Source organism: Paractinoplanes ferrugineus, from assembly GCF_016862195.1.
GTDB classification, from domain to species: Bacteria; Actinomycetota; Actinomycetes; order Mycobacteriales; family Micromonosporaceae; genus Actinoplanes; species Actinoplanes ferrugineus.
Map to the genome: position 1 here is coordinate 335,511 of NZ_BOMM01000016.1, position 56,451 is coordinate 391,961.

Sequence of the window (56,451 nt, forward strand, 5' to 3'; positions counted from 1 at the left end):
ATCACCGCGGTCCTGCGCGGCGGCCGGCCCGGCCCGGTGGTGCTGCTGCGCGCCGACATGGACGCGCTGGGCATGGCCGAACAGACCGGGCTGCCCTACGCCGCGGCCGGCGACGTGATGCACGCCTGCGGCCATGACCTGCACATGGCCGGGCTGGTCGGGGCGGCCCGGCTGCTCGCCGCCCGGCGCGACGAGCTGCCGGGCCGGGTGCTGTTCATGTTCCAGCCGGGTGAGGAGGGCTTCGGCGGGGCGCGGGTCATGCTCGCCGAGGGGCTGCTCGACGCGGCGGGCGAGCGGCCGGTGGCGGCGTACGCGATCCACGTCGACGCCGGGCTCGCCGCGGGCGTCCGGGCCACCCGGCCCGGGCCGATGATGGCCGGCACCAGCACCCTCGAGCTGACCGTGCACGGCACCGGCGGGCACGCGGCGCTGCCCCACCACGGGATCGACCCGGTGCCGGTGGCGGCCGAGATCGTCCTGGCGATCCAGTCGTTCATGAGCCGCCGGGTGCCGGCCACCGACCCGGCCGTGGTGTCGGTGACCGGCCTGCACACCAACTCACCGGCCGGCAACGTGCTGCCCACGGCGGTGCGGATCAGCGCCAACGTGCGCACCTACACGCCCGGGAACCGGACGCTGATCCGCGACGGCCTCACCGCGATGGCGACGGCGCTGGGCGCGGCGCACGGCTGCCCGGTCGACGCCCGGTTCACCGAGAGCTATCCGCCGACCGTCAACGACCTCGCCGAGACCGAGGCGGTGCTCGAGCTGCTGGGGGCGCAGCGGCTCGACGCGCCCGGCATGGCGTCCGAGGATTTCTCGTACGTCCTCGACGAGGTGCCCGGCACGCTGCTGTTCGTCGGCGCCCAGGCGGTGGCCGAGCCCGCCCCGATGCACTCACCGCGGGTGGTCTTCGACGACGGCGTGCTCGATCTGATCGCGCGGACCTTCGTCGATCTCACCGTCCACCGGCTCGACCGGGGCACCGCGCACTGACCCCGCCCCGATCCTGGACCACGCGGTGGCCGGCTGCTAACGTCCAGACCGGCGTGGCCCACGCCCAACCTCCTGTGACCGTCCCCGGCGCACGGTCCTCGGCGGAGGCAAAGGGATTCTTCATCTCGGGTCGCTGTCCTGGTCCGGTTCGTCTCGGACGTCTCGATCGCGCGGGGGGATCGGCGTGCGGGACAGCGGAGGGCCCGATGACAGCGAACAGGAATCTCAAGCGCCGGGTGCGTGCCCGCGCGGCCCGCACCGGTGAGTCCTACACCGCTGCGCTGCGGCACTTCCGCACGACTCCGCGAGGAGATCCGATGCCAGCGACCACGACCATGCGACTGTCCGTCGCGCAGCTCACCGTCCGGCCCGACCCGGGCGACACCGCGGCCCTGCGCGCCGGCGGCGCCGAGATCCGCCGCCTCATGCGGGCCGCCCACGCCGCCGGGGCCCGGCTGCTGCACCTCCCCGAAGGGGCGCTCACCTGCCCCGACAAACGCATCATGTCGGCCACCGGGCCCGCCGACATCGGCCCCGCCGACTGGGGCCGGGCCGACTGGGCGACCCTCGCCGCCGAGCTGCGGGAGATCGCCGCCCTCGCCGGCGAACTCCGGTTGTGGTCCGTGCTCGGCTCGGTCCACCCGCTGACCCCGCCCCGCCGGCCGCACCTCAGCCTCTACGTCATCTCCGACAACGGTGCGATCGTCACCCGCTACGACGAGCGGATGCTGTCGAACACCAAGGTCAGCCACCTGTACACGCCGGGTTCGGCCCCGGTCACCTTCATCGTCGACGGCGTACGGTTCGGCTGCGCGCTCGGCATGGAGGCGACGTTCCCCGAGGTGTTCGCCGAGTACGAGCGCCTCGACGTCGACTGCGTGCTGTTCTCCACCCACGGCCCCGGCGGGCCGGTCAACAACGGCCCGTTCGCCCTGCAGGCACAGGGCCTGGCCGCCGCGAACAGTTACTGGGTCAGTTACGCCGGCACCGCCCAGGACGCGCCGAACGCCCCGTCCGGCATCGTCTCCCCCGACGGTGACTGGCTCACCCGCTGCCCGGCCGAGGCGGTCGCCGCCCTGGCCACCGCCGATCTCGACCTGACCACGGAGAACCTCGCCCGCCCGTGGCGCCGTCTCGCCCGCGGCGGCCTCTACGCCGAGCACCAGGCCACCGACGACCCCCGGAGCCTGGACCGGGCCGGGCACTGACCGCGCGTCGCCGGCCGGCCGGGTGGCCGGCCGGCGACTTGCGCCGAACTTTCGCGAACCGGCGCAGGGCTGCTGACCGGCGGTCGCGAAAGGCGGCAACCGGCGGAAAGATCCTGCCCGCCGCCGGACATGACCGAGGGTGGACCCTGTGAACTCCGACGATCGCCGGGCGCGGTTCGAGGCCCTCGCGCCGGCCGTGCTCGACGCGGTGCGCCGTTACCTGGTGCGGCGCACCGATGCGGCGACGGCCGACGACGTACTCTCCGAAACGCTCCTGATCCTCTGGCGGCGCTTCGACGAGGTGCCGGCCGAGCACCTGCCCTGGGCGTACGGCGTGGCCCGCAACTGTCTCGCCAACGCCGAACGGGCCCGTCGCCGCCAGGCGCGCCTCGCCGCGCGGATCGCCTTCCTGCGGCCCGCGCCACCGCCGCCCGCCGACGACCGGCTCGGCATCGCGATGGCCGGGCTGCGCGGGGAGGACGCCGAGATCCTGCGCCTGTGGGCGTGGGAGGACCTGGCGCCGGGCGGGATCGCGGCCGTCCTCGGGGTCAGCGTGAACGCCGCGAGCATCCGGCTGCACCGGGCCAAACAGCGACTCCGTGCCGAGTTGCGAAAGAACGGCGCGGGCGCCGGACATGCGGAGTCGACCGAAGGGAGACGGCCGTGACCGACGACGACCTGCGCGACCGGATGCGCCGCGCCGATCCGGCGGCCGCACTGGCGCCGTTACCTCCCGACCGGGTCGCCCGACTCCTGGAGGAAACCGTGTCCGTCACCGCCCCACCGACCCGCCGCCGGGTGCTGCTGCCGGTGCTCGCCGCCGCCGCCGTGCTGCTTCTCGCCGGCGCCGGCTGGCTGATCCTGCGCCCGTCCCCGACGGCGACGAACCTGATGATCGCGTACCCGTCGGCCTCGGCGGCGGCGCCGCCCCGGCACCTCACCGCCCCCGCCGAGCAGCGCTCCGCCAAGTGCCGGCCCCCGGAGGCGAGCCGGCTCACCACGACCGCCGACTTCGCCTTCGCCGGCACCGTGACCGGCATCGACGCCCGGCACGTCGTCACCCTGAGCGTGACCAAGGTCTACCGAGGTGACCCGGCGAGCCAGGTGCTGGTGGACCAGACGGGCGACAGCTCGGAGACGATGATGGGCAGCGGCCGGTTCGAGATCGGCAAGAGCTATCTGATCGCCTCGGCCGCGGGCACCGTGCTGATCTGCGGCTACAGCGGCGAGGCGGGCACCCCCGGCCTGCTCGACCTGTACGAGGAGGCCTTCTAGGCTCGCTCGATGAGATTCGTGCTGGCCGGCTTCGGCTTCCGCGCGGCGGCGATCCACCGGGTCGCCCGCACCCTGCCCGGACTGGAATGCGTGGGTGCGGTCGTGCGGACGCCGCGCCCCCTTCCCGTCCCCGTCCTCGGCGACCTGCGCGAGGGCCGGCCCGACTTCGTGGTCAGCGCCGTCGCCGCGGCCGCCGCCCCCGGGGTCATCGCCGCGGCGGTCGAGCTCGGGCTGCCGGTGCTGGCCGAGACACCGCCCGCGGCCGACCGGGCCGGCCTGCGCGAACTGTGGTCGGTGGCGGGGCCGTCCGGGCTGGTGCAGGTGGCGGAGCAATATCCGCTGATGCCGTCGCACGCGGCCCGGCTCGCCGCGGTGCGGACCGGCGTCCTCGGCACCCCGACCCAGGTGCACGTCTCCTCGACCCAGCAGTACCACGCGGTCGCGCTGATCCGCGCCTACCTCGACGCCGGCCACGCCCCGGCCACCGTCCGCGCGGTGCGCACCGTGGCGCCGCTGCTGCACCCGCTCGACCGCGCCGGATGGACCGACGACACCACGGTGCGACCGGCCACCACCACGATCGCCACCCTCGACTTCGGAGCGGGCCGTTCCGGCGTCTACGACTTCACCGACGGCCAGACCCGCAACCTGCTGCGCTTCCGCCGCCTGCTGGTCCGGGGCACGCACGGCGAGCTGCACGACGACGAGATCGTCCACATGCCGGCGCCGCGGACGATCACCCGCACCCCGCTGGTCCGCCGGCAGAGCGGCCACGACCTGGACCTGAGCGGCTACGACACGGAGACCATCACGCTCGGCGACCGGGTGCTGCACCGCAACGCGTACGCCGGGAGCCGCCTCAACGACGACGAGCTCGCCGTCGCCGCCATGCTGGACGCGATGGCGGCGTGGGTGCGCGGCGCCGGCCCACCGCCCTATCCGCTGGCCGAGGGCCTGCAGGACCAGTCGCTGGCGCTGGCCGTCGAGGAGGCCGCCGACAGCGGCCGCGAGATCACCACGACGACGGAGCCGTGGTCGGCCGGCGACTCGCGGGCCGAGCACCGCCGGGCCGTTCGGCGGCGCATTCAGCCGGGCGACGACCGCTGATCGTCCGGGTGGGTGATCGTGGTGGTGCACGGGACGGGATTCAATGACGGTCCGTGCCACCAGCAGAACGGAAAACGATGATTCGCAAGAGTGTTCCCGTCGTGGTCGCCGCGCTCACCGCCGTCGGCCTGTTCGGCCTGTCGGCGCCGGCCCAGGCCCTGCCCAAGGCGGTCAAGTACAAGAACTGCACCGCCCTCAACAAGGTCTACAAGCACGGCGTCGCCAAGAAGGGCGGCAAGGACAAGGTGAAGGGCGCCACCAAGCCGGTCAAGAACTTCACCGTCTACACCGCCGCGTACAACAAGAACCCGACGCTGGACCGCGACAAGGACGGCGTCGCCTGCGAGAAGAAGTGACCCACCGGCGCACCCGCGGCTAGACGCGGCGGTATTCGACCTCGGGCCGGCCGGGGCCGCCGTAGCGGGGGGTGCGCACCACCCGGCCGGCATCGGCCAGGTGCTCCAGGTAGCGGCGGGCGGTCACCCGGGAGGCGCCCATCCGCGCGCCCACCTCGGCGGCGGACAGGCCGGCGGGGGACGCGCGCAGGGCGCCGAGCACCAGGTCGAGGGTGCTCTGGTCGAGGCCCTTGGGCAGCCGGTCCGGTGTGGAGCCGCGCAGGGCGGCGAAGGCGCGGTCGATCTCGTGCTGGGCGGCGGCCGGTTCGGTGCTGAGGGTGGCGCTGCGGTAGCGGGCGTACCCGAGCAGCTTCTCCCGGAACGTCGCGAACGCGAACGGTTTCAGCAGGTAGTGCGTCACGCCGAGGGAGACCGCGGAGCGCACCACCGCGAGGTCCCGCGCCGACGTCACCACGAGCACGTCGGTGGCTGTGCCGGCGGCCCGCAACGAGCGGCACAGGTCCAGGCCGAACATGTCGGGCAGGTTCAGGTCGAGCAGCACCAGGTCGGCGGGCGTGGTCCGCAGCGACGCGAGGGCCTGCTGCGCGGTGTGGGCCACCCCGATCACCCGAAAACCTTCGACCCTTGCCGTGTACGCGGCGTGGGCGTCGGCGATCAACGGTTCGTCCTCGACCACGAGAACCCGGATGTCCGTCATGCCGGCACCGGTAGCCGTACCTCGACGACCGTTCCCCCACCCGGGGCCGCCGACACCGCATGGCTACCGGCGTACCGCTCGATCACCTGCCGGACCAGCGACAAGCCGACGCCTCGCCCCCGCTCCTTGGTCGTCCAGCCGCGCCGGAAGGCGGCGGCCGCGTCGGCGATGCCCGGCCCGGTGTCGCCCACCCGCACCAGCACCTCGCCGCCGGTCCCGACGATCAGCACCGTGACCTGGCGGGGCAGGGGCGTGCCGGCCACCGCCTCGAGCGCGTTGTCGACGAGGTTGCCGACGACGGTGAGCAGGTCGCGGCCGGCCAGCCCGGACTCGCCGAGGCGGGAGGCCTCGTCGACGACGAGCTGCACGCCCCGCTCGGCCGCCTGGGCCGACTTGCCGAGCAGCAGCGCGGCCAGGGCCGGTTCGCTGACCGCACCCATCACCCGGTCGGTGAGCTGCTGCGCGACCGCCAGCTCGGCGGTGGCCAGCCGCACCGCCTCGTCGCCGCGGCCCAGCTCGACCAGGGTGAGCACGGTGTGCAGCCGGTTGGCGGCCTCGTGCGCCTGGGCCCGCAACGCCTCGGTGAGGCCGCGCACCGAGTCGAGCTCGCCGGTCAGCTCGCGCAGCTCGGTGTGGTCGCGCAGGGTCAGCACGGCTCCGACGGTGTGGCCCTCGGAGCGGATCACCCGCTGGTTGGCGACCAGCACCCGATCCCCCACCAGCACCGGCGCGTCGGCGACCACGTCGCGGGTGGCGAGCAGCTCGCCGATCTCCCCCGGCAGAGCCGGGATCCGCGGCTCGGCGGGCGGCGGCTCGGCGGCCCGCAGATCGGCGGCGTCCCGCGGCTCGGCGGGGTTCAGCAGGCGGCGGGCCTCGTCGTTGACCAGGGTCACGCGGCCGGTGCGGTCGGCGACGATCAGGCCCTCGCGCACCGAGTGCAGGACGGCGTCGTGGTATTCGTACATCCTGGTCATCTCGGCCGGGCCGAGGCCGTGGGTCTGCCGGCGCAGCCGCCGGCTCAGCAGCCCCGAACCGGCGGCGGCCAGCAGCAGCGCCAGGGCGGTCGGCACCAGGACCGCGGGGGCGCGCTCCAGCAGGCGCTCGTTGATCGCCTCGGTGGTGATGCCGACCGACACGAGCGCGATCACCCGGCCGCTCGCCGAGCGGACCGGCACCACGGTGCGGACCGATTCGCCGAGCGTGCCGGCGTGCGTCTCGACCACGCGGCCGCCGTTCAGGGCATCCGCGACGGTGCCGATGAACGGCTGCCCGATCAGGGTGGTGGTCGGATGCGTCCAGCGGGTGCGGTCGGTGGCCATCACCACGACGAAGTCGGTCCGGGTGGCCCGGCGCACGCTCTCGGCGTACGGCTGCAGGGCCGGGGTGGGGTTCGGGGTCCGCACCGCCTCGATCACCGCCGGGGACCGCGCCACCGTCTCGGCGATCCCGGTGACCTGGTCGATCGCGGCCCGGGTGGCGTCGTCGCGGGCGAGCAGCACCGCGCCGCCCGTGCCGATCGCCACCAGCGACGTCACGACCAGCACCTGCCAGCCGAAGAGTTGCCGGGCGATGCTGCTGTCGTGTGACCAGAATGAACGCAATGGTGCTCCCGCGGTGAGACCTGGGCCACATTCTGCGGTATGGAGCCCACATCCCCACCGGTCCGGCGGGACCGAACTCATTTCCTCTACCTCGCGGTGATCGTCGCGGTGGCCGCCGGCATCGCTGTCGGCCTGCTGTTTCCCGAGGTCGGCAAGGAGCTGAAGCCGCTCGGCACCGGCTTCGTCAACCTGATCAAGATGATGATCGCCCCGGTCATCTTCTGCACGATCGTGCTGGGCATCGGCTCGATCCGGCAGGCCGCGAAGGTCGGCCGGGTCGGCGGGCTCGCCCTCGGCTACTTCCTGATCATGTCCACCGTGGCCCTGGCCATCGGACTCGTGGTCGGCAACCTCATCCACCCCGGCTCCGGGCTGCACCTGAACGAGGCGGCCGCCGCGGCCGGGCAGAAACAGGCGAGCGGGGCCGCCCACGAGGGGGTCTCCGACTTCATCCTCGGGGTCATCCCGCGGACGCTGTTCTCCTCGCTCACCGAGGGCGACGTGCTGCCCGCCCTGCTGGTGGCGCTGCTCGTCGGCTTCGCGGTGCAGGCGCTCGGCCGGTCCGGGGAGCCGGTGCTGCGGGCCATCGGGCTCACCCAGAAGGTGGTCTTCAAGATCCTCGCGATGATCATGTGGCTGGCCCCGATCGGCGCGTTCGGCGCGATGGCCGCCGTGGTCGGCGAGACCGGCGTGGACGCGCTGAAGAGCCTCGCCCAGATCATGCTCGGCTTCTACCTCACCTGCGCGATCTTCGTGTTCGTCGTGCTGGCCGTCATCCTGTGGGCGTTCGCCCGGATGAACATCCTGCTGCTGCTGCGCTACCTGGCCCGCGAGTTCCTGCTGATCCTGTCGACCTCGTCGTCGGAGTCGGCGTTCCCCCGGCTCATCGCCAAGATGGAACACCTCGGCGTGAGCAAGCCGGTCGTCGGCATCACGGTGCCGGTCGGCTACTCGTTCAACCTCGACGGCACCGCCATCTACCTGACCATGGCGTCGCTGTTCATCGCCGAGGCGATGGGCGACCCGCTGTCCGTCGGCGAGCAGATCTCCCTGCTCGTCTTCATGATCATCGCCTCCAAGGGGGCCGCCGGCATCACCGGTGCCGGCCTCGCCACCCTGGCCGGCGGCCTGCAAAGCCACCGGCCCGACCTGGTCGACGGCGTCGGCCTGATCGTCGGCATCGACCGGTTCATGTCCGAGGCGCGGGCCCTGACCAACTTCGCCGGCAACGCGGTCGCCACCGTGCTCGTCGGCACCTGGACCGGCGAGATCGACCGCGAGAAGGCGAACCTGGTGCTGGCCGGCGAACTGCCGTTCGACGAGACCACCATGCTGGACGCCGACACCGACGACGCCCCACCACCCCCGCCGCGGGAGAAGCCGGAGTCCGCGACCGCCACGCGCGACTCCTGACCCGTTGCCCGGCTCTTCCTGCCCCCAGCGGGAGGAGCCGGGCCGCTCGCCCCTACAGTCCGACCTTCTTGACGCCGTAGGTGGCCTGCGAGGTGGTGAATCCTTCGTACCTGAGCTGTTTGATCAGCCCGGACCGGGAGAACGAGCTGTAGTCCAGGTAATCGGCCGCCTTCTTCGCGGCCTGCTCGTTCCAGTCGGCCTTCTGCGCGTCCACGCCGAAGGTGGCGTCCTTGGTGGAGAAGCCTTCGAACTTGAGCTGCTTGATCAGCCCCGGCCGGGAGAAGGCGGTGTAGTCCAGGTAGTCGGCGGCCTTCCGGACGGCGTTCTCCTGGGCGACGGTCAGCTTCTTGGCGGCCGGGGCAGCCGGGGTGGCCGGGGCGGCCTCGGTGGTCGGCTCCGCAGCGGCCTCGGTGGTCGCTTTCGCAACGGCCTTGGGGGTCGCCTCGGCAACGGCTTCGGTGGCGACGGCGGCCGTGGGCCCGGCGCTCGCCGGCGGTGTGGCCGCGGTCGTCGGCACCGCATCCGTCGCCGACGTCGCGGCGGCCTTGTCCGTCCTGCCGTCGCCGGAGCCCACAGCGACCACCGCACCGACGCAACAGAGCCCGACCAGCCCGCCCACCACCGCGAGCATGATCTTCGCGGTGTTCTTCTTCGGCGGCGCGACCGGCGGCGGGAACCCCGGGTATCCGGGCGGAAGCGGCCGGCCGGGAACCAGGGGAGGCGGCGGGACGGGACGGTGGGGGTCGAACGGATGCTCGTTCGCGGGCGGACCGGGGTAAGCCATCATCATCCTTCCCGACGGAAATACGACTCGCGTGATGCCGGACATCGTCCACAGTCATCACCGCCCCAGGATTCAAGCGAATCAACCGTTCCGTACGGCTGGGTCATTCAGCCACTTCCGCGCTCCCACCGGTCAGGCCGGGCCGAGCATCGGCCACCGTCCACAGTCGATCGTCGACCGTGCCCGGCCGTCCACCCGGTGCCCTCGTTCCCCTGATGACGGCGGGTGCCGGCCGTCGGAGCCTCGGGTGGCCGGCCGCCGAACATCATCGCGCCTGATCAGCGACGCCGGAAAGACGGTCGCTGAGGCCTCTTCTCAGGGAGGAAGGGGCCGCACGGCCGAAGATCCGCGCGGTGGATGGGTCTGCGGGCGATCGTGTCACTAGGGAGAACCCTGGAAACCAGGGGCGGATAGCTGACTGATCTTGCGCGCCGACACTCGTATGGTCCCCGGCATGCCCGAAGAGAACCCCGTCTCCCCGATCCTCGGCGGCGACTCCTGCACCGCGAAGCTGCCCACCTGGGGGGTGACGCGCGAGTTCCGGTTCGGCCAGTTCATCCGCCTCTACAACGAGACCCGCACTCCCGACGGCCGGGTCGTCTCCGTGCCGATCGTGCTCAACACCGGGGGCGACATCGTCGAGACCCCGGCCCAGGTCAGCGCGCGCTCGCTGCGCAAAGGCGCGGCGGTGGCGAACGGGCCCGCGCCGATGTCCACCGCCGGGGCCGGGGCGGCGCCGGCGGTCGGCCTGAACGTGATCGCCGCGGGTGTCGACCCGGCCCGGGCGATCCACGGCGACGCCGACGTGACAGTGACCGTGACGGACGTGAACGCCGTGATCGGCGCCGGCACCATCGACGTCGACAACACCAGGTTCGCGGTCGAGCTGGGCGCCGAGTCGGCGGCCCGGCTGCGGCAGGGCCAGCACGTGCTCACCGTGGCCACCAACGGCGAGAAGAGTGCCCTGGTGCGACTCGCCCCGGCGGTCACCGGCATTCAGGTGGAGGCCGGCTCGATCTATCAGGCCCTCGCCGACCGGCGGATCAGCACCGAGATCGGCACCGTCGACCTGGACGAGAACGCCATCCGCGACCTGCTCGCCACCGGGACGCTCACCGCGCCCGCGACCCGCGACGGCAAGGCGACCGGTCTGGCCCGGATCAGCACGGTCGGCGCCCGCGACTCCCGGCCGGTCTCGACCGCGTTCGCCGTCGCCGACCTGGCCGAGTTCCTCACCTACCCGATCATCCCGAGCAGCGGCGGCGGCAGCCTGGTGCTGCAGCTGGGCGCGGACGAGATCCGGGCGCTGGGCCGCGGCGAGCAGATCACCACGCGGGCCGGCGACGACGAGATCCGGCTGGTGGTGCCGCGCGAGGGCGACATCCTCGCCGACGATTTCCTGGCTCTCGGCCGGGCCCGCAAGATCAACGAACTCGAGATCACGTACGACCTGGGCCGGATGTTCCGGGAGACGGCGCGGTATCCGTTCTCGAAGACCGGCATCAAGGTCGGCGGGTACCGGACTCCGCCGATCAAGCCGACCTCGTCGACCGGCAACGGCCTGGTCGACCTGTCCACCGTCGGGCTGCCGGTGGCGGTGCTGCTGCCGTGGAAGCAGACCTGGACGCTGACGGGCTTCAGCCGCGGCAACCTCATCTCCAGCCTGGCCATGGCGCCCGGCGAGGAGACCACGATCACCGTCTCCAGCTGGGAGCGCCGGTCCAAGTCGCTGGCGCAGAGCGCCGAGACCGACCTCGAGCAGTCCTTCGACTACAGCTCCACGACCCGCGACACCGAGGACGTGATGCGCGAGGTCACCAGCACCAACGAGTTCGACGCGCAGGCCTACGGGTCGCTCGACGCGTCCTACTCCCCCGGTGTCGCCTCGATCCGGGTGCAGGCGGGCGGCCAGGTCGCCAACGCGCAGAGTCTCGCCAACGCCACCAAATCCTCGACCCAGCACGTACGCGAATCGACGAGTCACGCCGCCACCCGGGTGCGGTCCCGCCGGATCACCACGATCACCGAGAGCATCGAGACCGAGCAGCGGACGAGCGTGGTGCGGACCATCCGCAACCCCAACCAGGGGCACACCCTGACGATGAACTTCCACGAGGTGCTCGCCCACTACGACATCGACCTGGTCTTCAACAAGCCCGGCGTGCGGATCGTGGTGCTGGTGCCCAACCCGGTGTCGGCCCAGGACTTCACCGAGCTGACCGTACGGGTCAACGAGGCCACCTTGCGCACCGGCCTGCTGGACTCCGCCCTGGTCGACGGGTTCGAGGCGGGCCGGACGCTCGAGGCGTACAAGCAGGCCGCCCTGGAACTGGAGAACCTGGCCCGGGCCGGGAAGCACGAGAAGGAGCTGGACCGGCAGCGGGAGACCCCGGCCGCGAACCAGCCCGCCAAGCCCGCCAACCCGTACACGTCGACGGTCACCAACATCCTCACCGACCTCAAGCGCCGGGCCCAGGAGTTCCTGAACGTCGACGTGGGCGGCGCGCTCACCGCGATCGCCGCGCACCGGTCGCCGACGCCGGCCGAGCTGGCCGCGGCGCAGCGCTGGCTGTGGCGGCGGCTGGTCGGGGCGAAGTTCGGCACCGGGCTCACCACCGAGCTCGACCGGCTCGCCACCGCCACGATCAACCCGGAGGCGGCCCGGTCGCTGCTGTCCGCGGTCCCGCCGGCCGGTTCCGCGCCCGCCCTCGACGGGCTCGGCGGCCTCGGTGACAAGGACAAGGAGGACGCGGGCCTGGTCCAGCGGATCATCGCGATGCCCGGCTACGTGTTCTGGGACTACGGCACGTTCTGGTATCCGAACGGCAAGAAGGAGGGCATCTTCGACGTCGAGGACGGCGGCGTCCCGGGCGCGCTCAACCAGTTGCGGACCGCCTTCCAGAACTGGGAGGCGAAGGAGGCGGAGGGTACGGGTCAGCAGGCCGCCGCCGCGGTCGTGGCGGCCGCGAGCGAGGAGCAGACCACCACCACGATCGCCGACAAGCTGGAGATGAAGTTCGGGGCCGAGGTGATCGGCTCGGCCCGGGAGCGCAGCCAGACCCTGCTCACCCACCTCAACCAGCACCGCGACTACTACCGGTACGTGCTGTTCCAGGCCCTCCCGCCGAGCGAGCAGCTGCAGCGCCTGATGGAGGCCGCCCCGCAGCTGCGGATCGGCATGTTCGAACCGCACGTGGTCGCCTCCGACGGCCCCAACCTGGCCATCCCGCTGTCCCCGCTGGCCGAGACCACCCTCATGAAGGTCGTCGACAGCCTGGCCACCGAGATGGAGAACGCGACGAAGGAGGCCGGGGCGGCCGGCGACCGGATCGCCACCGACTCGGTCATCCTGCCCACCCCGGGCGTCTCGGTGGAGTCGTGGCGCGGCGACTGCGACGCCCTCGAGGACCACCTGACCTCGCTGCGGGCGGCCGAGCTGCGGCGGGCCGTCGCCGAGGCCCGGGTGGCCGAGCTGGAGGCCGACCGGCGGGCCGCGCGGATCGACGCCGACCAGCTGGCGGACCCGCTGACGCCGCCGAACGCGTTCGCGGTCAAGCTCGAGAACGCCGGCCAGTAGTGCCCGCACGCATCACGATGCCGGACGGGAGCACCACGATGGTGCTCCCGCTCGGCGACGAGCGGGCGATCGACCAGATCGTCCGGGCCGGCTACCTGCTGGGCGGCTGGACCTGGGTGGAGCGCACCCGCGCGCTCCTGACCGCCCGGCTGCGGGTCGCCCGCGGTGCCGTCGCCGCGTCGGCGCGGCTCGGCAACACACCCGCGCCGGTGCGGGCCGGGGCAGCCGGGCAGGCGGTCGCCGACGAGACCGAGCCGGCCCTGGTCGCGTGGCGCGCCGCCAGGCAGCGGCTCGCCCGCCGGGTCGCCGCCGATCTGGCCCGGGTCGAGGCGGTCGGGCGGGCCGTCGCGCTGCGCCGGCTCGACGAGTCGGAGCGGCAGGTCCGGGCGGCCGCCGACCGCTACCTGACCGGCGACTTCACGACCCGGGGGAACGCGCGACTGAAGCCCGGCGTACCGGTCGAATCCTTGCGCTCCGCCGTCACCCAGCTCGCCACCGCCGAGGCGAAAGCGGCCATGGCGAACGTCGAGGAAGGCGCGTACGCCGCCCTCGCCTCGACCGTGGCCGGTCTCCTGGCCGGCGCCACCGGTCTGCTCGCCGTGAACGTCCTGAAGGTGGCCCCGGCTGTCCAGCGGGCGGTGGCCCGCGGGGTCGAACTGGCCGCGCTGCGCGCCGAGCTGGGCGCCGGCCACCCCGTCCTGTACCGCATCGACCTGGTTCCCTTCATGGCCCCCGCGCACGGCCTCGGCACGAAGCCACCCACCGACGGCGAGCTGCTGGCGGCGATCACGGCGGCCCTCACGTCGACGTGGAAGGCCGCCCGGGCCGTACGCAAATCGGTGGAATCCCCGGTGTGGAACGACCGCCTCACCGACCACGTCGCCGGACCCGCCGCGGGCCTGGCCGCGGAACTCCGCGACCGGGGCATGCGCGGCAACCTGCCCAGCCTGCTCGACCCGGCGTTCGGCCCGTGGGCGTTCCAGCAGATCCTCGCCGACGCGGTCGGCGACCTGTGCGGCCCCGGCCCCAGCTCGGCCGGGCAGGCGGTGCACGACGTCTACCGCACGATCGACCCGGAGCTGGCCGACGAGTTCGGCTCGGCGCTGGGCCTGATGGGCGGCATGCTCACCCTGCACCTGGTGGCACCGCCGCTGGCGATCGTCGCCGACGTGGTGCTGGCCGCGAAGGGCATCCTCGAGGCGTGGGCGGCCTACCTGCGCGACGCCGACGCGTACCGCTGCGCCCTCGATCCGGCCGAATCCCTCGGCGTGGAACCGTCCACTCTCAAGCTCGCCCTGCAGTGCGTCGGCGAGGTCGCCGGCGCCCTGCCCGCCGGCAAGCTCGCCGGCTCGGTGACCGTCCTCGCCCCGCTAGCCGCCGGACTGGTGAAATGAAGACCAGCGCCCTCCGCCGCGCCCTCACTCTGCTGGCCGGCAGCGTCCGCCGCGGTGCCGTCCAGCTCGGCGCCGACCCGCTGCACGCGCTGTGCCGCAGTTATCCGGAGTTCCAGGCCGCCTTCCTCGACCTGGACCTGAAGGTGCGCATCGCCCGCGCGCTGCCGGCCGCCGACCCCGGCCAGGAGGCGGCGAAGGCGGCCCGCCGCGACGTCGAGGAGATCCTCGGCGCGCTCTCCGACGAACAGTCCGACGCCGCCCGCGCCTGGCTGCGCCAGACGGTCGGCAACACGCCGGCGGCGAAGGATCGCGACGGCCTGCTGCGGGCGATCCGGCGGCGGCTTGAGGTGGAGTACGCGTTGAGCGCCGTCCCCACCCGCAGGACCGGCTTCCCGGCCGCGGTCGTGCGGGTCGCCCGGGCCGCCGCGGCGGTCCCGAGAACGGCCTTCGACCAGCTGGCCGAGCTGGCCGCCGAGAACTCCGAGGTCACCCGGGCGGTGCAGGCGTTCGAGCGGTCCTGCCTGCTGGAGAGCCCCGACCGGGTGCGCCGGGCGACGGTGGACCTGCAGAACGCGGTCCGCTCCGCCGAGTTGCCGGCGAAGGAGCGGACCCGCATCGTGCGGGCCGTCGAGACGGTCGCCAAGGGTTTCGAGCGAACCGTCACCACCGCCGACGGCCTGACCGTGGTCGAGGACTTCTTCCGCCGCTTCAACCGCCTCAGCCCGACCCACCCGATGGTCGACGTCTACGAGCGTCTGCAGTCCTGGCTGTCCACCGAGGACCTGGAGATCCTCGGCACGGCCCTGGCCCGCTGCAGTCCCGTACCGAAGATCGGTGTCTCCGCGGAACGCATGGCCGAGCAGATCGCCGGGCGGGTGAACGTCTACGTCGGCCTGCTCGGCCAGCTGATCGGCCAGAAGGGCGCCTACCGGCGCCTGTTCGAGGAGCAACTGCGCCGGGCGGCGGCCTACGCGGAGAGTTCGGTCTATCGGGTACGCGTGGGGCGCACCCCGGTCCGGGGCCTGAACAAGAACGGCAAGTCGTTCGCCCAGTTCTACGACGACACGATCCTGCTGGTCGACGAGGCCGGGCAGAAGGTGGCGATCGTCTTCACCGCCCAGTTCAAGGCCGGCGACGCGGGCTCGCTGGACGTCCTGGAGCAACTGGCGTCGGACGACGCCCGCAAGGCTCTGGGGAAGCTGCTGCTGGACGGCAAGCAGTACGACATCGTGGACGGCCTGCTGCCGGAGAAGAGCGCCATCGTGACGACGATGCTGGGCGTGGCCGAGGAACAGACGTGGAAGAACGGCAAACGGGTGGTGACCCGCACCGCCACCGACCCCGCCGCCGTGGCCACCGACCTGGCCGACCGCGAGGTCCGGTTCCTGCCGATGCCGGTCGATCCGGCCGACCTGCGCGCCCTGATCGGTTTCCTGCTGGCGGCCGCCGAGAAGATCCCCGCCGGCGGGTAGCGGCCCCGGGAAAAGCGGACGAGAAACGTCGGACCCCCGTGGGAGCATGACGAACGTGGATGCACGGGGACCGGTTCGTTTTCTGTGGTGGCTGGCGCGAACGCACCAGGGGCGCGTCGGGCTGGGCGCGATGTTCGGCTCGTTGTGGTACCTCAGCTTGGTGATCACGCCGTGGCTGCTCGCCCGGGCCATCGACCGCGGCCTGCACGGGCGCAGCACCACGGCCCTGCTCGAGTGGGCCGCCCTGGTGCTGGTCGTCGGGGTGGCCAGCGCCGGGCTGAGCATCATGCGCCACCGCAGCATGACCAAGCTGCGCCTGGCCGTCGCGCTCAAGACGGCCGACCTGGTGATGACGCACGCGACCCGGCTCGGCTCGGCGCTCCCCCGCCGGGTCACCGCCGGCGAGGTCGTCACGATCGGCATCTCCGACGTGTGGACCATCGGCCGCGCCATGAACGTCGGCGGGGTCGGGGTGGCGTCCGTCCTGGCCATCGTCGTGACGTCGCTGCTGCTCTTCAGCACCTCGCACATGCTCGCGGTGGTCGTGCTGATCGGGGTGCCGCTGCTCGCGGTCGCGGTCGGCCCGCTGCTCGGGCGCACCCAGCGGGCCGGCCGGCAGTACCGGGAGAAACAGGGCGAGCTCAACGCCCGGCTCGTCGACGTGCTCGGCGGCCTGAAGATCCTCAACGGCCTCGGCGGCAAGGACACCCACCGGCGCCGGTACGACCTCGAGTCGTCCCGCCTGCGCGAGCAGGGTTACCGGGTGGGCGGGCCGTCCAGCTGGATCGGCGCGCTCGGCGAGGGCCTGCCCGTCGTGTTCATCGGCGTGGTCATCTGGCTGGCGGCCCGGCTCGCCGCCGACGGCGGGATCACCGTGGGGCAGCTGGTCGCGGTGTACGGCTACACGGCGGTGCTGGCGATCCCGGTGAACGTGCTGATCTTCTGCGGCTTCGACGTCACCCACGGAGTGGTCGCCGCCCGTCGGGTGACCGAGTTCCTGCGCATCCCGCTCGACGACCCGGCCGGCCGGCCCGCCCCCACCGGGCCGGCCGTCCTGCACGATCCCGAGTCGGGCGTGGTCGTGGAGCCGGGCCGGCTGACCGCGCTCGTCGGTGCGAGCGCCGCCGTCATCGACCGGCTCGGCCGGTACGGCCCGACCACCGCCACCTGGGGCGGCATACCGCTGGCGGAGATCGCCCAGCCCGAGATCAGGTCCCGCATCCTGGTCGCCCAGGCCGATGCCGACCTGTTCGCCGGGCCGCTGCGGGCGGTCGTCGCCGGCCCGGCCGAGCCGGACGATCAGGCGGTCGAGGCGGCCATCGCGACGTCGGCCGCCGCCGACGTCGCGACCTCGCCCGACCGGCCGGTCGACTGGGGCGGCCGCAACCTGTCCGGCGGCCAGCGGCAGCGGCTCCGGCTGGCCCGCGCCGTCTACGCCGACCCGGAGCTGCTGCTCGCGGTCGAGCCGACGTCAGCTGTCGACGCCCACACCGAGGCGGCCATCGCGGAACGGCTCGCCCACGCCCGGGCCGGCCGCGGCACGGTCGTGACGACCACGTCGCCGGTGCTGCTCGACCGGGCCGACACGGTGCACTACCTGGTCGACGGCCGGGTCGCCGCGACCGGCACGCACCGGTCGCTGCTCGCCGCCGAGCCGGGTTACCGCGCCCTGGTCGACCGCGCGTTCGGGGAGGACGAATGACCAGCCTGCCGATCGCGGGCCAGCGCACCGTCGGCCGCGCGGCGCTGCGTCTCGTCGGCGCCGACCGCCGGTCGGTCACCAAGCTGCTCGTGCTCAACGCGCTCGCCTCGCTGGCCGCTCTCGGCGGGCCGTGGCTGCTCGGGCGGATCATCGACGAGGTCACCGCCGGGCACGGCGCCGGGGCCGTCGACCGGCTCGCGATCGCCGTTCTGGCCTGCGCCGTCGCCCAGACCGTGCTGTCGCGCCACGCGCTGGCCATCGCCTACCGGTTCGGCGAGCGCACCGCCGCCCGCATCCGCGAGGGTTACCTCCGGCGGGCACTCAGTCTGCCGGCCGCCGTGATCGAGCGGGTGCCCGCCGGTGACCTCACGGCACGCGGCACCACCGACATCGACGCGGTCGCCGCCACCCTGCGCGACGTGCTGCCGACCATTTTCATCGGGATCATCCAGATCCTCTTCATCGTCGCCGCGATCCTGCTGCTCGACCCGCTGCTCGGGCTCGTCGGCCTGGTCGGGCTGACCGGCATCTGGTTCGTGACCAGGTGGTACCTGCGGGTCGCCAGGGACGCCTATCTGGCCGAGGGCGCCGCCAACTCGCGGCTCGCCGAGGAGTTGGCCGCGACCACCGCGGGCGCCCGCACCGTCGAGGCGTTCGGGCTGGCCGAGCGGCGCCTCGACGCCGGCCACGAGGCCATCGGCGAGACCCGCCGCACCCGGTTGGCCACCCTGGCGCTGCGGTCGGTGTTCTTCCCGCTCGTCGACGCGTCGTACTCGGTGCCGACGGTGTCGGTGCTCGTCGTCGGCGGCATGCTCTACATCCACGGCCACGTCACCCTCGGCACCGTCAGCGCCGCCGTGCTCTACCTCCGGCAGCTCATCGGGCCGCTCGACGCGCTGATGATCTGGATCGAGAACCTGCAGAGCAGCAGCGCGTCCTTCGCCCGGGTCGAGGGCATCGCCGAGATCCCGGCACCGCCGCCCGCCACCACGGCCACCCCCGCCGACGACCAGATCGAGGTGCGTGACGTCCGGTATGCGTACGCCGAGGGCCGTGACGTCCTGCACGACGTGAGTCTGACCGTTCGTCCCGGGCAGCGGCTGGCGATCGTCGGACTGTCCGGGGCCGGCAAGTCCACCCTGGGCCGGTTGATCGCGGGCGTCGACCGGCCGTCGGCCGGCTCGGTGACGGTGGGCGGCGTCCCGATCGCCGACCTGCCGCCCGACGAGCTCCGCCGCCAGGTCGTCCTGGTCACCCAGGAGCACCACGTGTTCCGGGAGACGCTGCGCGACAACCTGATGGTGCCGGCGCCGGACGACGTGCTGCGGTCGGCCCTCGCCACCGTCGGCGCCGACTGGGCCGGCGACCTCGACCGTGACCTCGGCGAGCATCCGCTCGACGGCGCCCAGGCACAGCAGCTCGCCCTGGCCCGGGTGGTGCTGGCCGACCCGCACACGGTGATCCTCGACGAGGCGACCGCGCTGCTCGACCCGACCGCCGCGCGCACCGCCGAGCGGGCCCTCGCGGCGGTGCTGCACGAACGCACCGTGCTCGCGATCGCCCACCGGCTGCAGACCGCACACGACGCCGACGCGGTCGCCGTCATGGACGACGGCCGCATCATCGAGCTCGGCACCCACGACGAGCTGGTCGCGGCGGGCGGACCGTACGCCGCTCTGTGGAACTCCTGGCACGGCGGCTCGGCGCTCGACGATCACCGCGGCCGGACCAGCCCCAGGTCGTAGGCGACGATGGTGGCCTGCACCCGGCTGGCGACGCCCAGTTTCGACAGCACCGCGTAGACGTGCGCCTTGACCGTGCCGACCCCGATGCCGAGCTCGGTGCCGATCTCCGCGTTGGACAGCCCGCGGGCCACCCCCAGCAGCACCTCCCGCTCCCGCGGCGTCAGCGCGGCGAGCCGGTTGCCGGCCTGCGGGGCCGCCGTGACCGCACCCGCCGCGAACGCGTCGATCAGCCCCCTGGTCACCACCGGACTGAGCATCGCCTCGCCGGCCGCCACGACCCGGATGGCGGCCACCAGCTCCGCCGGCTCGGCATCCTTGAGCAGGAACCCCGACGCCCCCGCCTGGAGCGCCCGGAACACGTAGGCGTCCTGATGGAACGTGGTCAGCACCAGCACCTTCGGCGGCTCGGCCCCGGCCGCGATCCGCTCGGTCGCGGCCAGCCCGTCCATCCCCGGCATCCGGACGTCCATCAGCACCACGTCCGGCCGCACCTGCGCCGCCAGCCCCACCGCGACCGCCCCGTCCCCGGCCTCCCCCACCACCTCGAAGTCCGCCTGCGCCGCCACGATCGCCGCCAGCCCGGCCCGAACCATCACCTGGTCGTCCACGATCATCACCCGCACCGCCACCGCAGCACCTCCCCGTCCCGGCCCCGCCTCGTCCCGGTGCACCGTCCCATCCTTCACCTGCGGCGCGGCCCCTTTCCCCGCGGCCGTGACGCGCCGAGGCCCCCGACGACACCCCACCGCATCAGCCGTGCCGCTCCGCCGGCTCCTCGAGCGCCGGCGGCGCCGAACCCGGTCCGGACTCAGCACCCGACCCGGCCGCGGAACCCGGCCCGGCCGCGGAACCCGGCCCGGCGGGGGCGGCCGACGCACCCCGGTCACCGTGTCCGACCTGCGCAACCGGGGCGGGGGGCGCAACCGGGGCGGGGACGATCGGTGCAACCGGGGCGGCTCGGGTCAGGCCGTCCAGCAACGCGCGCATCGCGGCCAGGGCATGTCGGGCGGTGGCCACCACCGCCGGCAGGTCGTGGCGGTCGGCGGCGGCGGGGACTCCGGCGGCGTGCTGCAGGACGGCTTCGCGCAGGCCGGCCGCGACCCGGAAACGTTCGTCGCGGGCCTGGTCGGCGGCTCGGTGCAGGGCCGCGTGCACCGGCCACTGTTCGCGGGTGCGGCGGCGGTCGCGGCGGCGGCGGGCCAGGAAGCCGGTCAGCCAGCACAGGCCGGCCGGGACGGCGAACAGGAAGGCCAGTGCCGTGCCCAGGAAGCCGGCGACCACGAGCCGGCCGGAGGTGTCCAGCTGGTCACCGGCGAGGGTGTCCGACGGGTCGAGCGCGGCCAGGACGCCGAGGGCGAGCGCCGACGACAACGCCGAGGCGGCCGCGGCGAGCCAGGTCAGGGCCGGGCGGCGACCCCAGGCGGCGACCGAGTGGACGGCGGCGAACTCGGCGGCGGGGGCGAAGACGAACAGCCAGGCCGAGCCGGGCGGCACCACGTGCGTACCGATCAGCAGCGGGCCCAGCCAGGAGGTGGCCACGACGGCGGCGAGGACCGTCCACGGGTGGTGACGCCGGCACAGCAACGCTCCGGTGTGGACGATCGCGGCCAGGACGACCGGGACGGCCGCGGCGGCGGTGAGCCGGTCCTCGGCGATCCCGCTCAGCGGCAGCGCCATCAGCAGGGCGACGAGCAGCAGGTCGAGCACGACCGGGCTCCACGGCCGGCGCGGGACCGGCGGGGTCGCGGGGGCCAGCGGCAGGATCGCGCGGACCCGCCAGCCGCCGTCGTGGCGGGGCCCGGCGGTCAGGGTGCCGCCGGTCACGGTCGCCCGCTCCCGCATCCCGGGCACCCCGTGACCACCGCCCAGTCCGGTGACCGCCGCACCGGGCAACGACCCCGGACCGCCGGCCACCGCACCGGCCGACTCGTTACCGGCGCCCGGACCGCCGGCCGTCGCGCCGGACGACTCGTTGCCGGCATCCGGACCGCCGGCCGTCGCGCCGGGTGGCGGGCCGTCGTTGTCGATGAGCAGTTCGGCGTGGGCTGCCTCGTACCGCAGGACGAGCCGCACCGGCCGGCCGGGCGCGTACCGCAGGGTGTTGGTCAGGGCCTCCCGGACGATGCCGTGCGCCGCGGCGGCGATCGCGGGGGGTGGGTCGCCCGGCGGGAGCCGGGTGGTGACCGGCTGGCCGAGCCGGCGGAAGGCGTCGGCGAGTTCGGCCAGGCCGGGGGTGGGGTCGGGGGGAAGTTCGCCGGCCGGGAGCATCTCGACCAGGCGGTGCAGGGCGGCAAGGGCGTCCCGGCCGGTGCCGGCGGCGAAGGCGAGGGCCGGTTCGCGCAGTTCCGGGCGGTGCGCGGCGAGCAGCTCGGCGGCCGACGCGTTGACCACGATCGAGGTCAGGTGGTGGGCGGTCACGTCGTGCAGTTCGCGGGCCAGGCGGCGGCGTTCGGCGGTGGCCGCGGAGCGTTCGGTCTGTTCGGCCTCGGCGAGGCGGCGGGCGGCCTCGGCGCGGGCGCGGACCCATCGGCCGCGACGGCGGCCCAGGGCCGCGACGAGGGCATAATCGCCGAAGATCACCATGATGACGTACGGGTAATCGCCGTCCACACCCGCATCGAGGGTCGTCACCGCCGCTTCGAGCAGGATCGTGCCACCCAGGGCGACCGCGGTGACCCGGCCGGGGCGGCGGGCGGCCACGCCGAACAGGGCGACGACGTCGGCCCCGCCGATCACCAGGAGCGCACCGCCCGGGGCGGCCACCGAGCCGGCCACGATCCCGGCGGCGACCACGATCAGCACCGTCACCGGCCGGCGGCGGCGCCACAGCAGCGCCCCGCCGGTCACGAGCGTCGCCGCGGCCGCGACGAGCGCCGGCCACCCGCCGAGGCCCCGGGGCCAGAGCGCGATCTGGGCCGCCACCAGCACCGCCGGCAGCAGCCAGGTAGTCCACCGCGTCATGAGCCACACCCTAGGTCTATGACCAAAGTCCAAGGCGGTTTCAGACCGTGGTCCGATTCGCTCGAGCCGCCCGCCCGGAAGACTTCCCGGCATGCCGAGCTATCACCGTCTCGCCCCCGCCAGGCTGTCCCGCAGCCTGCTGGGCACGTTGTTCATCGTCGCCGCCGGGGCGGTCCTGGCGATGGGTGTCTTCCTGGTCGGCACGGCCGCGGCGTGGGCCGCCGGCCGGCCCGCCTCGGTCGACGAGGTGCCGAGCTTCGGCGAGCGGGCCGACCTCGCCCTCGCCTTCCTGACGATCGCGGTGCTGCTGCCGGTCACGCTCGGGGCGGCACGGTGGATCCAGCGCCGGCCGGCCGGCACGCTGGCCTCGGTGACCGGCCGGCCGCGCTGGCGATGGCTGCTGACCTGCCTGCCGGTGGCGGCGGGCGCGGCGGTGGTGCTGCTCGCGGGCGGGCTGGGGTTCGCCGCGGCGACCGGGGTCGACCTCGGCGACTTCGAGCCGGTCGGCTGGGGGTCGTTCCTGGGTTCGGCGGCGGTGCTGGTGCTCGTCGTGCCGCCGCAGGCGGCCGCCGAGGAGTTCCTGACGCGGGGCTGGCTGCTGCAGGCGGTGGGGGCGTGGTGCCGGCGGCCGTGGCTGCCGATCGCCGTGCAGGCGTCGGTGTTCGCGGCCCTGCACGGGTGGGGCACCCCGTGGGGGTTCGCCGACCTGGTGGTGTTCGGCGTGGTGGCGGGCTGGCTGACGGTGCGCACCGGCGGTCTGGAGGCGGCCGTCGCGCTGCACCTGGCCAACAATCTGATCAGCAGCCTGCTCGCCGCCGCGACCGGGGACCTGGGGACCGACGAGACGGCCGCCGACATGCCGTGGCAGTTCTTCGTGGTCGACGTGGTGGTGCTCCTGGCGTACGCCTGGGTGGTCGCGCGGCTTGCCCGCAGAGCGGGCATCGCTTTCGAAAGCCGCGTCGATCCCCTTGATCGCGTTAGTTTTCCAACACAACCGCACATCGATCCTCAACTTGAGTCATTTCCGCTGCTAGCTGGCCCTAGGAACGACCTGCACAGTCATTGACATCAGTGATGATTGTTGCGACTGTTCGACCATCATGTTTCGTGTTTGATTTTGTTGACCAGGTCAACCAGGAGCAGGTCTCTGATGTCTCGCAAAACCCCTCGCGCGCTGCTGGCCGTGGCCCTCGTGGCCGGCTCGGCGTTCGCCGTCACCGCCGGCCGCCCCGCGTTCGCCGCCGGCGGCGGCGACACCTCGTGCGCCACCACCGGTTCCGTCGACTACGGATTCGACCTGGCCGGCAGCGGCTGGAAATTCGCCACCGGCGACGACCTCGCCCGGTCCGCCTCCACGTTCGACGACTCCTCGTGGAAGTCGTGGACGGTGCCGGACAACTGGAACAACGAGGCGGACCTGTCGAAATACGACGGTTATGCCTGGTACCGCAAGACCTTCACGCTGCCCGCCCGGCCGGCCGGTGTCACCGACTCGTCGGTCGTGGCGGCGCTGGGCCAGATCGACGACGCCGACCAGACGTTCCTCAACGGCACCGAGATCGGCCGGACCGGCGGCTTCCCGCCCACCTTCGACTCGACGTGGGAGGTTCCGCGGGAGTATTACCCGGCCGACGGCCTGCTGAAGTGGGGCGGCGCCAACACGATCGCGGTCCGGATGTACGACGGCACCGGTGGTGGCGGCTTCTACGCCGGACCGGTCGGCCTCTACACCAAGGCCCACCTGCGCGCGCTCGGCGGCCTCACCGGCAAGGCGGCCACCCGGAGCCAGCTGGCCTACGCGTGCGCGGTCCTGGGCAAGCAGCACCGGGCGATCGCGGCCGGTGACCTCCGGGCCTACACCTCGACGCTGGCCGCCGGCTTCTTCCACCAGGGCGACACGGCCGGCCGCCGGCTCGCCGAGGTCAAGGACTGGCTCACGGCGAAGAAGAAGATCACCCTCACCGACACGCAGGCCGACGTCTTCGTCGACGGCCAGGGCCGGATCGTGGTCGACACGATCCGCGGCTGGAGAGCCGCCGACGGCACCGAGCTGCTGCCGGCCACCCGCGAGATGCTCTACCTCGACCCGCGCAAGGGCGTCGAGCTGGGCGACCACTCCCGGTTCTTCCGGGACAGCTACCTGTCGGCGGCGATGAACCGGCGGGTGCAGTTCGATGTGTACCTGCCGAAGGGCTACACCCGCACCACGGCGAAGCGCTTCCCGGTCGTCTACATGCTCAACGGCTTCAACGGCTCGAACATCGAGTGGGAGGCCCGCCACCTGGACACCGTCCTCGACAAGCTGGTCAGGGACAACGGCCTCGAGGAGAGCGTCGTGGTGTTCCCGGACGGCGGCAGCGGGTGGTACGTCGACACCAGTGCCGGCAACTACCGGTCGATGATCCTCAAGGAGGTGCTGCCGATGGTCGACCGGAACTACCGGACGATCGCCGACCGGGACCACCGCGGCATCTCCGGGGTCTCGATGGGCGGCCAGGGCGCGTTCACCATCGGCCTGACCAACCCGGATCTGTTCAGTTCGATCGCCAGTCACATCGGCGCGCTGAGCCTGTCGCCGCTCGTCGGCACGCCCGCCGAGCAGGCCGCGAACGCCTCCCTGCAGCCGATCAAGCTGGTGCAGTCGATGACGGCGGCCGAGCTCGGCCGGCACACGTACTACTTCGACGGGGGTGACTCCGACGAATACGGGTTCGGGACGGCGGCCAAGAACATGAGCGTGGCGCTGGCGTCGAAGGGCGTGCGGCACGACTACCAGCTCGGCGCGGGCAACCACGCCGACTCGTACTGGATGCCGAAGCTGGACCGGTCGTTCGGGCTGCACAGCGACCAGTTCCGGGCCCACCCGGTGCGGCAGCCGAAGGAGCCGCGCCGGCCGGCCGCCTCCGCCTATTCCTGGCCCTGATCCTCGGAGCTGAACAGCACGGCACAGTCGACGGCGCGCTGCCACTTGCGGTATTCGGCAGCGCGCCGGGCGGCGTCCGCCCCCGGGAGCCAGCGGCCGGCCCGGTGCCGGTTGTTGCGCAGGTCCTGCTGGTCCGACCAGTAACCGACGGCCAGCCCGGCGGCGTAGGCCGCGCCCAGCGACACCGTCTCGGCGACCATCGGGCGCACGACCGGCACCTCGAGCACGTCGGCGACGATCTGCATGAGCAGGTTGTCGGCGGTCATCCCGCCGTCCACGTCGAGTCCGGTGAGGGCCAGCCCGGAGTCGGCGTTCATGGCGTCGACCACCTCGCGGGTCTGCCAGGCGGTCGCCTCCAGCACCGCGCGGGCCAGGTGACCCTTGGTGATGTAGGAGGTCAGGCCGACGATCACGCCGCGGGCCTCGCTGCGCCAGTGCGGGGCGAACAGCCCGGAGAACGCCGGCACGATGTAGCAGCCGCCGTTGTCGGTGACGGTCGCGGCCAGCGTCTCGATCTCCGACGCGGTGCCGATCAGGCCGAGGCCGTCACGCACCCACTGCACCAGCGAGCCGGCGATCGCGATGGAACCTTCCAGGGCGTACGCGACCGGTTCGGCGCCGATCCGGTAACCGACGGTGGTCAGCAGTCCGTGGGCCGACCGGACCGGCGTGGAGCCGGTGTTCATGAGCAGGAAGCCGCCCGTGCCGTAGGTGCATTTCGCGTCGCCGGGCGCGAAGCACGTCTGCCCGAACAGGGCCGCCTGCTGGTCGCCGATGGCGGCGGCGATCGGCACGCCGGGCAGCACCTCGACGGCCGTCCCGAAGACCTCCGACGACGAGCGGATCGCCGGCAGCATCGCGGGTGGGATCGTGCACACCTCGAGCAGCTCGGCGTCCCACCGCAACGTGGCGAGATCCATCAGCATCGTCCGGCTGGCGTTCGTCACGTCGGTCAGGTGCTCTTTCCCGCCGGTCAGGTTCCAGATCAGCCAGCTGTCCATGGTCCCGAAGAGCACCTCGCCCCGCTCGGCCCGCGCCCGCAGCCCGGGGACGTCGTCGAGCAGCCACTTGACCTTGAGCGCGGAGAAGTAGGTCGCCGGCGGCAGGCCCGTACGGTCCCGGAACAGGGTGGCGTCCAGGTCGGCGACCTGCGCCGAGGTCCGGGTGTCCTGCCAGACGATCGCCGGCGCCACCGGCACCCCGGTGGCCCGGTCCCAGACCACCGCCGTCTCCCGCTGGTTCGCGATCCCGATCGCGGCGACCTGGTCGTCCCCGATCCCGGCCGACTGCAGCGCCCGCCGGATCAGCTTGCGGGTGTCCCGCCAGATCCGGGCGGCGTCGTGCTCCACCCACCCCGGCCGCGGATAGCTCTGCGGATGCTCGGCCCGCGCCACCGCCACGACGGTCGCCCGCCGGTCGAACAGGATGCACCGCGTCGACGTCGTCCCCTGGTCGATGGCGAGCACGTAGCGCTCGGCGCCGCGCCGCGCGGTCACGAGCGCGGCCCGGTCAGGTCGCGGGAGATCGACTGCGCCGTCGCGCACACCAGCTCGACGAGCGCCGGCCGGGGCCGCTGCCGGCTGTCGCAGATCCGCTCGACCGGCCCGTAGATCCCGATCGCGCCGACCACCAGGCCGCCGAAGGTCCGCAGCGGGGCGGCGATGCCGGCGCGGCCCATCTCCCATTCCTCGACGGCACCACCCCAGCCCTGGGCGCGGATCTCGCCGAGCGAGCCGGCGAGCGCCCGGCGGTTCGTCACGGTCCGGCGGGTGTACGCGTCGAGCCCGGCCCGAGCCACCGCGTCGGCGGCCGGCGCGTCGTACGCCAGGAGGACCTTGCCCAGCGAGGTCGCGTGGGCCGGGATGATCAGGCCGTTGTCCATGGACTGGGTGGTGTCGTCGGGCCGGAAGACGTGGTGGACGACCCGGGCCGACCCGCTCTGGAGGGCGCCGATGCGCACCGACTCGACGCTGCGGGCGGCCAGGGTGTCGGCCCAGTCGAGGGCCCGGGAGCGCAGCTCGTTGACGTCGAGGCCGGCCTTGCCCAGTTCGGTCAGGCCCCGGCCGAGGCGGTAGCGGGCGGTCCGCGGGTCCTGCTCGGCGAAGCCGACGTGCTCGAGGGTGCGCAGGATGCTGTGCGCGGTCGACTTGGGCAGCCCGAGCGCGTCGGCGATCTCCTTGACGCGCAGCCTGTCGGGACCGGCCGCGAGCAGCCGTAACACCGCCGACGAACGCTCGATGGACTGGATCATGCCGGGCACGCCGCGAGACTACCGCCCGGCCGGGCGCCCGACAACGTGCGACATTGTCGCACGCTCGGCGTTGACCCCCGGCACACCGCTCCCTAGCGTCGCCACCGCACCCGGAAGGAGGCGTCGTGGCGGACTTCGTCGGCGCGATCGATCAGGGCACCACCAGCACCCGCTTCATGATCTTCGATCGGGCCGGTCACGAGATCGGCCGGCACCAGCTCGAGCACCGGCAGATCCTGCCCGGCGCCGGGCTGGTCGAGCACGACGCGGACGAGATCTGGGAGAACACCCTCAAGACGATCGGGGTGGCCCTCGCCGACACCGGGCTCGGCCCCGCCGACCTGGCCGCGATCGGCATCACCAACCAGCGGGAGAGCGCGCTGATCTGGGACCGCCGCACCGGCCGGCCGTGCCATCACGTGATCGTCTGGCAGGACACCCGCACCGCCGCCGCGATCCCGGCGCTGGACGCGGAGCTGCTGCGGGACCGGACCGGCCTCCCGCCGGCCACCTACTTCTCCGCCACCAAGATCCGGTGGATGCTCGACAACGTCCCCGGCCTGCGCGACCGGGCGGAACGCGGGGAGGTGCTGTTCGGCACCCTGGACAGCTGGCTGATCTGGAACCTGACCGGTGGCCGGCACCTCACCGACGTCACCAACGCCAGCCGCACCCAGTTGATGAACCTGCACACCCTCGACTGGGACGACGAGCTGCTGGAAGTGTTCGGCATCCCGCGGGCGATGCTGCCCGCGATCCGTCCGTCGGCCGAGATCTACGGCACGGCCGAGGCGGTCCTGCCCGGCGTGCCGATCGCCGCCGCCATCGGCGACCAGCAGGCGGCCCTGTTCGGGCAGACCTGCTTCGCCCCCGGCGAGGCCAAGTGCACCTACGGCACCGGCAACTTCGTCCTGCTGAACACCGGCACGGCCCCGGTCCGCTCGACGCATGGCCTGCTCACCACGGTGGCCTACCAGTTCGGCGACGGCGCACCGGTCTACGCCCTCGAGGGCTCGGTCGCGGCCACCGGCTCGGCCGTGCAGTGGCTGCGCGACCAGCTCGGGGTGATCGAGTCGGCCGGGGCGAGCGAGGACCTGGCCCGTACGGTCGACGACAGCGAGGGCGTCTGCTTCGTGCCGGCGTTCTCCGGACTGTTCGCGCCGTACTGGCGGCCGGACGCGCGGGCGGCCATCGTCGGCCTGGCCCGCTACCACACCGCCGCCCACATCACCCGGGCCGCGCTGGAGGCGATCTGCTACCAGACCCGCGACGTCATGGCGGCGATGGCCCGCGACTCCGGCAGTTCCCTCGACTGCCTCAAGGTGGACGGCGGGGTCACCGCGAACGCGCTCTGCATGCAACTGCAGGCCGACATCCTCGGCGTCCCGGTCAGTCGGCCGGCGGTCGCCGAGACCACCGCGCTCGGTGCCGCCTACGCGGCCGGGCTCGCCGTCGGCTTCTGGCGGTCGCCGGACGAACTGCGGGCCAACTGGCGGGAGGACCGGCGCTGGGAGCCGTCCTGGGACCAGGCCCGACGCGACGACGGCACCGCCCGCTGGCGAGCGGCGATCGACCGCACCCTCGACTGGGTCAGCGTCGGCTGACGGAAGGACTTCTGATGAACACCGCAGCTCTCTCCCCGCTCTCCCGGTCCGCGGCACTGGCCTCGATGACCGCCGACGAACTCGACGTGCTCGTGATCGGCGGCGGCGTGGTCGGCGCGGGCGCGGCGCTCGACGCGGCGACCCGCGGCCTGTCCGTCGGCCTGCTGGAGGCCCGCGACTTCGCGAGCGGCACCTCGAGCCGGTCCAGCAAGCTGATCCACGGCGGCCTGCGCTACCTGGAGATGCTCGACTTCGGACTGGTCCGGGAGGCGTTGCGGGAACGGGGCCTGCTGATCCAGCGGCTCGCTCCGCACCTCGTCCGCCCGGTCCCGTTCCTCTATCCCCTGCGGCACCGCGCCTGGGAACGTCTCTACGCCGGGGCCGGCGTCGCCCTCTACGACACGCTCGCGTTCTCCGGCCGGGGGGCGGGACTCCCCCGGCACCGCCATCTGAGCCGCACCGAGGCGCTGCGGGCGTTCCCGGCGCTGCGGCCCGACTCGCTGGTCGGCGCGATCCGCTACTACGACGCCCAGGTCGACGACGCCCGGCACACCATGTTCCTGGTGCGCACCGCCGCGGCGTACGGCGCTCAGGTCGCCGCCCGCACCGAGGTCACCGGTTTCCGGCGGGACGGCCGCCGGGTCGTCGGGGTCCGCGCCCGCGACCTGGAGACCGGCGCCGAGCTGGAGATCCGCGCCCGTACCGTGATCAACGCGACGGGCGTGTGGACCAGCGACATCCAGTCGCTGATGAAGGGCGAGCGGGGCCAGTTCAAGATCACCGCGTCCAAGGGCATCCACCTGGTGGTGCCGCGGGACCGGATCGCCGGCCACACCGGCATGATCTTGCGGACGGCCACCAGCGTGCTGTTCGTCATCCCCTGGGACCGGCACTGGATCGTCGGCACCACCGACACGCCGTGGAGCCTCGACAAGGCCCACCCGGCGGCCTCCGCGCCGGACGTCGACTACCTGCTCGACGAGGTCAACAAGGCCATCCGAGTGCCGTTGACCCGCGCCGACGTGCAGGGCGTCTACGCCGGGCTGCGGCCGCTGCTGTCGGCCTCCGCCGAGATCACCGCGAAGCTGTCCCGCGAGCACGCCGTCGACCGGCTCGCTCCCGGCCTGGTCCTGGTGGCCGGGGGCAAGTACACGACGTACCGCGTGATGGCCAAGGACGCGGTCGACGCCGCCGTCGCCGACCTCGGCACCCGGGTGCCGGCGTCCTGCACCGACCAGGTGCCGCTGCTCGGCGCGGCCGGCTACCGGGCCGCCTGGAACCGCCGCGCGCAGCTGGGCCGCCGGGCCGGCCTGCCGGTCGGCCGCATCGAGCACCTGCTCCAGCGGTACGGCACGCTGATCGACGAGGTGCTGGCCCTGATCGACGCCGAGCCGTCCCTCGCCGAGCCGCTCGACGGCGCCCCCGGCCACCTGCGCGCCGAAATCGTCTACGCGGTCACCGCCGAGGGCGCCCGGCACCTGGACGACGTGCTCACCCGCCGCACCCGGATCTCCATCGAGACCCCGGACCGCGGGGTGACCGCCGCCGGCGCCGCCGCCGACCTGATCGCCGGCCCGCTCGGCTGGACGGCGGCCGACGTCGCCCGGGAGGTCGCCGCCTACCGGTCCCGGGTCGCCGCCGAACGGGCCGCCCAGGAACAGCCCGACGACCTGAGCGCCGACGCGACCCGGCTCGCCGCGGTGTGACGGCGTGCACGCCGAGCAGCGGCGGGCCCGGATCCTCGCGGAGATCAACCGCACCGGCGGGGCCCGGATCACCGAGCTGGGCACCCGCCTCGGGGTCTCCGGGGTGACCGCGCGGCGCGACGTCGAGGCGCTGGCCGGCCGGGGCCTGATCGCCCGGGTGCGCGGCGGGGCGATGGCACTGACCCCCGGTCCGGCCCTCGCCGCCGGGCCGGGCCCGGCCGGGGATCGCGCCCCGGACGCGTCCGCCGCCGGCCGGTCCGCCGCCGGCGGCCACCGGGCCAAGGCGGCGATCGCCCGCACCGCCGCCCGGCTGACGCGCCCGGCCGAGGCGATCGGCATCCTCGCCGGCAGCACCACCACGCTGCTGGCCCGTGAACTGCTCGAGGTGCCCGGCCTGACCGTGGTCACCAACTCGCTCCCGGTGGCCGACGCCTTTCACCACGAGGGCCTGCCCGGCCAGACGGTGGTGCTGCTCGGCGGCCGGCGCACCCGCTCCGGCGCGCTGGCCGGCCCGATCGCCGAACGGACCGCCGCCGGCCTGAACCTCGACGTCGTCTTCCTCGGCGTGTACGGCATGGCGGTGTGCGCCGGCTTCACCACTCCCGACCTCGCCGAGGCCCGCACCGCTACCGCCCTGCTCGCCGCCGCCCGCCGGGTCGTGGTGTTGGCCGACCACCGCAAGTGGGGGGTCACCAGCGCCGCCGTGATCGCCCCGCTGGAGCGCGCCGACGTCCTCGTCACCGACACCGGCCTGACCCAGTCCGGCCGTTCCGCGCTGCGGCACCGGGTGGGCGAGCTGATCGTCGCCGACGTCGCGTGACCGGCCCCGGCCGGCTCAGGACAGCACGGGGAACAGGTCCGCCGAGGCCCGGCCGGTGGCCGCCTCGATGAAGTCGACGGGCGGCGCGATCTGCGCGAGGACCTCGGCGGTGTGCGCGAGGCCGGCTTCCGGCACCGCGGGGGTACGGCCCAGCGCACGCTGCACGTCGAGCAGGTGGACGGTCGCCTCCAGCACCCCGATGCTGACCGCCTCGGCGAGCGGGAGCACCGCCCGCCCGAAGTAGTCGACGGTGACCGGACCCAGGCCGCGGGCGACCGCGACCGCTTCCGGGCCGGTCACCGCGAACTGCCCGACCAGCTGCTCGGTGGTGTACCTGGCGGCGTCGTCGCGGGCCGCGCCGGCGACCTGGTCACGCCCGGTGTTCGCGATGCCGCCCGGCTCGTTGAACTCACGCAGCAGCTCGGCGGCGCGGCGATGGGTCGGCTCGGCGTCGGTGACCCGGCCGACCAGCATCGAGAAGCCGAACGGCCAGCCCGCCGCGTGGGCCCACAGCGCGCGCAGGTCCCAGCCGTCCAGCCGGGTCGGTCTCGGCCAGTCCGCGCCGGTCAGCCCCGCTCCCACGGCGGCCCAGGCCGACCAGAGCTCGTCCAGCGTGGTGAGGCGGTCCTCGAGCGTCATCGGGCGACCCTATCGATGTCGCGGCCGATTCTCAGCCCTTGCCGCGGGCGTGTTCACCCCGGCGTCGACCGGTCATCGGCGGAACCGCGGCCACCAGCGGCGCCGGGCCGGTCCCCGCTCCGGGGCCGGGGCCGGCGGGCCGGCGCCGTCGTCGGGGCGGGCCAGGACCGCGGTGGCCAGGGCGCGGTCGGCGGTCGTGCAGCCGGGGGTGATCAGCATCAGCTGGGCCAGCGACTCCTCGATGGTCACCAGGCGCGGGGCGGCCAGCGCGGCGTCCAGCCGGGCGCGCACCACCTCGTGCACGAAGGCCCGCCGGGCCGGTTCCCGGTAGGCGGTCGTGACCAGGGCGAACAGCGCCGCGTCGGACACCCAGTCCTCGGGGCCGAACGTCAGGTCGGTGAGCGCCTCGCGGCCCTCGGCACCGTGCCGCAGCAGGGCCAGGCACACCCACGGCTGATAGAGGCGGTACCAGTAGGTGGGGGTCGACCGGGCCAGATGCGCCCAGCGCGGGGTCTCCGGCGGCGCGGGCAGGTGGGCGAGCAGGCCCAGCAGGTCGTCGAGGGGCAGTTTGCCGAGCGGCTCGGCCTGCAGGTAACCGGACAGCGGCGACCCCCACGGCTCGCCGCCCACCTCCCGCAGCACGCGGACGGCCTCGGCCGACGGCGCCGGCACCGCCGGGACCGGGCGGACGCCGTCGTAGCGCCACACCCGGTAGCTGCCGGACCGGACCGGGATGCGGATGTCGGGCGACGGGAAGTCGGAGACGGTGATCTCGACCGGCCCGGCCACCCGGCGGCAGGCGACGGTCGCGCTGGGCGGCTCGGCGGCGGTCACGGCCAGCCCGGTCAGCGTCATCTCCTCGCCCTCGGCGCGGCGCCGGCCCACCTCGTTCGCGACGTTGCACAGCGCCTCGGTGGGCATCGGGACCCAGTTGAGCCACGGCCGCTGGGCGCAGGCCAGCGCGAACAGCATCTCGGTCACGGCGCACGGGTGCGGATCGTCCAGGACGGCCAGCAGCGCGGCGACGTCGCCGGTCCCGCGGAACCGGACCGCGTGCCGGGCGGCGTCGCGGTGCGGGAAGCTCGCGTCGTCGGCCAGGCCCCGCAGGTCGGCATCCGCATCTTGCGAAAACATGGCGCGGAGCCTACAACGGGACCGGCTCGGCGCGGGGCCGCCACTGGACGGGCGGGCCGATCACCCGGGAGGCTGGTCCCGCGCCCGCCGCGGGCCCGGGAAGAGGAATCGATGCGCGCCGTTCTCGCCGATCTGTCCGTTCCGCGTTACCTGCTCAGCGCCGTGCCGGCGACCCGGCGCCTGGGCGGGATGCTGTCGCTGCGGGACGACCTGGCCGTGCCCGAGCTGCCCGACGCGCCGGGCTGGATGCTGCTGCGGCCGGAGCTCGCCGGCATCTGCGGCAGCGACGTGGCGGTGGCGCGGGCGAAGTCGTCCACGGTGCTCAGCGCGTTCTACTCGGCCCGCCGGCAGATCCTCGGGCACGAGATCGTCGTGGTCGACGACCACGGCGGGGACCGGTTCGCGCTCGATCCGGTCCTCTCCTGCGTGCACCGGGGGTTCGAGCCGTGCCGCTCCTGCCGGGAGGGCCACCCGTACGTCTGCGAACGCTTCGACCAGCCGGGCGTGACCGGATGCCGGTCGCCGACGCAGGGTTTCGACGCCGCCCTGGGCGGTGGCTGGGGTGAGTTCGTCGTCGCCCACCGCTCGCAGCTGCACCCGGTCGGCTCGACGCCGTCGCGGCGGGCCGTGCTCGCCGAGCCGGCCTCGATCGCGTTGCACGCGGCCCTGCGCTGGCGCCGCACCGGCGACCGGGCGGTCGTGATCGGGCCGGGCACCATCGGGTTGCTGACCGTGGCCGCGCTGCGCCGGCTGCACCCCGACCTCGACATCACGGTGGTGGGGCCGGGCGCGCTGCGCGGGAGCACCGGCGCGGACCGGGCCCTCGACTCCGGCCCGCACGTGGTGCAGGCGCTGGCCGAGGTGCACGGCGGCCGGGTGGTCCGGCCCCGGTTGACCCGGACCCCGATCCTCGAGCGGGGCGTGGACCTGGTCGTCGACTGCGTCGGCCGGCCCGGCACCATCGACCTCGGCCTGCACCTGCTGCGCCCGAACGGCATGCTCGTGCTGGTCGGCGGCGCCGGCCGGCAGAAGGTCGACTGGTCGCTGGTGTGGAACCGCCAACTGACCGTGCAGGGCACCGTGAACTCCGGCCCGGAACCGGCCCTGGGCGGGCGCACCACCATGGCCGAGGCGGTGCAGTGGCTGGCCGACCCGGCCTACCCGGTCGACGGCCTCGTCACCCACACCTTCGTGCTGCCGGAGTGGCGCGAGGCGCTCGACACCGCGGCGGCCGGTCCCCGGGCGGGCGCGGTGAAGGTGACGCTGCGGCCGAACGCCGACCTTCCGCTGGTGGCGGGCTTCACTGCCGGCGGCGGGCGGGCCGGGTTAGCCTGACGGTCACCGTTCAGTAATCGGGGGGCGCGGATGATCACCGGCACCGCTCAGGCCGACGCCTGGAAACGGCGGGTCCTGCCGCCGGTCGAGCAGCCCCGCCCCGGCCTCTGGTCGATCCCGGTGCCCATCGTGGACAACCCGATGCGGTACACCCTCTGCTACGTCTTCCCGGACGACTCCGGGCTCGTCGTCGTCGACCCGGGGTGGGACAGCGACGAGGCGCGGGCCGCCCTCACCGCCGGGCTCGCCTCGGCCGGTGCCGCTCCGGCCGACGTCCGGGGCATCGTGCTCACCCACGCGCACCCCGACCACCACGGGCTGAGCGGATGGCTCCGGGAGGCGTCCGGCGCGTGGATCGGGATGCACCCGGCCGAGGCCGAGACCCTCCCGGCGCGCGCGTGGAAGGGACGTCATCCCGGTGTCGACCCCGATTGGCTGGGGCTGCACGGCGTACCGGAGAAGGAGGTCGGATCGTTGGGGGTGGACCCCGACCGGATGGCCGCCCTGCTGGCGATGCCGGCGCCGGACCGGGAGATCAACGACGGCGACCGGCTGCCGCTGGCGGGACGATCGGTGCGGGCCGTGTGGACACCGGGGCACACCCCGGGGCACCTCTGCCTGCACGACGCCACCGCCGGGGTGCTGCTGACCGGCGACCATCTGCTGCCCCGGATCAGCCCGAACGTCGCCGTGCTGCCGACCTCGGTGGGCGACCCGCTCGGTGACTACCTCGCGTCCCTGGCGCGGACCGCCGGTTTCGGCGGTGACGAGGCGTTGCCGGCCCACGAGTACCGGTTCAGCGGCATCGACGCCCGGGCGGCCGAACTGATCGAGCACCATGGGGCGCGGGAGGCCGAGATCCTGCGGGCGGTCGAGGCGCTCGACGAGCCGACCGGGTGGGCGGTGGCGGCCCGGCTGACCTGGTCCCGGGGGTGGGACTCGCTGCACGGCATGCTGCAGCGGATGGCCCTGGCGGAGACCCTCGCGCATCTGGAGCACCTCGCGGCCCGCGGCGTGCTCCAGCGCCTGCCCGGCACCCCCGCGGTGTGGCAGAAGGCCTGACCCGCGGCCCCGGACCCCAGGCCATCGCCAGCAGGGACAGGCCCAGGTCGGTCCGCCGACCCTGGGCGAGCGGCGATCAGGCGGTCACTCCCGAGTTCGGGTGACCACCGCCCCGGGCGGTGACGCCGGCACCCGAACCCGGCGCGCCCCGGGCGGGCGAGGCAGGATCGGGCGAGCCACCGAACTGCTGCCCGATGTGGACATCCTCGTCAACAACCTGGGCATCTTCGGGGCGCAGCCGGTCTCCCGCGGCTTCGCCGAGGAGGCGGCCGGGTCGGGGGTCACCGTCAACAGCGTCATCGCCGGGCCGACGCACACCGGCGGGGTGGAGGATTTCGTACGCTCGCTGGTCGGCAACGACAGCAGCTGGGACGACGCCCAGCGCGAGTTCATGCGCGAGCACCGCCCGCAGTCGCTGCTGCAGCGCCTGATCGAACCGGAGGAGATCGCCAACATGGTGGTCTATCTGGCCTCCCCGCAGGCGTCCGCGACCACCGGCGGCGCGGTGCGGGTCGACGGCGGTTACGTGGACGCGATCCTGCCCTGACGCGGCTCAGGGCAGCAGGTCGTCGAGCGGCGGGGTGTTCTGGAAGATGCCGTCGTGGCGGCCCAGCTCGGCGACCCTGGCCAGGGACGGCCGGTTGATGTCCTCCGGCCAGCTGGGCAGGATCATGCTGATCCGCACGGTGTCGTTGATCGGGGTGTACGTGCCGACGATGTCGCGCACCTCGTCGGGGTGACCGGCCGCGTAGTCGAGGGACTCCCGGATCGCCGCGGTGAAGTTCGCGACCAGTTCCGGGTCCTTGTCGAGCACGGCCTGGCCGGTGAAGTAGAGGGCGACGGTCAGGTCGGGCGCGGTGTCGACGAAGTTGGACGCCACCACGTTGCCGCCGGCGGTGAGGATCTCGGACAGCTGCGGCTCGACCACCCAGGCCGCGTCCACCCTGCCGGCCCGCAGCGCGCCGGCCATCTGCGGGAACGGGATCGCCTCGAACACCAGGCCGCTCGCGTCGCCGCCGGCCCTGCGCACCGACTGCCGCACCGTGGTGTCGCCGATGTTCTTCAGGATGTTCACGCCGATCCGCTTGCCCACCAGGTCCTTGGCGGTGCGGATGGGGCTGCCGTCGGGCACCACGACGGCGGAGAAGTCGCGTCCGGACCGGCCGGTGGAGGCGACCCCGCTGGCCACCGCCTTGAGCGGGGCGCCGTCGGCCCGCGCCGCCATCAGCGACGTCACGTTGCTGAAGCCGAACTGGTATTTCCCGGCCAGCACGCCCTGCACGATCGGGCCACCGCCCTGCTCGGCGGTGAGCCGGAGGTCGATGCCGCGCTCGCGGAAGAAGCCCCTGGCCTTCCCCAGGTAGATCGGGGCCACGTCGAGGATCGCGATGACCCCGACGTCGACCTTGGTGCCGGCCGGCTCGGCGCCGCCGGATCCGGCGTCCGATGTGCACGCCGACGCCGCGAGCAGCGTCCCGGCCAGGGCAACGGCGGCAAGGGTACGACGCATGTCCACTCCACGTGATCGGCGGCGCACGATACGCGCCCGGCGAACCTTATAGCCGATCTTCCCGCCCGCGCGACCGGCGGAACGTCCAGAAGTGATGGCGGGATCACGCCGCGTACGGTCCGGTCAGAAGGCGATCCGGGCGACGACGCCCTCGCCGCGCAGGCTGTGCACGGTCAGCCGGCCACCCTGGGCCTCGACGATCCGGCGGCTGATGCTGATGCCGAGGCCGAGGCCGGCCTTCTCGTCGCGGCGGGCGTCGCAGCCGCGGAAGAAGGCGGTGCCGAGCCGGCTCAGGTCGGTCTCGTCGAGGCCGGGGCCGGAGTCGCGGACCTCGATGGTCGGCTGCGGGCAGCGGGCCAGCGAGATGGTCACGGGGGCGCCCGGCCCGCCGTGGTGCAGCGCGTTGTTCACCAGCTGGGACACCGCGATCTCGACGAGCCGCTGGTCGGCGGTCACCCACACCGGGTGGGCGGGCAGGTCGAGCAGCACCCGCTCGGCGGCCGGCCCCATCCCGGCGGCGACAACCTGCATGGCGGTGCGCAGGTCGATCACGTCCCGGGCGCCGACCGGGGTGTGCCGGTGCTGGCTGGCGGCGCGCAGCAGGTTGTCGACGGTGCGGCAGAGGCGGTCGGCGTTGCGGCGGATCGCCTCGGCGTGCTTGAGGTATTCCGGGGCGATCGCGCCCGGGGTGCCGGTCAGCATCTCGAGGCGGCCCTGGATCACCGCCAGCGGGGTGCGCACCTCGTGCGAGATGGCGGTGACGACCTCGTCCTGGTCGATCGCCAGCGGCAGCGGCTGCTGCTGGGTGAGCAGGTGCCGCAGCGAGGTCTCGGAGTCGATCCGCCGGGCGATGCGCTCGAGGAACCGCGTGGTGGTGGCGGCGTCGATCTGCCGGGGGCCCGGGTCGAAGACGCACAGCGCGCCGACGATGTGGCCGTCGTAGTGCAGCGGGGCGGCGGCGAGGAAGCGGACGTGCGCGGACCCGGTGACGAGTGGGTGGCCGGCCATCCGCGGGTCGTGCGCCGCGTCGTCGACGGCGACCGCCGAGTCGGCCTCGGAGACCATGTCGCACAGCGACGCCGACTTCGGCACGTCGCCGACGGACGGCATGCCCACGGCCGCGGCCACGTGCGCCTGGGTGTCGCCGACGACCTTGAGCGCCGCCATCGGGGCCCGGCAGACGTCCGACACCATCTCGAGAACCTCGGGAATGTCGGCCACGGCCGCCCGGTAGCGGGCGGCTGCGGCGTTCTGCGATTGCGCCTTGCTGATAACCGACGTGCTCATGTCGTATCCTCCCCCGGCCTTCTTGTGCTGCCAGCGAGAATCGGCACGGCCCCGGCAACCTCCTGGGTTCCCGGGGAGCAAGAAGGGAGCCGACCGCTCGGTAGGTGTTACCAGTCGTGCATGCTCCCGTCGGTCAGGCGGTTCACCGGCAGCGCGGCCGGCCGGTAGGGGTAGCGGGCGGCCAGTTCCTCGTCGATGTCGACGCCCAGGCCGGGTTCCTCGGCCGGATGCAGGAAGCCGTCGGCGTAGCGGTATCCGTGCGGGAACACCGCGTCGGTCTCCGCGGTGTGCGGCATGTACTCCTGCAGCCCGAAGTTGGGGATCGCCACGTCGAGGTGCAGGGCGGCGGACATGCAGATCGGCGACAGGTCGGTGGCCCCGTGCGAGCCGGACCGCACCTGGTAGAGCGCGGCCAGGTCGAAGACGCGCCGCAGGTGGGTGATGCCGCCGGCGTGCACGACCGTGGCGCGGACGTAGTCGATCAACCGCTCGGTGATCAGCTGGGCGCAGTCGAAGATCGTGTTGAAGACCTCCCCCACCGCGACGGGGGTGGTGGTGTGCTGCCGGATCACCCGGAAGCCGTCCGGCATCTCGGCCGGGGTGGGGTCCTCCATCCAGGTGAGCGCGTAGGGCTCCAGCGACCGGCCCAGCCGGGCCGCCTCGATCGGCGTCAACCGGTGGTGGACGTCGTGCAGCAGCCCCAGCTCCGGGCCGAACTCCGCCCGCACGGCGGCGAAGACCGCCGGGACGTGGGCGAGGTAGTGCGGTGTCGACCAGGTCGCCTCGTCGGCGATCCCGGCGGTCGCGGGCTCGTAGACGGGCTGGGTGGAGATGCCGTAGGTGCCGGGCATCCCGGGGACCGCGACCTGCACGCGGACGGCCTGGTAGCCCCGGGAGACGAACTCGGCCACCGATTCCAGGGCATCCGGGATGGTTTCGCCACTGGCATGGCCGTACACCCGGACGCCGGCGCGCGACCGGCCGCCGAGCAGTTGATAGACGGGGAGCCCGGCCACCTTGCCCTTGATGTCCCACAGGGCGGTGTCGACCGCCGCGACGGCGGTCATCGTGACCGGCCCCCGGCGCCAGTAGGCGCCGCGGTAGAGGTATTGCCAGGTGTCCTCGATGCGTGCCGGGTCCCGGCCGATCAGCGCCGGGATCACGTGCTCGCTCAGGTAGGCGGCGACCGCGAGCTCGCGGCCGTTGAGCGTGGCGTCCCCGACGCCGGTCACCCCGGAGTCACAGACGATCTTGAGGGTGACGAAGTTGCGGCCGGGACAGGTGACGATGACCCTGGCGTCGACGATCCGCACTCCACGTCCTCCTTCACCCGGCCGGCCAACCGCCAGTCTGAGATCCCCTTCAGATAGATGTCAATAAATCGGTTCGGACAGCACAACGGCCATGCCCCGGTCCCGCACCGGGGGCATGGCCGGAAAATCCTCGCGGATCAGGCGGCGTACTTCTCCACCAGCGCACCGAGCGACGGGAGCGACGCCTCCATGTGCTTCTGGGCGCTGCCGCGGACCGTGTTGTAGGCCTTGACCACGACCGGCTTCTCGGACGAGGACGCCATGCTGTCGGTGACCTTGAGCAGCGCCGGGCCGACCTCGTCGCTGCGCTTGGCCAGGTAATCGCCGAAGCTGCCGCCACCGGCCGCCTGGAAGTCCTGCCAGAACGGCGTGAGCTGGTAGAGCATGTCCGGAATCATCAGACCGACGGTCTTCTCGTAGTAGCCCGGCGCGAAGGAGGTGATCGCCTTGTAGGCGAGCTTCACGGCGGCCGCGGAGACACCGGACTTCTTGGCCAGCTCCTGCTCGACCAGGGACTGGGCGTCGGCCACGATGGCCGCCAGCGCGCCGTCCTGGTCGAGGATGTCGGTGAGGTTGGAATACATAGGGGTGAGAGCTCCTTCAAGTGCCGATTCGAGCATCGCCGGGTTTTCGCTCGAGTGGGGAGAGTAGTCCGTTTTCCCCAGGTGATCTTCAGCTGGGGTGCCGGTCATCCCTGGCCGTCCGTCCGGTTCTCGCCGCCCGTGTCGGCGGCCGGGGACGACCGGACATCCGTTCCCGGGGCACGCCCGCGGAGCACTTCCAGCGGAACGGCCGAGCTCAGCAGAACTACCGGGAGTAATGGCGCCAGCCGGCGCACGGTGGCGAGCAGCACCGCGCGGACGGCCGCCGGCACCGGCGTCGGGTCCGGCGTACCCGCCGAGGGTGCGGTCATCGGAAGCGCGCCACCGACAACGCCGCCGGCACCGCGGCGCCGGTGACGGCGGCCGCGGCCAGGCGGCCCAGGGCCGGGGCGATCTGGATGCCGTAACCACCCTGGCCGGCCAGCCAGAACAGGCCGGGCGCGGCGGGGTCGGGGCCGGCCACCGGATTGCGGTCGGGGGCGAACGTGCGCAACCCCGCCCACGCCGTGCTCACCGAGCGCAGGCCGAGCGTGGTGGCCTCGTTGACGCGGTCGAGGGCGAGGGCCACGTCCACGTCGTCGGGACGGGCGTCGCACGGCTCGCTCGGCGTCTCGTCGGCCGGGGAGACCAGCACGCCGGCGCCCTCGGGGCGGAAGTAGAACGTCTCCCCCACGTCCGCGATCAACGGCCAGCCGCGATCGACGGCGGTGGCCCGGGCCACCGCGGCGGTGCGGCGCATCGGTCGCAGGCCGATGGACGGTACGCCGAGGGCCGCCGCGACCACGTCACCCCAGGCGCCCGCCGCGTTGACCACGGCCGCCGCCCGGACCGGACCGGCCGCCGTGTCGAGGTGCCAGTGGCCGCCGGTGTGCCGGCCGGTCCGCACCGCCGCGCCGACCAGCACGGACGCCCCGCGCCGGCGGGCGCCACCGAGGTAGTGCTGGTGCAGGCCGAGCACGTCGATCTCGGACGCGTCGCCCTCCAGGAGGGCGCCGGCCACCCAGGCGGGGCGCAGCGCGGGACAGTGCGCGACCGCCGCCGACGGATCGAGCCGCACCAGGGCCGGCTGCGCGGTGGCCAGCGCGTCCAGCCGGCCAAGCTGGGCGGCGGAGGCGACCCAGAGCAGCGGGCGGGGGGTCAGCAGGTCGCCGGCCTCGGCGTAGAGCGGGCGGCTGGCCGCGGTCAGCGCGCGGATCTCGGGGCCGCCGTAACTCTGCAGGAACATCGCGGCCGACCGGCCGGTGGTGTGGTAGGCGGGCCGGCTCTCCTGCTCGAGGAGCACCACCTCGTGGTCGGCGGCCAGCTCGTGGGCGACCGACACGCCGGCCATGCCCGCGCCGATCACCGCTACGTCCGCTTCGATCGTCATGGTCACATTCTGCTGTCAGACGAAGGCTCGACCGGCCGCCGTGCCCATCCGGTCCAATCCTGGTCAGAGCTTTCAACCGCGTTCGGGGACGGCGGCGTCATGTCTGGGTGGTTCACCAACCTGCGGGTCCGCAGCAAGATCCTGACGGCGGTGCTGCTCGCCTCGGTCGTGGTCGCGATCGCCACCGTGCTCGCCGTGCAGCGGATGGGTGAGATGGACGAGCGGCTCGTCGAGATCCGCGAGACCAACGTCACCAACCTCAACCTGCTCGGCGACATGCGCGGCGCCCAGGCGCGGATGAGCCGGTGGGCGGCCACCGCCCGGCGGGACGCGGCGAGTGCCCCCGCCCGGGCCGCCGCCGGCGAGCTGGCCTCGGTCGCGGTGGCCGAGCTCGGCGACGCCCTGGTGCTCTACCGCACGCAGCCCAAGAGCGCGGCCGCCGAGCGCAAGTTCACCGAGTTCACCGGGGACTGGGAGCGGTTCATCGCGGCCGTGGAGGACGCCCGGGCCGGCCGCACCCCGGCCGCCGGCCTCGACGACGTGCTCGCCGGCATGGAGTCGGCCGTCGGCCTGCTCGCCGACGAGGAGGAGAGCAGCGCCGACCTGGCCGTCCGGCAGGCCCGTACCCGGTTCGACGAGGCGCGGCTCGAGGTGCTGGTGACCCTGGTCGTCGCGCTCGGGATCGGCGTCGCCCTGGCCCTGGCCGTGGCCCGCACGATCACCCGGCGGCTGCGCACCGTGGCCGAGGCGATGGAGGCGGTCGCGACCGGCGACCTGACCGGCCGGATCGAGGTGGGCGGCACCGACGAGATCGGGGCGATGGCACGGTCGGTCGGCCGGGCCACCACCTCGGTCCGCCCGACCGTCACCGCGCTGGCCGACGGTGCGACCACGCTCGCCCGCAGCTCGGCCGACCTGTCCCGGGTGACCGACGGGGTGGCGGCGAGCGCGGCCGCGGTGGCGGGCGACGCCCAGTCGGCGAACACGTCGGCCGACGAGGTGTCCCGCAGCCTCCGGACGATCACGCTGGGCGCCGACGAGATGGCCCTGTCGATCCAGGAGATCTCCCGCAGCACCAGCGCGGGCGCGCAGGTCACCGCGCAGGCGGTGGCCGTGGTCGCGGAGACCGCCGGCACGGTCGGCAAGCTCGGTGCCAGTTCGCAGGAGATCGGCGAGGTGGTCAAGGTGATCACCGCGATCGCCGAGCAGACGAACCTGCTGGCCCTGAACGCCACGATCGAGGCGGCCCGGGCGGGCGAGACCGGCAAGGGCTTCGCCGTGGTGGCGAGCGAGGTCAAGGACCTGGCCCAGGAGACGGCCAAGGCGACCGGCGACATCGCCGCGCGGGTGGCCGCCATCCAGGCCGACACGACGAGCGCGGTCGACGCGATCACCCGGATCAGCGACGTGATCGAGCAGATCGACCAGCTGCAGACCACCGTCGCCTCGGCGGTCGAGGAGCAGACCGCGACGACCGCGGAGATGAACCGGAACGTGGCCACGGCCGCGTCCGGGGCGGCCCGGATCGCGGGGGACGTGGCGCACGTGTCCGGCGCCGCCGAGGACAGCAACCGCAGCGTGCTCGCCGGCCAGCAGGCCGCGGCGGACCTGGCGGACCTGGCCGGCGAGCTGCAGCGGCTGGTCGGCCGGTTCAGCTATCGCTGAGCGGGGCGGCCGGTCGCTTGATCCGCCGGGAACCGTCCGGGAACAGGCCTGAGCGGGTCATCGCCAGCGTGTAGATGCCGTGCGCGGCCCCGTCGCCCAGCTCGGCCAGGGCCTTGGTGCTCACGTTGCCGATGGTGTCGCAGGCCTTGTGGTAGCAGGGGTCGTAGATGACCCCGGCGGTGCCGCCGTAGACCGCCGCCTCGGCCGCCGTCTTGACCCCGTCGGAGCCGCTGGACAGCCCGCCGGCCGGGATGCCGACCGCGATGAACGGGCCGTAGTCGGAGCGCCCGTTGAACTCCTTCTCCCCGCTGGCCAGCCCCTGGGCGGTGAAGTAGTCGTGGAACAGGGCCTCGATCTCGCCGGAGCCGGGCGGGCCGGCCGTCGGGAACGCGGAGCCGTCACCGTCGTACGCGAACCGGACGTAGTTGGGTGAGCCGACCATGTCGAAGTTGAGGTTCGCGAAGATCTTGGCCAGCTCGGCGTCGGGCAGCGTGTCCACGTAGTGCTCGGAGCCGAGCAGGCCGCCCTCCTCGGCGCCCCAGAAGGCGAAGCGGACCTTCTGCCGCGGCTTGACCTTGAGCGCCGACATCTGCCGGGCCACCTCGAGGACGGTGGCGAGGCCGCTGCCGTTGTCGTTGATGCCGGGACCGTCGACGACCGAGTCGAGGTGGGCGCCGACCACCAGCACCTTGTCCGGGTCGCCACCGGGGGTCTCGGCGAGCACGTTGCCGGTCCTCGCGTCGAGGTCGGTCTCGGTCGAGGTGCTGACCTTCACCGTCACCGGGCCGGCCGTGGTCGCGGCGACCAGGGCGGCGCCGTCGTCGTAGCTGAGCCCGACGACCGGGACCGCGAAGACCTCCCCGAGGTCGCCGGTGACCAGCGCGGTCCGCCCGGTCTGCCCCTCGTTGAAGATGATCACGGCGTCGTAGCCGGCCGCGATCGCGTTGTTGGCCTTGACCGCGAACGTGCAGGTGCCGCGCTGGACGAGGGCGACCGCGGGGGCGTCACCGGCGGGCGGGAAGTCGGTCGCCTCGCAGCCGGAGGTGACTCCGGGGGTGGCCGGCGGCGGCACCTGGACGTCGGTGGTGGGCACGAGGGTGCCGGTCACGGTGCCGCTGCCGGAGTAGGTGAACGTGTCGGTGGGGTAGCTCCTGGACCCCGCGGTGAGGGTCGCCGGGGCCCGGTCGCGGAAGAACGGGAAGGTGAACTCCTGCTCGCTGACCTGGTAGCCGGCCGCGCGCAGGGTGTCCTTCAGGTAGGTGGCGGTGGCGGTGAAGCCGGTCGTCCCGGAGGCGCGGGTGCCGCCGTTCTGGTTGGCGATGCGCTGGAGCACGCGCTCGTGGCCGAGGATGCCGTCGACGGTCACGGCGTCCCGGAGCTTCTTGCTGTTGACCTGGTCGATGGCCTCGGCGGGGGTGCCCGCCAGGCCGATGAGCAACAGCGCCGCCGCGGGTATCGCGGCCTTGCGAACGAAACGCACGAGTCCTCCTGGTATCGACGACTGATCGGCGAGGCAACGGCCCACCGCTGTGGCGGCGGGCCGTCCCGGCAGCCTATCGACACCTATCGAACTAGGCGACGCCGCGGCTGATCCCGATGAGTTTCGCCGCTGCCGCCGGTCGGTATCGGAAAACAACGACCCGAGGGAGCCCCGTGTACGCCGAGATCAACGGCTTGAGCATGTATTACGAGACGCACGGAACGGGCCGGCCGCTGATCCTGCTGCACGGCGGCCTGGGCTCGGGCGAGATGTTCGGGCCCGCCCTCGCCGGGTTCACCGAGCACCACCAGGTGATCCTGCCCGACCTGCAGGGCCACGGACGGACCGCCGACATCGACCGGCCCCTCGACGTACGCCTGCTGGCCGACGACATCGCCGCCCTGATCGACCACCTCGGCCTGGACCACCCGGACGTGGTCGGTTACTCGCTCGGCGGCGGCGTGGCCCTGCAGGTGGCGATCCGGCACCCGGCGAGGATGGGCCGCCTGGTCTGCGCCTCGGCCGGCATCCGCCGCGACGCCGTGTACCCCGAGATCCTCGCCCAGCAGGGCCAGGTCTCCGCGGCCGCCGCCGAGTTCATGAAGCAGACCCCGATGTACGAGCTGTACGCCCGGGTCGCTCCGCGCCCGGCGGACTTCCCGCGCCTGCTCGACAAGATCGGCGCGGCGATGGCCGAGGACTTCGACCTCACCGACGAGGTGCGCGATCTGCGGGTGCCGGCCCAACTGGTCGCGGCCGACGCCGACATGTGCCCGCCGGCGCACTTCGTCGAGGTGTTCGAACTGCTCGGCGGCGGCCTGCAGGACGGCGGCTGGGGCGGCGAGGGCCGGCCCAAGGGCGGCCACGCGCTCGCCATCCTGCCCGGCCTGACCCACTACGACCTGTTCATGTCCCCGCTGTTCGCCGCCGTCGCCACCGATTTCCTGCGCCGCCCGGCCTGATTTCCTCAGGGGCCCCCGCCGGGCGCCGATGTGCCGTCCTGACGCGGGGACGGGAGCAGCTGATATGACGAGGTGGCCGGTGCACGCCGGGGTACTCGTCGCGACGGTGACGGCCTCGGCGGCCTACACGGTCGCGTCTCCGGCCCTGCGCGTCGTGATCTTCGCGATGGTGACCCTGGTTCCGGTGGCGACGTTCGCCGGCGCCCTGGCCTCCGGTCATCTCCGCGAACGCCGGCCGTGGACGGTCGCGGCCGCCGGCCTGTTGCTGCTCGCGGGTTGCATGGCGTTCTGGTCGGACTGGGTGCCCGGCCACCACTTCGGCCGGGCCGAGGGCCGCCCCGCCGACTTCGGCATCGCCACCGCCCATCTGCTCTTCCTCGCCGGGGCGGCCCTGCTGCTGCGCCGGCGCGGCGTCGGTGACGTGGCCGGCCTGCTCGACGCGGCCCTGTTCGGGGTGTGCGTGGCCGGCCCGACCTGGGCGTGGCTGATCGCACCCCGGCTGACCGGCTCGGCCACGACGACCGGCGAGATGCTGGCGCTGTCCGACATCGCCGTGCTCGCCGCCGTGCTGGCCTGCCTGTACCGGATCAGCCGGCGGGCGGCCGAGGGCCGCGGCCCGATCCGCTACCTGATGATCTGCTGCGCCGCCACGCTCGGCTCGCACATCTCCGGCACGCTCACGGCGCGGACCGGCAGCGCGGTGCCGACCGCGATCCTGCTGATGATGGCCTACCTGACCATCGCGGCCGCCCCGCTGCTGGCCGACGCGCCCCGGCTCACCGACCCCGACCGGCAGACGGCCGACGCGAGCAGCCGGCCGCCGCTGCTCTGGATCGGCGCCGCGCTCTGCGCCAACCCGCTGATCGCGATGATCCAGGGCGTGCGGCACGACGCCGTGGCCGGCGTGGTGCTGCCGGTCTGCTCGATGCTGGCGGTGCCGCTGGTGCTGCTGCGGCTGCGGCAGATGTCGCTGCTGCGCAGCCGGGCCGAGCGGACCCTGGCCCACCACGCCCTGCACGACGAGCTGACCGGCCTGGCCAACCGCCGGCACATCACCGCCGAGATCGACCGGGCGCTGACCGACCTGGAGCGGGGCGGGCTCGACGAGGTGACGGTGATCCTGCTCGACCTCGACGGGTTCAAGCCGATCAACGACCGCTACGGCCATCAGGCCGGCGACCTGGTGCTGCGCACGGTCGCGGAGCGGCTGACCGGCGCGGCCGGGCCGGCCGACCTGGTCGGGCGGATCGGTGGCGACGAGTTCGTGGTGCTGTGCCGGGGCCACGCCGCGGCCGGCCTGACCGCCCTGGTCGGGCACCCCATCGAGCTGGGGGTCGCGAGTGTCCGGGTCGGCGTGTCGGCCGGGGCCGCGAGCGCCGTCCGCGGCGGGCACTTCGACCGCGACACCCTGATCGGCCTGGCCGACGCGGCGATGTACGCCGAGAAGGCCGCGCACCGCCGCCGTCGGGAATCGGTTAGCCTGACCTAACTTTCGAGGTCAGGGGTGGAGATGGCGCAGCCGGAGTCGCTTGCGGAGTTGCTCGGTGGGCGGCGGGCGGCGATCGACGCGACCCTGCCGGCCGTCGGCTTCGTGACCGGCTGGCTGATCTCCGGGCACTCCGTCTGGGCCGGCGCCGGGGCCGCGATCGTGGTCGGGCTGGCGGTCTGCGGGTGGCGGCTGCGCCGGGGCGACCGGCCGCGGGCGGTGCTGATCGGGCTGCTCGGCGTGTGCGTGGCCGCCGTGATCGCGCTGCGCACCGGCAACGCCGCCGACTTCTTCCTGGTCCAGGTGTTCTCGAACGCGGCGAGCGCGCTGCTGTTCGCGATCAGCGTCGTGCTGCGCCGGCCGCTGCTGGGCGTCATCGTCGGGGCCGTCCTCGGGCAGCGGACGCGGTGGCGGCGCGACCCGGCGCTGCTGCGGTCGTACTCGCTGGCCAGCTGGGTCTGGGTGCTGCAGTACGCCCTCCGGGTGGCCGTCTTCCTGCCGCTCTACCTGGCCGACCAGGTCGTCGCGCTGGGCGTGGCCCGGGTCGTGCTGAGCTGGCCCCTGGTCGCGGGGTGCCTGGCGGTGAGCTGGTGGGTGATCCGCCGGACCCTGCCGGCCGGCCACCCGGGCCTGCGGCATCCGGTGACCGGTGAGGTCAGTCCGGCAGCCTGATCCGGACGGTGGTGCCGACGTTCTCGGTGGAGTCCACCTCGATCGAGCCGCCGTGGCTGTCCACGATCTTCTGGCAGATGGCGAGGCCCAGACCGGTGCCGGGGATGGCCTGCCGGATCGCGTTGGTGGCCCGGAAGAAGCGGTCGAACAGCGCGGTCTGCTCGGCCGCCGGGATGCCCATCCCGGTGTCGGAGACGGTCAGCAGGGTGTGCCCGTCGCGGTGCTCGGCCCGGATCGTCACGGTGCCCTCGGGCGGGGTGAACTTGATCGCGTTGCCGACCAGGTTGGCCAGCACCCGGTCGAGCTGCGCGCCGTCGCCGCGGATCGGCAGCGGCCCGCGCACGTCGCAGTGCAGGCCGACCGACGCCTTGTCGGCCGTCGGCGCGACGGCCGAGACGGCCCGTTCGATCACCTCGGCGAGGTCGAGGTCGCCGGGCTCGCTGGCGAAGCCGCCGGACTCGATCCGGGACAGCGTGAGGATGTCCTCGATCAGCTCGCGCAGCCGGCGGGCGTTGCGGGCGATCACCTCGAGCATCCGGCGCTGGGCGTCGGTCAGCTCGCCCGGCTCGCTGTCGCGCAGCAGTTCGACGTAGCCGGAGATGCTGGTCAGCGGGGTCCGCAACTCGTGCGACACGGTCGCCATGAAGTCGTTCTTGGCGGCGTCCAGCGCGGCCAGCCGGGCCAGCAGCTGTTCCTCGTTGCGCCGCAGATGGTCGGTCTCCGCGTCCAGGCGGCTCACCAGGTGGGCCACGGCGAGAGCACCGAGCGCCCCGCCCGCGGCCAGCCCGATCAGCAGGGCGGCGGCGGGCGACCGGCCACCGGTTCGCGCGGGTCGCATCGGCCGGAGGCTTTCCGGACCGCGCTCAGGCCCGGGCCCGGCTCAGCAGCGCCTGGATCCGGGAGACCAGTTCGCGCGGGCTGAACGGTTTGGTCACGTAGTCGTCCGCCCCGGCGCTGAACCCACCCTCGACGTCCTGCTCCTGAACCCGCGCGGTCAGCATGATGATCAGAATTCCGGCGGTGGCCGGGTCGGCGCGCAGCATCTTGCAGACATCGATGCCGGAGAGTCCGGGCATCGAGACGTCCAGCACGGCGAGCGTGGGCTGGCGGCTGCGGGCCTGTTCGAGAGCCGCCTGACCGTCCTCGACGGCGATGACGTCGAATCCGGCCTGTTCCAGCTTGAACGCCACCAGATCACGGATGTCGGCGTCGTCGTCGGCGACCAGAACCACCGTCACGGCTTACTCCTCGGTTGCCCGTACTTTTGTCCTGACCTTATCCCGTTATTTAATTGCTTGGAAGACATATCGGGCAGAGCTGCTGCAACCAAGCCGCAACCCGACCGCATCGAAGCTGCATCCCCGACCCGGTGTCCTGGTGACCACGACCATCCACCGCCGACCAGCCCGGCAGGAGGAGCCCCGATGAACGCAGTGCTCGACGCGGTACGAACCGACGCCCTGTTCCTGTCCCACGTGCAACGCTCCCAGCGGCCGTCCCCCGAGATCATCCGGGCCGCCGTCTCCGACACCGTCGTCCGGATCGGCGAGGCCCGCTGCGCCGAGCTGGTCGCCCAGGAGTTCGGCGAGCACCCCGACTGCGCTCCCGACCGGATGCGCTGGGCGCGCCACGCGGTGAGCCTGGCGTTCCGGTGAACCGGCCCCTATGCTCGGCGCCATGAACGCGCGCTTGAGCATGTGGTGGCCCGCCCGACCGGCGGCCACACCCACCCGCGCGTAACCAACCACGCGGCCGCCTCCCGAGGCGGCCGCTCTTCGCATGGTCTTCCTCGGAGCGGCTCACCGCAGGAGGACACGTCATGCAACCTTTCGCCCTGCTCCACCGCGACGGCGCCGACCACGTCGAGGTGCTCACCGGCGACGTGCGCACCGTCGCGACACTCGCCGACATCCCGATCCGCGAGTCGCTGCCCACGCTCGCGCTGATCCCCTACCGCCAGATCGCCGAACGCGGTTTCGCCTGCGTCGACGACGGCGCCCCGCTCGAATGCCTGCTCGTCACCTCGATCCGCACCGAGCCCCGGGACCGTTTCCCGGCCGGGCACCTGACGGTCGGCGGCGGCGCCTTCGATCTGTCCGACGAGGAGTACGGGGAGATCGTCGAAACCGTGCTGCGCGACGAGATCGGCCACGGCGAGGGCGCCAACTTCGTCATCCACCGGGTCTTCGAAGCCACCGTCGAGGGCGACCCGGTCGCGGCGGCACGCGCCGCCTTCGGCCGGCTGCTGGCCCACGAACAGGGCGCCTACTGGACGTTCCTGGTGCACACCGGCAGCCGGACGATCGTCGGCGCGACCCCCGAACGGCACGTCAGCGTCGCCGACGGGATCACCATGATGAACCCGATCAGCGGGACCTTCCGGCACGGCTCCGGCGAACTGCTCGACTTCCTGCGCGACCCCAAGGAGATCGAGGAGCTCTACATGGTGCTCGACGAGGAGCTCAAGATGATGGCCGCGGTCGCCGAGCACGGCGGGCAGGTGGCCGGCCCGTACCTCAAGCAGATGTCGCATCTCACCCACACCGAGTATCTCCTGGCCGGGCGGGGCTCCCTCGACGTGCGGGAGGTGCTGCGCCGGACGATGTTCGCGCCGACCGTCACCGGCAGCCCGATCGAGAACGCCTGCCGGGTGATCGCCCGGCACGAACGGCGCGGCCGCGGCTACTACGCCGGCGTCCTCGCGCTGCTCGGCCACGACGACGAGGGGCGGCAGACGCTCGACGCGCCCATCCTGATCCGGTCGGCCGAGATCGCCGCCGACGGCACCCTGCGGGTCCCGGTCGGCGCGACCCTGGTGCGGCACTCGACGGCGGCCGGCGAGGTGGCCGAGACCCACACCAAGGCGGCGGGGATCCTGGCCGCGCTGGGTGCGTCCGCTTCCGCCGCTCCTCGCGTACGCCCCCAGGCCGAGACCCCGCAGGTACGCGCCGCACTGGCCGCCCGCAACAACGACCTCGCGCGGTTCTGGCTCGACTCCCGCGCCCCCGGCGCCCTGACCGTCCCGGCCCTGACCGGCCGGAGCGCACTGATCGTCGACGGCGAGGACACGTTCACCGCGATGCTCGCCCACCAGCTCAAAGCCCTCGGCCTGGCGGTGACGGTGCTGCCGTGGCAGGCCGCCGTGGCCGGCATCTCCCCCGCCGGTTCCGGCCCCGCTGCCGACCTGGTCGTGGTCGGACCCGGTCCCGGCGACCCGGCCGAGCTCAGCGACCCCAAGATGACCGCGATGCGCGACCTGACCGCCGGCCTGCTCGCCGCCGGCACGCCCACCCTGGGCGTCTGCCTGGGCCACGAGATCCTGGCCGTACTCCTCGGTCTGGCCCTGCACCGCCGCGACGCCCCCTACCAGGGCTTGGCCCGCGACGTGGACCTCTTCGGCACACCCCGCCGCGTCGGCTTCTACTCGAGCTTCGCCGCCGTCGCCCCCGCCGACCTGCTCGTCTCCCCGCACGGCCCGGTCGAGATCGCCCGCGACCCGCACGACGACACGGTGCACGCCCTGCGCGGCAACGGCTTCGCCGGCGTGCAGTTCCACCCCGAATCGGTGCTCAGCCGGGACGGCGTGGCGATCCTCGCGGAACTTCTTCCGCCATTGATGTCCGGCGTGGTTAGTCCGGCCACGAACGGGTAGCAATCTGTCAGCCGGTGGTTCAAGGGGATCGAGAGCCTCCGCTTGGACCACCGGCCCCCGTCCCGAGGCGGCTTCCCGGCGCGGATAACCGGGTGCGACGCTCCCCCGGCGGCGTTCATCATCGGTGCGTGCACACCCCGCTCCGACAGGTACGCGCCTCCTACACCGACCACACCATCACGGTCTACCAGGCGTATTCTCCGGCGATCGCCCGCCCCGCGCTGGCCGCCGGCCGTTTCGTGGCACCGTTCCGCCGCGAACGCATGACCTGGATCAAGCCGTCGTTCCGCTGGATGATGTACCGCTGCGGCTGGGCCACCAAGCCCGGCCAGGAACACGTGCTGGCCGTCGAGATCCGCCGCGACGGCTTCGAGTGGGCCCTGGCGAACGCCGCCCTGAGCCACTTCGACCGCGACCGCTACCCCGACCGCGACACCTGGTCGCGGGCGGTACGAACGAGCCCGGTGCGGGTGCAGTGGGACCCCGAACGCTCCCTGCGACTGGCCCCCTTGCCGCACCGCTCGGTACAGGTCGGCCTGTCCGCCGACGCCGTCGCCCGCTACGTCGACGAGTGGACGGTCCGCCTCACCGACGTCACCGGCCTGGCCCGCACCATTCACACCCACGTCGCCGCCGGCAACCTCGCCGCCGCCACCGACCTGCTCCCCGCGGAACGCCCCTACCCCCTTCCGCCCGCCCTCGCCGATCGGCTCGGCGCCACCGCTTGACCAGACCTTCTCGCCCGACGTCGGCCCGCCCTCCGGTCCACTGCCCCGATCCCCGCCCCCTCCACCGTCCACCGTCCACAAGTGAGGTCGCGGGTCACGGGCGAGGTCGCCGACCCCGGGTGGGACCGCCGGTTCCGGTCATTTCGCCGGCCCGGGGTGCTTGATCGTTGTCCAGGCCGCGATCGGCTCGTCCGATCGCCGCCACGCGGCGATCTCAGTTTCTCGTCCCCCGCCCTCGCCGACCTGCCGTGGATCTGCGGCTCCCACCCGCCGGAGACCCCCTACGGCCGCCGCCGGGTCCACTTTGCTGTCTGTCACGCGCCCACCGTCAGCACCTTCTCCTGAGATATCCGCCATAGGCTATTTGTCCGCGGCGGCACGACCTCCGGGAAGGGGCGCCCTGGGCCGGCTTCAGGGAGGGTGCGCCCTGGGCCGACTTCGAGCAGGGGTCGCCCCCGGACCGACCTCGGGGAGGGTGCACCCCGGGCCGACCTCGGACGGGGCGCCCGGGGGTGGGACCGGCAGGGGGAGACGAAGGGCCAGACCGGAAGGGGGCACCCGCCCGCAAGGGGGAGGACGGGCGGGTGCCGGGTGGGGGTCAGTCGGCGTGGGCTCCGGGCTTGTCCTCGGTCAGGGTGATGTTGCGGCCGTCGGAGGGGTCGAACAGGTGGAGTTTGTCGAGGTTCATCCAGACCTTGGCGTCGGCGCCGCCGCGTACGCGTGACTCCGCGGACAGGCGGGTCACCAGGCTGTCCTGCGGGGGCAGGTCGGCGCCGCCGGCGTCGGCGGCCAGGTCTTCCAGGTCGGCCGCCGAGGCGCGCTGCCCCTCGACGGTGAAATAGACGTACTTGTCGGAGCCCATCGACTCGACCAGGTCGACGGGGGCGGTGAACTCGAAGCCCTTGGGGCGTTGCGAGTCCTCGACCAGGGCGGCGTCCTCGAAGTGTTCCGGGCGGACGCCGACGATCAGCTGGCGGGCGCCGCCGGCCGGCCCGGTGCGGGCCAGCGACGCGCGGAGGCGGTCGGTCAGCGGCAGGTCGCCCAGCGGGGTCCGCAGCAGGCTCTCCTCGGCCTCGGCGGGCAGGAAGTTCATCGCCGGGGAACCGATGAAGCCGGCCACGAACAGGTTGCGGGGCTGGTCGTAGAGGGTCTGCGGATCGCCCACCTGCTGGATGTAGCCGCCGCGCATGACGACCACCCGGTCGCCGAGGGTCATCGCCTCGGTCTGGTCATGGGTGACGTAGACGGTCGTGGTGCCCAGCTGTTTCTGCAGGCGCGACACCTGCGTACGCATCTGGACCCGCAGTTTGGCGTCGAGGTTGGACAGCGGCTCGTCCATCAGGAACGCCTTGGGGCTGCGGACGATCGCCCGGCCCATCGCCACCCGCTGACGCTGGCCGCCGGAGAGGTTGGCCGGCCGGCGGTCGAGATAGTCGGTGAGTTCGAGCACGCGGGCGGCCTCGCCGACCTTCTCGTCGACGACCTTGCGATCCATCTTGGCCAGGCGCAGCGGGAAGGCCATGTTCTCGCGCACCGTCATGTTCGGGTAGAGGGCGTAGGACTGGAACACCATCGCGATGTCGCGGTCCTTGGGCGCCCGGTCGTTGACCCGTTCGCCGCCGATGCGCAACTCCCCGGAACTGATGTCCTCGAGGCCCGCGATCATGTTGAGGGTGGTGGATTTCCCGCAGCCCGACGGCCCGACCAGGATGATGAACTCGCCGTCGGCGATCTCCAGGTCGACGTCGTGCACGGCGACGGTGCCGTCCGGGTACTTCTTGCTGACCTTGTCGAGAACGATGTCCGCCATTGCAAACCGCCTAACCTTTCACGGCGCCGGAGGTGAGGCCCGCGACGATGCGCCTCTGGAAGAACAGCACGAACAGGATGATCGGGATGGTGATCACCACGGCGGCCGCGGAGATCGCACCGGTGGGGTCCTCGAACTGCGACGCACCGGTGAAGAAGGACAACGCGACCGGGACCGTGCGGGACCGTTCGGTCGAGGTCAGCGAGATGGCGAACAGGAAGTCGTTCCAGCAGAAGATGAAGACGAGGATGGCGGTGGTGAAGACGCCGGGCGCGGCGAGCGGCGCGATCACCTTGCGGAACGCCTCCCCCTGGGTGGCGCCGTCCATCTTGGCGGCCTTCTCCAGATCCCAGGGGATCTGCTTGAAGAACGCCGACAGCGTGTAGATCGCCAGGGGCAGGGCGAAGGTGATGTACGGGAGGATGAGGCCGGGCCAGGTGTCGAACAGTCCGGTGTTGCGCTCGATGTCGAACAGCGGCGACACCAGCGACACCTGCGGGAACATCGCGATCAGCAGGGACACCCCGACGAGCGCCTTCTTGCCGGGGAAGTCGAGGCGGCTGATCGCGTACGCGGCCATCGTCCCGAGGACCACCGCGATCAGCGTCGAGATCAGGGCGATGCCTATCGAGTTGACCAGCGCCCGGACGAACTGGTCGGTCTGGAAGATCGTCCGGTAGTTCTCCCAGGTCCACTCGCGTGGGATGAAGTTGCCGTCGGTGAGCGTCGCGGTCGTCTTGAACGACAGCGAGACGATCCACAGGACCGGGATCAGCGCGAACACGACGACCACGGCGTCGAGCACGCCCCAGCGGAATTTCGCGCCCATTACCGCCTCGTTCCGTCGTCGCTGCCGGGAGCCGCCGTGCCGAACAGCTTCACGAAGATGAACGCGATGATCGCGACGGTGAGGAAGATGAGCACCGACATCGTCGAGCCGATGCCGAGGTTCAGCCCCTTCATCAGGTTGTTGTAGGCGATCATCGACACCGACGACGTCTCGTTGGCGCCGGCGGTGAGCACGTAGATGTTGTCGAAGACGCGGAACGCGTCGAGCGTGCGGAACAGCAGGGCGACCAGGACGGCCGGTTTCATCACCGGCAGCATCACCTTGGTGAACCGCTGCCACCAGCTCGCGCCGTCCATCGAGGCGGCCTTGAGCAGGTCGTCCGGCACCAGGGCGAGGCCGGCCATCAGGAGCAGCGCCATGAACGGGGTGGTCTTCCAGATCTCGGCGAGCACGATGATGGCCAGGGCGCCGGCGCGTTCGGTGAGCGGGGCGCCGTCGGGGGTCACGAGGTTGGCCAGGTAACCGGTTCCCGGGGTCCACGCGTACCGCCACGAGAACGCGGCGACGACCGTGACGATCCCGTACGGAATGAGTGCGGAAGTGCGCACCAGACCGCGACCGACGACGGTCTTGTGCATGATCAGGGCGAGGCCCATGCCGAGCACCAGCTCGGCCGTGACCGAGATGACGGTGATCAGGGCGGTGACCCCGAACGCGCTCCACCAGTAGCCGTTCGACAGCACGGTGGCGTAGTTGGCCAGGCCGACGAACTCCTTCTGGTCGGGGAACTTGAGGTCGTAGCGCTGCAGGGACAGCCAGACCGAGTAGATGATCGGGTAGGCGGTCACCGCGACCATCACGATCGCCGCCGGGGCGCACAGCAGCCAGCCGAGCCGGCGTTCCTGCCGCTTGCCCTCGCTGAGCACGGCCTTGGTCCTCGGCGAACGCCGCGCGGGGATCCGCACCTTCTCCTGCACGCTCACGGCAGCACCCCCTTCGAGTCGATGGCCGCCTGGATCGACGAGCGGAGCGAGTCCGCCGTGCGCTGCGGCTGGACCGACGACAGCGGGGAGAGCTCGGCGGCGACCACCGTGGAGAGGTTCTGGTAGGCGGGTGTGCGCGGCCGGGGCGCCGACGTCTTCAGTTCCTCGAGCAGCGTCTCGCGCATCGGGTAGGCCTTCGCCATCTCCGGTTCGGCGTAGACCGCCTCGATCGACGGGGCCTGCCCGGAGTTGATCGCGAGATACTTCTGGCTCGCCGGCCCGCGCAGGCAGCGGATCGCGTCGAAGGCAAGATCAGGATGCTTGCTGTACGCGCTGACCGCCTGCTCCGATCCGCCGATGGTGGTCCGGCTCGGCGTGTT

At 73.1% G+C, this 56,451-nt stretch carries 49 protein-coding genes (2 of these 49 running past the window's edge); 27 read left to right on the forward strand and 22 right to left on the reverse strand.

Annotated elements, in window-relative coordinates:
- The 6 genes from Afe05nite_RS12365 to Afe05nite_RS12390 form a co-directional block, all read left to right on the forward strand.
- Positions 1 to 996, forward strand: the 3' portion of a protein-coding gene (locus Afe05nite_RS12365; RefSeq protein ID WP_203817158.1) for a M20 metallopeptidase family protein. The gene continues 141 nt to the left of window position 1, outside the view; 996 of the gene's 1,137 nt are visible here — the last part of the coding sequence; its start codon lies off the left edge, out of view; it ends in the stop codon at positions 994 to 996.
- Positions 997 to 1,313: 317 nt separating this feature from the next.
- Positions 1,314 to 2,204: a carbon-nitrogen hydrolase family protein gene (locus Afe05nite_RS12370; RefSeq protein WP_239117760.1), complete on the forward strand. Its 891-nt coding sequence runs from the start codon at positions 1,314 to 1,316 to the stop codon at positions 2,202 to 2,204.
- A 148-nt stretch (positions 2,205 to 2,352) separates the two neighbouring features.
- On the forward strand, positions 2,353 to 2,871 hold the full coding sequence (locus tag Afe05nite_RS12375) for an RNA polymerase sigma factor (RefSeq protein ID WP_203817160.1): 519 nt from the start codon (positions 2,353 to 2,355) through the stop codon (positions 2,869 to 2,871).
- Entirely contained in the window at positions 2,868 to 3,479 is a 612-nt protein-coding gene (locus tag Afe05nite_RS12380; protein ID WP_203817161.1) for a hypothetical protein, read from the forward strand. The genes Afe05nite_RS12375 and Afe05nite_RS12380 overlap by 4 nt, the downstream gene beginning before the upstream one ends.
- Before the next feature lie 9 nt (positions 3,480 to 3,488).
- On the forward strand, positions 3,489 to 4,586 hold the full coding sequence (locus Afe05nite_RS12385) for a Gfo/Idh/MocA family oxidoreductase (protein ID WP_203817162.1): 1,098 nt from the start codon (positions 3,489 to 3,491) through the stop codon (positions 4,584 to 4,586).
- Positions 4,587 to 4,663: 77 nt separating this feature from the next.
- The gene (locus tag Afe05nite_RS12390) at positions 4,664 to 4,942 is read left to right on the forward strand and encodes an excalibur calcium-binding domain-containing protein (RefSeq protein ID WP_203817163.1); all 279 of its coding nucleotides are present in this window, start codon (positions 4,664 to 4,666) and stop codon (positions 4,940 to 4,942) included.
- Between the two features lie 19 nt (positions 4,943 to 4,961).
- Here Afe05nite_RS12390 and Afe05nite_RS12395 read toward each other — a convergent pair whose 3' ends face one another.
- Positions 4,962 to 5,639 (reverse strand): response regulator, encoded by a 678-nt coding sequence (locus tag Afe05nite_RS12395; protein WP_203817164.1) that lies wholly within the window; start codon positions 5,637 to 5,639, stop codon positions 4,962 to 4,964.
- Positions 5,636 to 7,240 (reverse strand): sensor histidine kinase, encoded by a 1,605-nt coding sequence (locus tag Afe05nite_RS12400; protein WP_239117761.1) that lies wholly within the window; start codon positions 7,238 to 7,240, stop codon positions 5,636 to 5,638. The genes Afe05nite_RS12395 and Afe05nite_RS12400 overlap by 4 nt, the downstream gene beginning before the upstream one ends.
- Before the next feature lie 39 nt (positions 7,241 to 7,279).
- On the opposite strand from Afe05nite_RS12400, the gene Afe05nite_RS12405 reads away from it, so the two are divergent.
- The gene (locus Afe05nite_RS12405; RefSeq protein ID WP_203817166.1) at positions 7,280 to 8,653 is read left to right on the forward strand and encodes a cation:dicarboxylate symporter family transporter; all 1,374 of its coding nucleotides are present in this window, start codon (positions 7,280 to 7,282) and stop codon (positions 8,651 to 8,653) included.
- A gap of 52 nt (positions 8,654 to 8,705) precedes the next feature.
- On the opposite strand, the gene Afe05nite_RS12410 is transcribed toward Afe05nite_RS12405, so the two are convergent.
- Positions 8,706 to 9,437 (reverse strand): Ltp family lipoprotein, encoded by a 732-nt coding sequence (locus Afe05nite_RS12410; protein ID WP_203817167.1) that lies wholly within the window; start codon positions 9,435 to 9,437, stop codon positions 8,706 to 8,708.
- A 454-nt stretch (positions 9,438 to 9,891) separates the two neighbouring features.
- Here Afe05nite_RS12410 and Afe05nite_RS12415 point away from each other — a divergent pair, with 454 nt between their 5' ends.
- The 5 genes from Afe05nite_RS12415 to Afe05nite_RS12435 all read left to right on the forward strand — a co-directional run bounded on the left by Afe05nite_RS12415 (position 9,892) and on the right by Afe05nite_RS12435 (position 19,327).
- Positions 9,892 to 13,014 (forward strand): hypothetical protein, encoded by a 3,123-nt coding sequence (locus Afe05nite_RS12415; protein WP_203817168.1) that lies wholly within the window; start codon positions 9,892 to 9,894, stop codon positions 13,012 to 13,014.
- The gene (locus tag Afe05nite_RS12420; protein WP_203817169.1) at positions 13,014 to 14,408 is read left to right on the forward strand and encodes a hypothetical protein; all 1,395 of its coding nucleotides are present in this window, start codon (positions 13,014 to 13,016) and stop codon (positions 14,406 to 14,408) included. The genes Afe05nite_RS12415 and Afe05nite_RS12420 overlap by 1 nt, the downstream gene beginning before the upstream one ends.
- Positions 14,405 to 15,880 carry a hypothetical protein gene (locus Afe05nite_RS12425; protein WP_203817170.1) on the forward strand — a complete coding sequence of 492 codons (1,476 nt, stop codon included), beginning with the start codon at positions 14,405 to 14,407 and terminating at the stop codon, positions 15,878 to 15,880. The genes Afe05nite_RS12420 and Afe05nite_RS12425 overlap by 4 nt, the downstream gene beginning before the upstream one ends.
- A gap of 130 nt (positions 15,881 to 16,010) precedes the next feature.
- Positions 16,011 to 17,582, forward strand: a complete 1,572-nt coding sequence (locus Afe05nite_RS12430; RefSeq protein WP_203817247.1) for an ABC transporter transmembrane domain-containing protein — start codon at positions 16,011 to 16,013, stop codon at positions 17,580 to 17,582.
- Entirely contained in the window at positions 17,579 to 19,327 is a 1,749-nt protein-coding gene (locus Afe05nite_RS12435) for an ABC transporter ATP-binding protein (RefSeq protein WP_203817171.1), read from the forward strand. The genes Afe05nite_RS12430 and Afe05nite_RS12435 overlap by 4 nt, the downstream gene beginning before the upstream one ends.
- Here Afe05nite_RS12435 and Afe05nite_RS12440 read toward each other — a convergent pair.
- Together Afe05nite_RS12440 and Afe05nite_RS44520 are read right to left on the reverse strand one after the other, a co-directional pair.
- Positions 19,297 to 19,941 carry a response regulator transcription factor gene (locus Afe05nite_RS12440; RefSeq protein ID WP_203817248.1) on the reverse strand — a complete coding sequence of 215 codons (645 nt, stop codon included), beginning with the start codon at positions 19,939 to 19,941 and terminating at the stop codon, positions 19,297 to 19,299. The two genes, Afe05nite_RS12435 and Afe05nite_RS12440, sit on opposite strands and share 31 nt — an antisense overlap.
- Before the next feature lie 136 nt (positions 19,942 to 20,077).
- Entirely contained in the window at positions 20,078 to 22,288 is a 2,211-nt protein-coding gene (locus tag Afe05nite_RS44520; protein ID WP_203817172.1) for a sensor histidine kinase, read from the reverse strand.
- A gap of 91 nt (positions 22,289 to 22,379) precedes the next feature.
- On the opposite strand from Afe05nite_RS44520, the gene Afe05nite_RS12450 reads away from it, so the two are divergent.
- On the forward strand, positions 22,380 to 23,354 hold the full coding sequence (locus Afe05nite_RS12450) for a CPBP family intramembrane glutamic endopeptidase (protein WP_203817173.1): 975 nt from the start codon (positions 22,380 to 22,382) through the stop codon (positions 23,352 to 23,354).
- A gap of 84 nt (positions 23,355 to 23,438) precedes the next feature.
- Complete coding sequence (locus tag Afe05nite_RS12455; protein WP_203817174.1) at positions 23,439 to 25,211, forward strand: alpha/beta hydrolase; 1,773 nt, start codon at positions 23,439 to 23,441, stop codon at positions 25,209 to 25,211.
- Here the strand turns inward: Afe05nite_RS12455 and glpK (Afe05nite_RS12460) are convergent.
- Together glpK (Afe05nite_RS12460) and Afe05nite_RS12465 are read right to left on the reverse strand one after the other, a co-directional pair.
- On the reverse strand, positions 25,196 to 26,707 hold the full coding sequence (gene glpK / locus Afe05nite_RS12460) for a glycerol kinase GlpK (RefSeq protein ID WP_203817249.1): 1,512 nt from the start codon (positions 26,705 to 26,707) through the stop codon (positions 25,196 to 25,198). The genes Afe05nite_RS12455 and glpK (Afe05nite_RS12460) overlap by 16 nt on opposite strands.
- Positions 26,704 to 27,471 (reverse strand): IclR family transcriptional regulator, encoded by a 768-nt coding sequence (locus Afe05nite_RS12465; protein ID WP_203817175.1) that lies wholly within the window; start codon positions 27,469 to 27,471, stop codon positions 26,704 to 26,706. Before Afe05nite_RS12465 ends, glpK (Afe05nite_RS12460) begins: the two co-directional genes overlap by 4 nt.
- A 116-nt stretch (positions 27,472 to 27,587) precedes the next feature.
- Between Afe05nite_RS12465 and glpK (Afe05nite_RS12470) the strand changes: the two genes are divergently transcribed.
- The 3 genes from glpK (Afe05nite_RS12470) to Afe05nite_RS12480 are packed head-to-tail and all read left to right on the forward strand — an operon-like array spanning position 27,588 to position 31,592.
- Positions 27,588 to 29,066: a glycerol kinase GlpK gene (gene glpK, locus Afe05nite_RS12470; protein WP_203817176.1), complete on the forward strand. Its 1,479-nt coding sequence runs from the start codon at positions 27,588 to 27,590 to the stop codon at positions 29,064 to 29,066.
- Positions 29,067 to 29,080: 14 nt separating this feature from the next.
- Positions 29,081 to 30,772: a glycerol-3-phosphate dehydrogenase/oxidase gene (locus Afe05nite_RS12475; protein WP_203817177.1), complete on the forward strand. Its 1,692-nt coding sequence runs from the start codon at positions 29,081 to 29,083 to the stop codon at positions 30,770 to 30,772.
- Between the two features lie 4 nt (positions 30,773 to 30,776).
- A complete protein-coding gene (locus Afe05nite_RS12480) occupies positions 30,777 to 31,592 on the forward strand; it encodes a DeoR/GlpR family DNA-binding transcription regulator (RefSeq protein ID WP_203817178.1) in 816 nt (271 codons plus the stop codon).
- A gap of 15 nt (positions 31,593 to 31,607) precedes the next feature.
- On the opposite strand, the gene Afe05nite_RS12485 is transcribed toward Afe05nite_RS12480, so the two are convergent.
- On the reverse strand, positions 31,608 to 32,231 hold the full coding sequence (locus Afe05nite_RS12485) for a maleylpyruvate isomerase N-terminal domain-containing protein (protein WP_203817179.1): 624 nt from the start codon (positions 32,229 to 32,231) through the stop codon (positions 31,608 to 31,610).
- A 72-nt stretch (positions 32,232 to 32,303) separates the two neighbouring features.
- Positions 32,304 to 33,365, reverse strand: coding sequence for a hypothetical protein (locus Afe05nite_RS12490; RefSeq protein WP_203817180.1), 1,062 nt, complete (start codon positions 33,363 to 33,365; stop codon positions 32,304 to 32,306).
- A 111-nt stretch (positions 33,366 to 33,476) separates the two neighbouring features.
- Between Afe05nite_RS12490 and Afe05nite_RS12495 the strand changes: the two genes are divergently transcribed.
- The 3 genes from Afe05nite_RS12495 (at position 33,477) to Afe05nite_RS12505 (ending at position 36,309) form a co-directional block, all read left to right on the forward strand.
- Positions 33,477 to 34,700, forward strand: coding sequence for a zinc-dependent alcohol dehydrogenase (locus Afe05nite_RS12495; protein WP_203817181.1), 1,224 nt, complete (start codon positions 33,477 to 33,479; stop codon positions 34,698 to 34,700).
- A gap of 30 nt (positions 34,701 to 34,730) precedes the next feature.
- Positions 34,731 to 35,762, forward strand: coding sequence for an MBL fold metallo-hydrolase (locus Afe05nite_RS12500; RefSeq protein ID WP_203817182.1), 1,032 nt, complete (start codon positions 34,731 to 34,733; stop codon positions 35,760 to 35,762).
- Between the two features lie 100 nt (positions 35,763 to 35,862).
- On the forward strand, positions 35,863 to 36,309 hold the full coding sequence (locus Afe05nite_RS12505) for an SDR family oxidoreductase (RefSeq protein ID WP_239117763.1): 447 nt from the start codon (positions 35,863 to 35,865) through the stop codon (positions 36,307 to 36,309).
- 6 nt (positions 36,310 to 36,315) lie between these two features.
- Here Afe05nite_RS12505 and Afe05nite_RS12510 read toward each other — a convergent pair whose 3' ends face one another.
- The 6 genes from Afe05nite_RS12510 to Afe05nite_RS12535 form a co-directional block, all read right to left on the reverse strand.
- Positions 36,316 to 37,272 (reverse strand): ABC transporter substrate-binding protein, encoded by a 957-nt coding sequence (locus tag Afe05nite_RS12510; protein ID WP_203817183.1) that lies wholly within the window; start codon positions 37,270 to 37,272, stop codon positions 36,316 to 36,318.
- Positions 37,273 to 37,395: 123 nt separating this feature from the next.
- Positions 37,396 to 38,559: a GAF domain-containing sensor histidine kinase gene (locus Afe05nite_RS12515; RefSeq protein ID WP_203817184.1), complete on the reverse strand. Its 1,164-nt coding sequence runs from the start codon at positions 38,557 to 38,559 to the stop codon at positions 37,396 to 37,398.
- 107 nt (positions 38,560 to 38,666) lie between these two features.
- The gene (gene manD, locus Afe05nite_RS12520) at positions 38,667 to 39,872 is read right to left on the reverse strand and encodes a D-mannonate dehydratase ManD (protein ID WP_203817185.1); all 1,206 of its coding nucleotides are present in this window, start codon (positions 39,870 to 39,872) and stop codon (positions 38,667 to 38,669) included.
- A gap of 137 nt (positions 39,873 to 40,009) precedes the next feature.
- Positions 40,010 to 40,456 (reverse strand): DUF6918 family protein, encoded by a 447-nt coding sequence (locus tag Afe05nite_RS12525; protein WP_203817186.1) that lies wholly within the window; start codon positions 40,454 to 40,456, stop codon positions 40,010 to 40,012.
- A gap of 104 nt (positions 40,457 to 40,560) precedes the next feature.
- Entirely contained in the window at positions 40,561 to 40,785 is a 225-nt protein-coding gene (locus Afe05nite_RS12530) for a hypothetical protein (protein WP_203817187.1), read from the reverse strand.
- Positions 40,782 to 41,843: an NAD(P)/FAD-dependent oxidoreductase gene (locus Afe05nite_RS12535; RefSeq protein WP_203817188.1), complete on the reverse strand. Its 1,062-nt coding sequence runs from the start codon at positions 41,841 to 41,843 to the stop codon at positions 40,782 to 40,784. Before Afe05nite_RS12535 ends, Afe05nite_RS12530 begins: the two co-directional genes overlap by 4 nt.
- A gap of 99 nt (positions 41,844 to 41,942) precedes the next feature.
- On the opposite strand from Afe05nite_RS12535, the gene Afe05nite_RS12540 reads away from it, so the two are divergent.
- On the forward strand, positions 41,943 to 43,508 hold the full coding sequence (locus tag Afe05nite_RS12540) for a methyl-accepting chemotaxis protein (protein ID WP_203817189.1): 1,566 nt from the start codon (positions 41,943 to 41,945) through the stop codon (positions 43,506 to 43,508).
- Here the strand turns inward: Afe05nite_RS12540 and Afe05nite_RS12545 are convergent.
- Positions 43,495 to 44,988: a M20/M25/M40 family metallo-hydrolase gene (locus tag Afe05nite_RS12545; protein ID WP_239117764.1), complete on the reverse strand. Its 1,494-nt coding sequence runs from the start codon at positions 44,986 to 44,988 to the stop codon at positions 43,495 to 43,497. The two genes, Afe05nite_RS12540 and Afe05nite_RS12545, sit on opposite strands and share 14 nt — an antisense overlap.
- Positions 44,989 to 45,188: 200 nt before the next feature.
- Between Afe05nite_RS12545 and Afe05nite_RS12550 the strand changes: the two genes are divergently transcribed.
- The 3 genes from Afe05nite_RS12550 (at position 45,189) to Afe05nite_RS12560 (ending at position 48,108) form a co-directional block, all read left to right on the forward strand.
- Positions 45,189 to 45,950: an alpha/beta fold hydrolase gene (locus tag Afe05nite_RS12550; RefSeq protein WP_203817250.1), complete on the forward strand. Its 762-nt coding sequence runs from the start codon at positions 45,189 to 45,191 to the stop codon at positions 45,948 to 45,950.
- A 64-nt stretch (positions 45,951 to 46,014) separates the two neighbouring features.
- Positions 46,015 to 47,439 (forward strand): GGDEF domain-containing protein, encoded by a 1,425-nt coding sequence (locus tag Afe05nite_RS12555; RefSeq protein ID WP_203817191.1) that lies wholly within the window; start codon positions 46,015 to 46,017, stop codon positions 47,437 to 47,439.
- 21 nt (positions 47,440 to 47,460) lie between these two features.
- Positions 47,461 to 48,108: a DUF3159 domain-containing protein gene (locus Afe05nite_RS12560; protein ID WP_203817192.1), complete on the forward strand. Its 648-nt coding sequence runs from the start codon at positions 47,461 to 47,463 to the stop codon at positions 48,106 to 48,108.
- On the opposite strand, the gene Afe05nite_RS12565 is transcribed toward Afe05nite_RS12560, so the two are convergent.
- Positions 48,092 to 48,946: a sensor histidine kinase gene (locus tag Afe05nite_RS12565; RefSeq protein ID WP_203817193.1), complete on the reverse strand. Its 855-nt coding sequence runs from the start codon at positions 48,944 to 48,946 to the stop codon at positions 48,092 to 48,094. The genes Afe05nite_RS12560 and Afe05nite_RS12565 overlap by 17 nt on opposite strands.
- Positions 48,947 to 48,971: 25 nt before the next feature.
- Positions 48,972 to 49,346, reverse strand: coding sequence for a response regulator transcription factor (locus tag Afe05nite_RS12570; RefSeq protein WP_203817194.1), 375 nt, complete (start codon positions 49,344 to 49,346; stop codon positions 48,972 to 48,974).
- A gap of 186 nt (positions 49,347 to 49,532) precedes the next feature.
- On the opposite strand from Afe05nite_RS12570, the gene Afe05nite_RS12575 reads away from it, so the two are divergent.
- The 3 genes from Afe05nite_RS12575 (at position 49,533) to Afe05nite_RS12585 (ending at position 52,488) form a co-directional block, all read left to right on the forward strand.
- Entirely contained in the window at positions 49,533 to 49,763 is a 231-nt protein-coding gene (locus Afe05nite_RS12575) for a hypothetical protein (protein WP_203817195.1), read from the forward strand.
- 164 nt (positions 49,764 to 49,927) lie between these two features.
- A complete protein-coding gene (locus Afe05nite_RS12580) occupies positions 49,928 to 51,760 on the forward strand; it encodes an anthranilate synthase family protein (protein WP_203817196.1) in 1,833 nt (610 codons plus the stop codon).
- A 128-nt stretch (positions 51,761 to 51,888) separates the two neighbouring features.
- Entirely contained in the window at positions 51,889 to 52,488 is a 600-nt protein-coding gene (locus Afe05nite_RS12585; protein WP_203817197.1) for a DUF4291 domain-containing protein, read from the forward strand.
- A 598-nt stretch (positions 52,489 to 53,086) separates the two neighbouring features.
- Here Afe05nite_RS12585 and Afe05nite_RS12590 read toward each other — a convergent pair.
- The 4 genes in view from Afe05nite_RS12590 to Afe05nite_RS12605 are tightly spaced (at most 10 nt apart) and all read right to left on the reverse strand, a layout consistent with a single transcriptional unit that may run on beyond the window.
- On the reverse strand, positions 53,087 to 54,298 hold the full coding sequence (locus Afe05nite_RS12590; protein WP_203817198.1) for an ABC transporter ATP-binding protein: 1,212 nt from the start codon (positions 54,296 to 54,298) through the stop codon (positions 53,087 to 53,089).
- Between the two features lie 10 nt (positions 54,299 to 54,308).
- Entirely contained in the window at positions 54,309 to 55,127 is an 819-nt protein-coding gene (locus Afe05nite_RS12595; protein ID WP_203817199.1) for a carbohydrate ABC transporter permease, read from the reverse strand.
- Positions 55,127 to 56,071: a carbohydrate ABC transporter permease gene (locus Afe05nite_RS12600; RefSeq protein ID WP_275407464.1), complete on the reverse strand. Its 945-nt coding sequence runs from the start codon at positions 56,069 to 56,071 to the stop codon at positions 55,127 to 55,129. Before Afe05nite_RS12600 ends, Afe05nite_RS12595 begins: the two co-directional genes overlap by 1 nt.
- Positions 56,068 to 56,451: the final stretch of an ABC transporter substrate-binding protein gene (locus Afe05nite_RS12605; RefSeq protein ID WP_203817200.1), read on the reverse strand. Its footprint extends 873 nt past the window's final position; the window shows 384 of its 1,257 coding nt (coding positions 874-1,257); its start codon lies off the right edge, out of view; it ends in the stop codon at positions 56,068 to 56,070. Before Afe05nite_RS12605 ends, Afe05nite_RS12600 begins: the two co-directional genes overlap by 4 nt.

Excerpts from the sequence above, each read along its gene's own strand:
- Afe05nite_RS12555 (WP_203817191.1), top strand. The coding sequence starts at position 46,015 with ATGACGAGGTGGCCGGTGCACGCCGGGGTACTCGTCGCGACGGTGACG.
- Afe05nite_RS12565 (WP_203817193.1), bottom strand. The coding sequence starts at position 48,946 with ATGCGACCCGCGCGAACCGGTGGCCGGTCGCCCGCCGCCGCCCTGCTG.
- Afe05nite_RS12450 (WP_203817173.1), top strand. The coding sequence starts at position 22,380 with ATGCCGAGCTATCACCGTCTCGCCCCCGCCAGGCTGTCCCGCAGCCTG.
- Afe05nite_RS12455 (WP_203817174.1), top strand. The coding sequence starts at position 23,439 with ATGTCTCGCAAAACCCCTCGCGCGCTGCTGGCCGTGGCCCTCGTGGCC.
- Afe05nite_RS12525 (WP_203817186.1), bottom strand. The coding sequence starts at position 40,456 with ATGTATTCCAACCTCACCGACATCCTCGACCAGGACGGCGCGCTGGCG.
- Afe05nite_RS12510 (WP_203817183.1), bottom strand. The coding sequence starts at position 37,272 with ATGCGTCGTACCCTTGCCGCCGTTGCCCTGGCCGGGACGCTGCTCGCG.
- Afe05nite_RS12490 (WP_203817180.1), bottom strand. The coding sequence starts at position 33,365 with ATGTTTTCGCAAGATGCGGATGCCGACCTGCGGGGCCTGGCCGACGAC.
- Afe05nite_RS12405 (WP_203817166.1), top strand. The coding sequence starts at position 7,280 with ATGGAGCCCACATCCCCACCGGTCCGGCGGGACCGAACTCATTTCCTC.
- Afe05nite_RS12385 (WP_203817162.1), top strand. The coding sequence starts at position 3,489 with ATGAGATTCGTGCTGGCCGGCTTCGGCTTCCGCGCGGCGGCGATCCAC.
- Afe05nite_RS44520 (WP_203817172.1), bottom strand. The coding sequence starts at position 22,288 with ATGACGCGGTGGACTACCTGGCTGCTGCCGGCGGTGCTGGTGGCGGCC.
- Afe05nite_RS12580 (WP_203817196.1), top strand. The coding sequence starts at position 49,928 with ATGCAACCTTTCGCCCTGCTCCACCGCGACGGCGCCGACCACGTCGAG.
- Afe05nite_RS12370 (WP_239117760.1), top strand. The coding sequence starts at position 1,314 with ATGCCAGCGACCACGACCATGCGACTGTCCGTCGCGCAGCTCACCGTC.
- Afe05nite_RS12415 (WP_203817168.1), top strand. The coding sequence starts at position 9,892 with ATGCCCGAAGAGAACCCCGTCTCCCCGATCCTCGGCGGCGACTCCTGC.
- Afe05nite_RS12535 (WP_203817188.1), bottom strand. The coding sequence starts at position 41,843 with ATGACGATCGAAGCGGACGTAGCGGTGATCGGCGCGGGCATGGCCGGC.
- Afe05nite_RS12530 (WP_203817187.1), bottom strand. The coding sequence starts at position 40,785 with ATGACCGCACCCTCGGCGGGTACGCCGGACCCGACGCCGGTGCCGGCG.
- Afe05nite_RS12395 (WP_203817164.1), bottom strand. The coding sequence starts at position 5,639 with ATGACGGACATCCGGGTTCTCGTGGTCGAGGACGAACCGTTGATCGCC.
- Afe05nite_RS12485 (WP_203817179.1), bottom strand. The coding sequence starts at position 32,231 with ATGACGCTCGAGGACCGCCTCACCACGCTGGACGAGCTCTGGTCGGCC.
- Afe05nite_RS12560 (WP_203817192.1), top strand. The coding sequence starts at position 47,461 with ATGGCGCAGCCGGAGTCGCTTGCGGAGTTGCTCGGTGGGCGGCGGGCG.
- Afe05nite_RS12575 (WP_203817195.1), top strand. The coding sequence starts at position 49,533 with ATGAACGCAGTGCTCGACGCGGTACGAACCGACGCCCTGTTCCTGTCC.
- Afe05nite_RS12410 (WP_203817167.1), bottom strand. The coding sequence starts at position 9,437 with ATGGCTTACCCCGGTCCGCCCGCGAACGAGCATCCGTTCGACCCCCAC.
- Afe05nite_RS12500 (WP_203817182.1), top strand. The coding sequence starts at position 34,731 with ATGATCACCGGCACCGCTCAGGCCGACGCCTGGAAACGGCGGGTCCTG.
- Afe05nite_RS12495 (WP_203817181.1), top strand. The coding sequence starts at position 33,477 with ATGCGCGCCGTTCTCGCCGATCTGTCCGTTCCGCGTTACCTGCTCAGC.
- Afe05nite_RS12515 (WP_203817184.1), bottom strand. The coding sequence starts at position 38,559 with ATGAGCACGTCGGTTATCAGCAAGGCGCAATCGCAGAACGCCGCAGCC.
- Afe05nite_RS12550 (WP_203817250.1), top strand. The coding sequence starts at position 45,189 with ATGTATTACGAGACGCACGGAACGGGCCGGCCGCTGATCCTGCTGCAC.
- Afe05nite_RS12390 (WP_203817163.1), top strand. The coding sequence starts at position 4,664 with ATGATTCGCAAGAGTGTTCCCGTCGTGGTCGCCGCGCTCACCGCCGTC.
- Afe05nite_RS12595 (WP_203817199.1), bottom strand. The coding sequence starts at position 55,127 with ATGGGCGCGAAATTCCGCTGGGGCGTGCTCGACGCCGTGGTCGTCGTG.
- Afe05nite_RS12425 (WP_203817170.1), top strand. The coding sequence starts at position 14,405 with ATGAAGACCAGCGCCCTCCGCCGCGCCCTCACTCTGCTGGCCGGCAGC.
- Afe05nite_RS12430 (WP_203817247.1), top strand. The coding sequence starts at position 16,011 with ATGTTCGGCTCGTTGTGGTACCTCAGCTTGGTGATCACGCCGTGGCTG.
- Afe05nite_RS12440 (WP_203817248.1), bottom strand. The coding sequence starts at position 19,941 with ATGATCGTGGACGACCAGGTGATGGTTCGGGCCGGGCTGGCGGCGATC.
- Afe05nite_RS12475 (WP_203817177.1), top strand. The coding sequence starts at position 29,081 with ATGAACACCGCAGCTCTCTCCCCGCTCTCCCGGTCCGCGGCACTGGCC.
- Afe05nite_RS12590 (WP_203817198.1), bottom strand. The coding sequence starts at position 54,298 with ATGGCGGACATCGTTCTCGACAAGGTCAGCAAGAAGTACCCGGACGGC.
- Afe05nite_RS12435 (WP_203817171.1), top strand. The coding sequence starts at position 17,579 with ATGACCAGCCTGCCGATCGCGGGCCAGCGCACCGTCGGCCGCGCGGCG.
- Afe05nite_RS12540 (WP_203817189.1), top strand. The coding sequence starts at position 41,943 with ATGTCTGGGTGGTTCACCAACCTGCGGGTCCGCAGCAAGATCCTGACG.